This window comes from uncultured Odoribacter sp., from assembly GCF_937966165.1.
Lineage (GTDB): Bacteria > Bacteroidota > Bacteroidia > Bacteroidales > Marinifilaceae > Culturomica.
Map to the genome: position 1 here is coordinate 57,672 of NZ_CALCLB010000013.1, position 47,007 is coordinate 104,678.

At 40.6% G+C, this 47,007-nt stretch carries 41 protein-coding genes, 1 tRNA gene, 1 other RNA gene and 1 riboswitch (1 of these 44 cut by a window edge); of the genes, 26 read left to right on the forward strand and 17 right to left on the reverse strand.

All coding sequences use genetic code 11. The features are described 5' to 3' along the window. From Q0465_RS06075 to Q0465_RS06085, 3 genes are all read left to right on the forward strand, one after another. A protein-coding gene (locus tag Q0465_RS06075; RefSeq protein WP_298614101.1) for an Mrp/NBP35 family ATP-binding protein crosses the window boundary here: on the forward strand, window positions 1–273 show its final stretch. Its footprint begins 813 nt before the window's first position; 273 of the gene's 1,086 nt are visible here — the last part of the coding sequence; its start codon lies off the left edge, out of view; it ends in the stop codon at window positions 271–273. Window positions 274–429: 156 nt separating this feature from the next. Then, the gene (tsaE, locus tag Q0465_RS06080; RefSeq protein WP_298614173.1) at window positions 430–846 is read left to right on the forward strand and encodes a tRNA (adenosine(37)-N6)-threonylcarbamoyltransferase complex ATPase subunit type 1 TsaE; all 417 of its coding nucleotides are present in this window, start codon (window positions 430–432) and stop codon (window positions 844–846) included. Window positions 847–873: 27 nt separating this feature from the next. Next, window positions 874–2,088, forward strand: coding sequence for an alanine dehydrogenase (locus Q0465_RS06085; RefSeq protein WP_298614103.1), 1,215 nt, complete (start codon window positions 874–876; stop codon window positions 2,086–2,088). A 204-nt stretch (window positions 2,089–2,292) separates the two neighbouring features. Here the strand turns inward: Q0465_RS06085 and Q0465_RS06090 are convergent, their stop codons facing one another. From Q0465_RS06090 to Q0465_RS06110, 5 genes are all read right to left on the reverse strand, one after another. Then, window positions 2,293–2,670 (reverse strand): hypothetical protein, encoded by a 378-nt coding sequence (locus Q0465_RS06090; protein WP_298614105.1) that lies wholly within the window; start codon window positions 2,668–2,670, stop codon window positions 2,293–2,295. 125 nt (window positions 2,671–2,795) lie between these two features. Then, window positions 2,796–4,250: a BACON domain-containing carbohydrate-binding protein gene (locus Q0465_RS06095; protein WP_298614106.1), complete on the reverse strand. Its 1,455-nt coding sequence runs from the start codon at window positions 4,248–4,250 to the stop codon at window positions 2,796–2,798. Window positions 4,251–4,261: 11 nt separating this feature from the next. Further along, window positions 4,262–5,779: a BACON domain-containing carbohydrate-binding protein gene (locus Q0465_RS06100; RefSeq protein ID WP_298614108.1), complete on the reverse strand. Its 1,518-nt coding sequence runs from the start codon at window positions 5,777–5,779 to the stop codon at window positions 4,262–4,264. Window positions 5,780–5,793: 14 nt separating this feature from the next. Then, the gene (locus Q0465_RS06105) at window positions 5,794–6,603 is read right to left on the reverse strand and encodes a hypothetical protein (RefSeq protein WP_298614109.1); all 810 of its coding nucleotides are present in this window, start codon (window positions 6,601–6,603) and stop codon (window positions 5,794–5,796) included. Next, window positions 6,603–7,562: a hypothetical protein gene (locus Q0465_RS06110; RefSeq protein ID WP_298614110.1), complete on the reverse strand. Its 960-nt coding sequence runs from the start codon at window positions 7,560–7,562 to the stop codon at window positions 6,603–6,605. Before Q0465_RS06110 ends, Q0465_RS06105 begins: the two co-directional genes overlap by 1 nt. A gap of 192 nt (window positions 7,563–7,754) precedes the next feature. Between Q0465_RS06110 and Q0465_RS06115 the strand changes: the two genes are divergently transcribed. The 4 genes from Q0465_RS06115 to Q0465_RS06130 all read left to right on the forward strand — a co-directional run bounded on the left by Q0465_RS06115 (window position 7,755) and on the right by Q0465_RS06130 (window position 12,076). Continuing rightward, window positions 7,755–8,216: a hypothetical protein gene (locus Q0465_RS06115; protein ID WP_298614111.1), complete on the forward strand. Its 462-nt coding sequence runs from the start codon at window positions 7,755–7,757 to the stop codon at window positions 8,214–8,216. Further along, complete coding sequence (locus tag Q0465_RS06120; RefSeq protein WP_298614112.1) at window positions 8,213–9,508, forward strand: serine/threonine-protein kinase; 1,296 nt, start codon at window positions 8,213–8,215, stop codon at window positions 9,506–9,508. The genes Q0465_RS06115 and Q0465_RS06120 overlap by 4 nt, the downstream gene beginning before the upstream one ends. A gap of 116 nt (window positions 9,509–9,624) precedes the next feature. Next, a complete protein-coding gene (locus tag Q0465_RS06125; protein WP_298614114.1) occupies window positions 9,625–10,227 on the forward strand; it encodes a DUF4923 family protein in 603 nt (200 codons plus the stop codon). A 208-nt stretch (window positions 10,228–10,435) separates the two neighbouring features. Further along, window positions 10,436–12,076: a M28 family peptidase gene (locus Q0465_RS06130; RefSeq protein WP_298614115.1), complete on the forward strand. Its 1,641-nt coding sequence runs from the start codon at window positions 10,436–10,438 to the stop codon at window positions 12,074–12,076. Window positions 12,077–12,159: 83 nt separating this feature from the next. Here Q0465_RS06130 and Q0465_RS06135 read toward each other — a convergent pair whose 3' ends face one another. The 4 genes from Q0465_RS06135 to truA all read right to left on the reverse strand — a co-directional run bounded on the left by Q0465_RS06135 (window position 12,160) and on the right by truA (window position 16,391). Next, on the reverse strand, window positions 12,160–13,956 hold the full coding sequence (locus Q0465_RS06135) for an Ig-like domain-containing protein (protein WP_298614117.1): 1,797 nt from the start codon (window positions 13,954–13,956) through the stop codon (window positions 12,160–12,162). Window positions 13,957–14,347: 391 nt separating this feature from the next. Next, window positions 14,348–14,420: transfer RNA gene (locus tag Q0465_RS06140), tRNA-Phe, on the reverse strand. Between the two features lie 50 nt (window positions 14,421–14,470). Further along, complete coding sequence (locus tag Q0465_RS06145; RefSeq protein WP_298614119.1) at window positions 14,471–15,622, reverse strand: DUF4105 domain-containing protein; 1,152 nt, start codon at window positions 15,620–15,622, stop codon at window positions 14,471–14,473. 13 nt (window positions 15,623–15,635) lie between these two features. Continuing rightward, window positions 15,636–16,391: a tRNA pseudouridine(38-40) synthase TruA gene (gene truA, locus Q0465_RS06150; protein WP_298614121.1), complete on the reverse strand. Its 756-nt coding sequence runs from the start codon at window positions 16,389–16,391 to the stop codon at window positions 15,636–15,638. A 264-nt stretch (window positions 16,392–16,655) separates the two neighbouring features. Here truA and Q0465_RS06155 point away from each other — a divergent pair, with 264 nt between their 5' ends. The 7 genes from Q0465_RS06155 to Q0465_RS06185 all read left to right on the forward strand — a co-directional run bounded on the left by Q0465_RS06155 (window position 16,656) and on the right by Q0465_RS06185 (window position 23,647). Beyond that, window positions 16,656–17,336, forward strand: a complete 681-nt coding sequence (locus tag Q0465_RS06155) for a YggS family pyridoxal phosphate-dependent enzyme (RefSeq protein ID WP_298614123.1) — start codon at window positions 16,656–16,658, stop codon at window positions 17,334–17,336. A 22-nt stretch (window positions 17,337–17,358) separates the two neighbouring features. Continuing rightward, window positions 17,359–18,339 carry a dihydroorotate dehydrogenase-like protein gene (locus Q0465_RS06160; RefSeq protein WP_298614125.1) on the forward strand — a complete coding sequence of 327 codons (981 nt, stop codon included), beginning with the start codon at window positions 17,359–17,361 and terminating at the stop codon, window positions 18,337–18,339. Between the two features lie 30 nt (window positions 18,340–18,369). After that, entirely contained in the window at window positions 18,370–19,557 is a 1,188-nt protein-coding gene (locus Q0465_RS06165; RefSeq protein WP_298614127.1) for a transglutaminase family protein, read from the forward strand. Next, window positions 19,554–21,077 (forward strand): hypothetical protein, encoded by a 1,524-nt coding sequence (locus tag Q0465_RS06170; RefSeq protein WP_298614128.1) that lies wholly within the window; start codon window positions 19,554–19,556, stop codon window positions 21,075–21,077. Before Q0465_RS06165 ends, Q0465_RS06170 begins: the two co-directional genes overlap by 4 nt. 45 nt (window positions 21,078–21,122) lie before the next feature. Beyond that, entirely contained in the window at window positions 21,123–21,989 is an 867-nt protein-coding gene (locus Q0465_RS06175) for a transporter (RefSeq protein WP_367274304.1), read from the forward strand. Between the two features lie 513 nt (window positions 21,990–22,502). Further along, the gene (locus Q0465_RS06180; protein ID WP_298614129.1) at window positions 22,503–23,048 is read left to right on the forward strand and encodes a hypothetical protein; all 546 of its coding nucleotides are present in this window, start codon (window positions 22,503–22,505) and stop codon (window positions 23,046–23,048) included. Between the two features lie 251 nt (window positions 23,049–23,299). Then, window positions 23,300–23,647 carry a DUF3795 domain-containing protein gene (locus tag Q0465_RS06185; RefSeq protein WP_298614131.1) on the forward strand — a complete coding sequence of 116 codons (348 nt, stop codon included), beginning with the start codon at window positions 23,300–23,302 and terminating at the stop codon, window positions 23,645–23,647. Window positions 23,648–23,908: 261 nt separating this feature from the next. Here the strand turns inward: Q0465_RS06185 and Q0465_RS06190 are convergent, their stop codons facing one another. The 3 genes from Q0465_RS06190 to Q0465_RS06200 form a co-directional block, all read right to left on the reverse strand. After that, window positions 23,909–25,867 (reverse strand): thiamine phosphate synthase, encoded by a 1,959-nt coding sequence (locus Q0465_RS06190; protein ID WP_298614133.1) that lies wholly within the window; start codon window positions 25,865–25,867, stop codon window positions 23,909–23,911. Window positions 25,868–25,939: 72 nt separating this feature from the next. Continuing rightward, window positions 25,940–27,694, reverse strand: coding sequence for a phosphomethylpyrimidine synthase ThiC (gene thiC / locus Q0465_RS06195; protein ID WP_298614135.1), 1,755 nt, complete (start codon window positions 27,692–27,694; stop codon window positions 25,940–25,942). Window positions 27,695–27,814: 120 nt separating this feature from the next. Beyond that, a riboswitch (TPP riboswitch) is annotated at window positions 27,815–27,910 on the reverse strand. A 125-nt stretch (window positions 27,911–28,035) separates the two neighbouring features. Next, entirely contained in the window at window positions 28,036–29,220 is a 1,185-nt protein-coding gene (locus Q0465_RS06200; protein WP_298614137.1) for an MFS transporter, read from the reverse strand. A 285-nt stretch (window positions 29,221–29,505) separates the two neighbouring features. Between Q0465_RS06200 and Q0465_RS06205 the strand changes: the two genes are divergently transcribed. Further along, a complete protein-coding gene (locus Q0465_RS06205) occupies window positions 29,506–30,414 on the forward strand; it encodes a bifunctional enoyl-CoA hydratase/phosphate acetyltransferase (RefSeq protein ID WP_298614139.1) in 909 nt (302 codons plus the stop codon). 201 nt (window positions 30,415–30,615) lie between these two features. Here the strand turns inward: Q0465_RS06205 and Q0465_RS06210 are convergent, their stop codons facing one another. Beyond that, window positions 30,616–31,323 carry an OmpA family protein gene (locus Q0465_RS06210; protein WP_298614141.1) on the reverse strand — a complete coding sequence of 236 codons (708 nt, stop codon included), beginning with the start codon at window positions 31,321–31,323 and terminating at the stop codon, window positions 30,616–30,618. A gap of 184 nt (window positions 31,324–31,507) precedes the next feature. Here Q0465_RS06210 and bioD point away from each other — a divergent pair, with 184 nt between their 5' ends. The 3 genes from bioD (at window position 31,508) to Q0465_RS06225 (ending at window position 35,294) form a co-directional block, all read left to right on the forward strand. Continuing rightward, window positions 31,508–32,185: a dethiobiotin synthase gene (gene bioD / locus Q0465_RS06215; protein ID WP_298614143.1), complete on the forward strand. Its 678-nt coding sequence runs from the start codon at window positions 31,508–31,510 to the stop codon at window positions 32,183–32,185. A gap of 113 nt (window positions 32,186–32,298) precedes the next feature. Beyond that, window positions 32,299–34,119 carry a U32 family peptidase gene (locus tag Q0465_RS06220; protein WP_298614145.1) on the forward strand — a complete coding sequence of 607 codons (1,821 nt, stop codon included), beginning with the start codon at window positions 32,299–32,301 and terminating at the stop codon, window positions 34,117–34,119. A 2-nt stretch (window positions 34,120–34,121) separates the two neighbouring features. Then, a complete protein-coding gene (locus tag Q0465_RS06225; RefSeq protein ID WP_298614147.1) occupies window positions 34,122–35,294 on the forward strand; it encodes a hypothetical protein in 1,173 nt (390 codons plus the stop codon). Here Q0465_RS06225 and Q0465_RS06230 read toward each other — a convergent pair. The 3 genes from Q0465_RS06230 to Q0465_RS06240 form a co-directional block, all read right to left on the reverse strand. Beyond that, complete coding sequence (locus tag Q0465_RS06230) at window positions 35,283–35,861, reverse strand: HAD family hydrolase (RefSeq protein ID WP_298614149.1); 579 nt, start codon at window positions 35,859–35,861, stop codon at window positions 35,283–35,285. The genes Q0465_RS06225 and Q0465_RS06230 overlap by 12 nt on opposite strands. A gap of 65 nt (window positions 35,862–35,926) precedes the next feature. Then, on the reverse strand, window positions 35,927–36,931 hold the full coding sequence (gene holA / locus Q0465_RS06235; RefSeq protein ID WP_298614152.1) for a DNA polymerase III subunit delta: 1,005 nt from the start codon (window positions 36,929–36,931) through the stop codon (window positions 35,927–35,929). A gap of 97 nt (window positions 36,932–37,028) precedes the next feature. Further along, complete coding sequence (locus Q0465_RS06240) at window positions 37,029–37,610, reverse strand: DUF4294 domain-containing protein (protein WP_298614154.1); 582 nt, start codon at window positions 37,608–37,610, stop codon at window positions 37,029–37,031. A 45-nt stretch (window positions 37,611–37,655) separates the two neighbouring features. On the opposite strand from Q0465_RS06240, the gene Q0465_RS06245 reads away from it, so the two are divergent. From Q0465_RS06245 to Q0465_RS06275, 7 genes are all read left to right on the forward strand, one after another. Next, entirely contained in the window at window positions 37,656–38,246 is a 591-nt protein-coding gene (locus Q0465_RS06245) for a YqgE/AlgH family protein (protein ID WP_298614156.1), read from the forward strand. Between the two features lie 40 nt (window positions 38,247–38,286). Beyond that, window positions 38,287–38,644: RNase P RNA component class A (rnpB, locus tag Q0465_RS06250), an RNA gene on the forward strand. Between the two features lie 78 nt (window positions 38,645–38,722). Further along, entirely contained in the window at window positions 38,723–39,949 is a 1,227-nt protein-coding gene (locus tag Q0465_RS06255) for an L-serine ammonia-lyase (RefSeq protein WP_298614158.1), read from the forward strand. 91 nt (window positions 39,950–40,040) lie between these two features. After that, complete coding sequence (locus Q0465_RS06260) at window positions 40,041–40,628, forward strand: bifunctional nuclease family protein (RefSeq protein WP_298614160.1); 588 nt, start codon at window positions 40,041–40,043, stop codon at window positions 40,626–40,628. Window positions 40,629–40,761: 133 nt separating this feature from the next. Beyond that, window positions 40,762–42,093, forward strand: a complete 1,332-nt coding sequence (locus Q0465_RS06265; RefSeq protein ID WP_298614162.1) for a glucose-6-phosphate isomerase — start codon at window positions 40,762–40,764, stop codon at window positions 42,091–42,093. A gap of 115 nt (window positions 42,094–42,208) precedes the next feature. Continuing rightward, window positions 42,209–43,420, forward strand: a complete 1,212-nt coding sequence (locus Q0465_RS06270; RefSeq protein ID WP_298614164.1) for a 6-phosphofructokinase — start codon at window positions 42,209–42,211, stop codon at window positions 43,418–43,420. 154 nt (window positions 43,421–43,574) lie between these two features. Next, window positions 43,575–44,312 (forward strand): hypothetical protein, encoded by a 738-nt coding sequence (locus Q0465_RS06275; RefSeq protein ID WP_298614166.1) that lies wholly within the window; start codon window positions 43,575–43,577, stop codon window positions 44,310–44,312. A gap of 228 nt (window positions 44,313–44,540) precedes the next feature. Here Q0465_RS06275 and Q0465_RS06280 read toward each other — a convergent pair whose 3' ends face one another. Continuing rightward, on the reverse strand, window positions 44,541–45,725 hold the full coding sequence (locus tag Q0465_RS06280; protein WP_298614167.1) for a porin: 1,185 nt from the start codon (window positions 45,723–45,725) through the stop codon (window positions 44,541–44,543). Window positions 45,726–45,879: 154 nt separating this feature from the next. Here Q0465_RS06280 and Q0465_RS06285 point away from each other — a divergent pair, with 154 nt between their 5' ends. Further along, window positions 45,880–46,623: a hypothetical protein gene (locus Q0465_RS06285; RefSeq protein ID WP_298614169.1), complete on the forward strand. Its 744-nt coding sequence runs from the start codon at window positions 45,880–45,882 to the stop codon at window positions 46,621–46,623. Window positions 46,624–47,007 lie beyond the last annotated feature (384 nt).

The window sequence follows — 47,007 nt, forward strand, 5'->3', positions numbered from 1 at the left end:
TCTTGGTTTACACCTGCCGAATTACCGGAAAATAAATATTATCTTTTTGGAAAAGAAGGAGGTAAGCTTTTAGCTGAGGAAAAAGGATTGCGTTTATTAGGTCAGATACCGGTTGTACAAAGCATTTGCGAAGGAGGAGATGCCGGAAACCCGGTGGCTTTGAATCCGGATGCTGTTACAGGCAGGGCATTTGCAGACCTGGCTGTTCATGTAGTGGAAGCTGTAGAGGCGAATCCGGCCCAGGCTCACCGGGTGAGGGTACAGAAGCATTAGAAGAAAATAAACTTTTTCAGTAAAGGGATTTTTGGCAAAAGGCTTGGAAGAAATAAGTAACTTTTAGGTATATCAGTATATCTGGAAAAAACATGGGGAAAGGGAAATCTGACCGGTTGTTTTTCTCCGGAGTTCTGAAAGACAAATAGAAACATGATGAAATGGACCATTAATAACCTAGAAGAAATCCGGGATGTGGCGCGTGAGTTTTTAGAATATGTCGGGGATAGAAAGATTTTTGCCCTTTATGGGGCAATGGGGGTTGGGAAAACGACTTTTGTAAAAGCAGTAGGTGCCTGTGCCGGAGTAACTGATGATATCAGCTCCCCTACATTTGCTATAATCAACGAATATCAGACAAAGACGGGAAAAGTGATATACCATTTTGATTTTTATCGTATAAATACCATAGCGGAAGCCATGGATTTTGGGTATGAGGAATATTTTTACGGAGGGGCTCCCTGCTTTATCGAGTGGCCAGAGAAAATAGATGAGTTGTTACCTCCGGAAACGGTGAGCTGCCTATTTACAGAATTACCGGACGGAAGACGGGAGTTGGAGGTAAAGCTTTAGGTAAAACGTTTTATAAAACATTCGGATATGGGAAATACCGGTAAAATGGAATCTTTGGGAAAAGAATGGTTATTCTGTCAGGAAAAGAATATCTTTTTGGGAAGAAAACAGAAAAAGCTGGTATTGGGAATTCCTTATGAACTGGATAAAAGTGAAAATCGGGTATGTCTGACGCCTGAATCGGTTCAGATACTGGTGTCTATGGGGCACCATATATTGTTGCAAAGAGGAGCGGGAGCGAATGCAAATTATTCCGATACGGAATATTGTGATTCCGGTGCCTTTATTGTGGAAACAGCTGCTGAAGTATATACGGCCGATATCATCTTAAAAGCGACTTCTGTTTCTTTACAGGAAGCTAAGCTGATGCATGATAAACAAATTGTTCTATCTCCTTTAAAATTATTCGATCTCCGGAAAGAAGCTGTTATGGAGATGATGCAAAAGAAAATAACAGCTTTGGGATTCGATTTTATAAAGGATGAAGATGGTTTTTATCCGGTCATGCGGATCATGAGTGAGATTGCAGGGAATTGTGCCATTATGATTGCCAGTGAGTATTTGGGGAATTCCCGGGGAGGAAAAGGTGTCATATTGGGAGGAGTGAGCGGGATTACCCCGACGGAAGTCGTTATTCTGGGAGCCGGAACTTTAGGGGAATATGCTGCAAGGACGGCTTTAGGACTGGGAGCAAATGTAAAAGTGTTTGATCATTCTGTAAACCGGTTACGGCAGCTGACGACCAAACTCGGGCAAAGAATTTATACTTCCGTCTTTCATAGGCCTGTATTGGAAAAAGCCCTGTCTACGGCAGACGTTTTGGTGGGGGCTATACGGTGTTTTGGAAATGAGGAGGACATTGTTGTTAAGGAGGAGCAAGTGAAACTGATGAAAAGAGGATCTGTAATTGTCGATCTGTCGATTGATCAGGGAGGATGTATCGGTACTTCCGGTCCCACAACTCATGAACATCCTACCTACGTCTACGAAGGCGTCATTCATTACTGTGTCCCTAACGTACTTTCCAGGGTAGCCCGTACAGCTTCCATTGCTTTCAGTAATGTTTTTCTGCCTTTGCTGCAGGAAGTCGCTTGTGCCGGCGGTTTTCCGAATGCCATCCGGAACAATGCCGGCCTCAGAAACGGTGTCTATATTTATAACGGAATTCTAACCAAAGAAGCCATTGCTGATAAATTTGGCTTGATATCCCGGGATATAAATTTGTTGATTGCCGCTTTATAAAAGAAAGTTGTTTCTTCTGCTATTTCTCGTATGTATAGATTTGATTTATTTCAGTATTCGCATTGCATGGCGAACACTGAATACTTGAAATGTTAATAGGTTTGTTCACATGGAGCGGTTTCCTATTCTAATTATCTGTTTGTAACGGAAACTTCCGTTCAGAATGTTATCGAAATATAGCAGTCACATTATTTACAGAGCAGCTTAATCCCAGTTTTCAGAAATAATTTTTATCCGGATGGGGGATTTGGCATAATGACCGCTACCGGGAGTCGTGGATATTTTTGTAAAATATAAATGTCCTTCCCGAAATAAAGTGCCATCCATGTAATAAAGTGCGTAATCCAGGCTCAAGGCCCTGTCACATTCTTTTTGAAAATAGGGTACATAGTATCCGCCTTTATAATCTACCCAATATTTTACCTCACAATCATTTGAAGAATTATTAGAGGTAGTAGTTGAATTATAAGAATCAGTATTGTTCCACAAACTTGGATCGAGAGATAGACAACCGGTTGTCATAAAAAGATATACCAGTAGACAACACCCAAAACCGATAATTTTAACAGAAATTGTTTTCATAAATGTTTGTTTTTGTTGATAAAAAAGAGCGTAATATATTACTGTGTCAACTTTTCCGGCTGAACAATAATAGGAAATTATTTGGGTTCTCCTTTCTTAAAAGTTAGTTCAAGTTGGTTCAAACATTAATTTTCTATTTCCAGACAGCCATTCCGCTGAGGCAGAATCGCTTCCAGATTGAAATCTGGCCAATGGGGAAGGAGCAATACGCTTGGGGGTATTTTTCCTGTGAAGTAATTTCCCTCGATATAGAGTACTTCCAGCTTAGTCAGTTTTCCCAGTTCTTCGGGGATTGTACCCGTCATGTAATTGCTGCATAAATATAAATGTTCCAATTCGGTCAGATATCCGATTTCAGGCGGAAGTTCACCTTTTATATTATTGTATCCAAGGTGCAGAAAGTATAATTTTTTTAATTGGAATAATTCTTTTGGAAGTTTCCCGTTGATGTGAGATCCAGACATCTCCAATTCCCTTAGCTGGGTCAGTGCACCTATTCCGGGAGATAAGGCATTGCTTACATTTAATTTTCGGAGCCTTATGCTCCTGATATTTTTGTTGATTTTAGCGTAATCGATGGTAATGGGTTGAAAGGAATTAGCACTCATATTGAGGACTTCCAGGTTGGGAAGAGCCCATAATTCAGCCGGTATTTCTCCGGTCAGTAGATTGTCTTCGACTACAAACGTGTGTAAATTTTTTAAATTACGGATACGCGGACTTAAGGAACCTCGAATGTGATTGCCTGCCAATTTAATTGATCTTAATGAATTCAGGTTATATAATTCTTCCGGGATATTTCCGGACAAGTTGTTATTATACAGTACAATATCCTGCAGTTCCCCATCAATAATTGTGATTCCTTCCCATTGACTGAGCGGTTTATCGCTTAGCCAATGGGTATGATCGTACCATTGGTCTCCGTTTAATGAATGGTAGAATTTTTCTAGAATTTGCCGGGTATAAATTTGCCGGGTAGACTGGGATATGTAAATTGTGTCGGAAAGAGAAGCTGAGGTTGCCTGTATCATAACAGGAACTGTCCGTGATAAATCTTCTTCTAAAGGGAGAATGTGGAGTGAAAATTGGTTTTCTTTTATTTTGTCCCAACTTATCCAGTTACAGGCAACCGGAACTGTAAATTCGTAGGGCAGGGTAGCCTGTATGGTTAAGGAAAGAGTTGTTTCCTTTTCGAATACCAGGGTATCCCGTTCGTTAAATTGTAAAACTCCTTTTGCTGTTTGGTAAATGGTATAAACTTTTGAAGTGGATCCGGAGGAGATTTCCAATTTCGCTTCCCGCTCTGTTTCTGCCGGATTGGCAGAACAATGCAAATTCAGTAGAGTATGTCCGCTGTCCCCTGTTGCAGGGGAGATTGTCAGCCATTCCCTATCTGTATGAATACTCCATTTGTAATTGCTTTTGAGCGTTAATTGAGTTTCTGACTCTTCAAAAGGAAAGACATAAGGTTCCGGAAAGAGAGAAATTTCATACACTAGAGGGATATCGGTTTGCTGACAGCTATAGAGTCCTTGCAAAAGAAAGAGAAATATTATTCCGAATTTAATCGCGATTCTCATTTTTATCAAAATTATTCAAGTTCTAAAAAACCGTTGATCTGAGGCAGAATGAAAGAAAGATCAAAAGTATCCCAATAGGGAAGCTGCTGTATTTTTTTAGAAATTTTGCCCCTTAAATAGTTCCGACGAATGGTAAAATTTTTCAGATGGATGAGATTTCCTATTTCTTCCGGCACATTTCCGCTCAGTTCGTTCGTCGACAAATCTAAAGTTTCCAGTTGAGTCAATTTTCCGATTTCCGGCGGGATATTGCCTTTGAGTTTATTATCCGCCAGATTTAAAATTTTTAATTGGTTCATATTTCCGATTTCCGGTGGAATTTCTCCATTTATGCCGTTGTATGTCAATTGTATAAATTTTAAATTTTTCAACCGGAACAATTCGGGGGGTAAGGGGCCCGTGACGTGACATTCAAACAGCTCTAAGGTTTCTAATTGCGTGAGTTCTTGTATTTCAGACGATAAGCCGTTCAATAAGGGGAAAAAACTGAAATGTAAGGCCTTTATTTTTTTTAGTTTTTTATAAGGGATTGCGACCGGATTAAAAGAATTGCTTCCGAGTTCCAAAAAACGTAATTCAGGAAGCGACCATAATTCTTCCGGAATATCTCCTGTAAGAGGTAAATAAGAGAGATTCAGTCTTTCTAGATTTGTTAATTTTCGAATAGAAGGACTGAGGGATCCTTGCAAAGAGTTATTATTTAAATAAAGCTCTTTTAAATCAGATAATTCATAGAGTATTTCTGGCAGATTTCCACTTAAATTGTTGTTTGATAAGGAAATTTTAATGAGTCGGTTGTTCTTCAATTCTAAACCATACCATTCTTGTAAAGGTAGGGAACTTAACCAGTTGGTATGGTTTCCCCATTGACTGCCATTTGTTTCCTGGTAAAATTTTTCCAATAAAGTCCGGATATGATGAGTATAGGTCGTTTGAGTAATTTGAAGGGTGTCCCGGAGTGAATAGTCTGTAGCCTGAAGAATGACCTGGGCAGTTCTGTACAAATCCTGCTTTAAAAGGGAAACAGTCAGGATGTACTGTCCTTTTTCTTTCTGAAAGATGGATAACCAGTCGCATGAGGGGGAGACGGTCAGTTTAAAGTCGACAGAATGAGAGACCGGTAAAGGTATCTCTGCCGGATTTTCATAAACTAAGGTATCGGAAAGAGTAAAAGCGAGAATCCCTTTTGCCGATTGCCGGATGAACAACATTTGAGTTTCCTGTCCACACTGAATTTTTAATTCTGCCTTTCTTTCTTCTGTTTTTGTATTTGCATCACAATTTATTGTCAACCGTGTGTTGCCGGAGCCGGAAGCGGGGATGACGGTTAACCAGTCCGGACAATTGGAAATTTCCCAATGGTAATTGGCATTGAGAGCAATTTGATAAACAGAAGTTTCAAACGAAAATTCGATGTGAGAGGTATCAACGGTTAATTCGTAAACCAATGGTTTGTCTTCCTGACAAGAGGTGAAATGCAAAAAAAGCAGGAAAAGTCCTATCGTTTTAAAAAGGGAGAATCGTTTCATGGTTTATTATATATTTATAAGGTGACTCCCAGAGCTATTCCGAGCAGGGAATTATCGAAATTGAAATAATGATTGTAATGAAAACGGGCCTGTAATTTTTTATAGATTTTACATTCCCCTACAAGGGAAAGTCCATAACCGTTATAGTCGATAAAAGTCTGACTATAGCCTCCGTATATATTTGCAAATTTAAAAAGGCGGTATTTTAAATAAAAATTGGTTTCCAGAAAAACCCGGCAAAGAGAAGGGGAGGAAGTGGGATGGAGGTAAAGCCGGTTGTAGCAAATCTCAGGAGCGATTGCTAAAAATTTACAAATCCGGAGATTGAGACTTCCCCCTCCCCTCAGCCCGTAAGAGGGATATTCCGTACAGAGTACCCCTCCCATAAAAATATTATAGGTGAAAAGACCGGGATTCCGTTTTTGTTGTAAAGGATCGTATACCACGTAACGGAAAGTTGTTTTGGGAAGTAATTTCAGCGGACCGATTTTTTGAGTAAAATAACCTTCTGCTTCCAGGTAGATCATTCTGACGTTATCGTGAGAGGTGGGGAAAAAATAGAGTGTATCGCAATACCTTCCTTTACTCTGAAAATGTCCTGTTTGTTTGGGGGAAAGCTGAATTTCCATATTTGTAGAATAGGATAATTTTATACCCGATTCGATAAGTATACGGGCAGTTATTTTCCCATCTATGAGGCGGGTAGAGATCCGGGTGGAATCAATCCCGCCTTCTGTTTTCAATTGCTTTTGTGCCCATACTTCCGGAAAGTAAGATAAGCAGCATAGACAAAATATCAATGATATGGGTAGTCTCAATCTCATTATCTGAATTCAAAGTTTCCTAATTGATATACTTCTTCCCGGGGAAATACCATTCTATTCAATATGTAAGGTTGCCAGGTCCTTACATGTATTAACATTTCCGTAGCACTTTTGAATTCCACAGCCATAAACAACCAGCCGTCATCATTATAGCGGGTGGAACGCCATCTTTGGAGCAAAGTCACCCCGTATATATTGGGGAAAGAAGGATGTTGCAGAATAAAAATATCTTCAAAAAATAAATTTACAAAACGGTTTTGCTGGAATACTTCTTTTAAACGGGAGATGTATTCATTCTTGTTATAGAGATTAAATTGTACTTTTTCTTCTGTAAGACCGGAGACGGTGGCTTTATCGTTGCTTACTCGGTAAATGTATCCGGTAATGATAAGAACGTCTTCTCCGTATATACGAGAAATCAGGTTTAAATCTTTCCGGTTGTAAGCCGTTCGGAACTCCTCAATAAAGTTGAGAATAAACTGCCTTTTTTGCTGGTCTTGTAAGGAATGATTCTCCGTTGACACTGCATTGTACAGGTTTTCCTCTATCGCAAAATAAAAACTTTCAATACGTCCGTTCGGATTGAAATTGATAACCCCGTTTTGTATGATTTTACCTTCCTGCATCTGAATCGCCAATCCCCGGATTTGATATCCCATAGCAGTGATAATGCCTTTGAAGTTACCGGAAGTGGTGATAAATTTGAAAGGAGAATTTTTCCAGATACCATATATGTTTTCCAAAGCATGGGGACCTACACATTCTGAAGGAAAAATCGGAAGACTTCCTGCCGAATAAGATTTGTTGATTTCACGAATTAAAATAGAAACATAATTCTCCATTTGAACAGACAATGCTGAAGATTCCAGATGAGTAATGGAAATGACCTTTTTCTCCTGACAAAAAATTTCAGGAGCTATAAGAATAAAGGCGAATATTGTAAAAGTTGATATTTTCATTAATATCCTTATCTTTGCTGAGAGCAAAATTAACAATATTTTGTATCTATACTATATTTTTTCACATATTTAAGTATAATGAACCTTTATCCGGAAATTAAAGAACTTTTAAAAAGGGTTGAAAATCAATTTGGAGAGGATCTCAGAACCCCGGGTGATTTTTACAGTTTAACCCGGACTATTTATCAAAATTTGAAAGTGAGTATCAGCTTGTCGACTTTAAAAAGACTGTGGGGATATGTTTCTTATACTTCCCGACCGAGATTGACGACTTTGAATATTTTATCCCGTTATGTGGGTTACAGGGATTTCTGTGCGTTTTGTGAAGCGTTACAGAAGGAAGATATTACTCAATCGGAATTTCTAAGCAGTCCTCATATTGAAGTAGCAGAATTGGCATTGGGGACGAAATTGGAGGTGGCTTGGGAACCGAATCGTTATTTATTGCTAATCTATTTGGGGGATACCCGTTTTCAGGTAGTGGAAGCCAGGAATTCAAAGATTCTGCCAGGGGATGAATTTTGTGCCACTCAGTTTATAAAAGGTTTACCTTTATTTTTAACTGATTTTAGGCGGGAAGGGGAAAAGGGTAAAATGTTTTTAGCCGGAAAGGAGGGAGGACTTACATTATTAAACACATTGAAAATAGAATGAATGAGGATGTTTCTTCTGAATTTAGGACGGATGCAGAAATAAACTATGCCGAAAAATTCACTGATATAAAAGAATGGGTTTGTTCTGCTGGCGGTTATACTTTGCTTTATACAGCCAATAAAAATGGCCGCCTGTATGTATTGAAAGGGATAAAACCTCAATACCGGGATAATCCTGTATATATCGGATTATTAAAAAAAGAGTACGATATAACTTATCGTTTGGATCATCCTTTTCTGGTAAAAGTGTTTTTTTTTGAAAAAATAGCTACTTTGGGTTATTGCATTGGGATGGAATATATCGATGGGATGACTTTAAGGGAATGGATGCGGGGGGATAAGATAAATTCGGCTATGGCCCGGAAATGGATTGCGGATTTATTGGAAGGACTGGCTTATATACATAAATGCGGAGTTGTCCATAAAGATATTAAGCCTGAAAATTTACTCATTACTCATAAAGGAAATCAGTTGAAAATTATAGATTTCAGTCTGGCTGATGAGGAGGCATACCGGTACAGGAAAGGGGGAAGAGGGACTGCACATTATGCTGCTCCGGAATTATGGGAAGAGGGGAAGGCCACTTTTGTAAGTGATATTTATTCGGTTGGGAAAGTGATACAGGAGTTAGGGAGTATAAAAGGAACAGGATTAGGTGCCTGTTACAAAAAAGTTGCCCGGAAAGCCACTTCTTTTCAGACCGGGAAACGTTTTTCTTCAGTAGAAGCTATGCAGGAAGAGCTGACACAATCCATGTGCAGAAAAAAAATTGCGATTGGAGTATTGGTCTGTCTCTTTCTTTTCTCTTCTTTCTTCATTTATTGGAAAGGAAATCAATTTTCTGGACAGGAGACAGAGGGGGAGCAAAAATTACCTCGCCCAAATTTGCAGGAAATCTATTATTCCTGTTATTTAAAAATTGATTCTCTTGTCGGACAGGCAGAACGGGAATTGGCTCAAAAGATAAAGCATCCGGATATCAGTGGCCCTGTATACAATTTTGAACGGGATTCTGCAGAACTGGCTTCCCGTTTGTACTCCCTTATTGCAGAAGAGTATGGGGAATATTCCAAGGCGGTCGAAGTCAGGAATAGCCGGTCCTGGGCGGAGCAAAAGCTGTGGCAATATCTTCAGGTACATCGGAAAAAATATGCAACCGTTTTTAATCAGTGTATTTGTGACGCTTTTAAAACAACCGATTTTTCCCAAGCGGAAAAACTTTATAAAGCAACTTACGGGGAAGTTGCCCGGATTAATCTGGAATTCCTCAACCGCTATAAATTTACCCATTAGGGACGTGCCCTTTTGTGTAATTTAAAAGAAAAGTGTTCCTAAAGCCGGAATGATACTGGAGATGTAAATTTTTAAAATGAACTTATATTGTTGTATATTTTAATAAATAATGTATTATGAAAAAGAATTGTATACTAGGTTTTGTTTGTCTGGTTCTTATTTTTATGAATTACAGTCCGCTTTGTGCCCAATCTTTAGAGGATATACTGAAATCTGGAACTGCAGAAAAGATTATGAATACAGTAAAAGAAACCACAAAACTTAAAAATATAGAGGGAACCTGGCAATATGAAGGAGCTGCCTGTCAATTTAAAAGTGATGATTTGCTTCAGAAAGCCGGAGGGATAGTGATGGCAGAAGGGATGAAGACGAAATTAGAGTCAGCCTATGCTAAAGCAGGGATTGAACCGGGAAAATTATCTTACACATTTTTGTCTGATTCGACTTTTACAAGTCAGTTGGGGCAAAAATCCTTTAAAGGTACTTACTCTTACAATGCTTCGACCGGAATTTTGACGCTTAATTATTATTCGCTGGTTCGGATGGATGCTACAGTAGTGAAAACTGTAAAAGGAATGAATTTGTTGTTTAATGCTGACCGCTTATTGAAATTGGTTACCCTTTTGTCCAGTATTTCTAAAAGTTCCAGTTTGGCTGCTGTCGGAAAAGTTGCCGGACAATATGAGGGAATGATGTTGGGATTTGAATTGAAACAATAGCATCCGATATTAGAAATTCTGTGAATGCCTGTTGAATTTATCTGTTAAAGTTTCAAGGGGATGCATGATGATCCATGAATTACCCATTAGGGACGTGCCCTTTTGTGTAAATTCATTTATAGATATGTTTAGGGAGGATACAGAAGGGGGAAGGGGCGAAAAATTACACAAAAGGGCACGTCCCTAATGGGTAAAAATGGAGGTAAATATGAAAAAGTATGTATATGGTTTGGGAATATTAATGGGGATATGTACGGGTTGTGTTATTCATCATTCTGATCGGCAGGCGGAGATTGCCAAAGAAAGGATTACCGTTGAAAAATTGAGACAACATACGGAAGTACTGTCAAACGATTCTTGTCAGGGACGGAAACCCTTTTCGCAAGGGGCAGAAAGAGCTGTTGAGTATATAGCGGAACAAATGAGGGAAGTGGGATTAAAACCGTTTCAGGGAAATTCTTATTTTCAGGAGGTTCCTTTGATTTTATCTACTACAAAACCTTCGCCGGAGATGTTGGTAAAAACCTCCGGGGGAAACAGAATTTTGCACAGATCAGACGATTTTATTGCCTTTACGGCCAGCATCGAACCGGAAATTGATATTGAAGATGCAGAATTGATTTTTGCAGGTTATGGTATTGTGGCCCCGGAATACGGAAAGAATGATTATGCGGGGATTCAGGATCCGCAGAATAAAATAGCAATTGTTTTAATTAATGATCCCGGTTTGGGAGGAGATGATGCGTCTTATTTTAAAGGAGATATCATGACCTATTATGGCCGATGGACATATAAATTTGAGGAGGGAGCGAGGCAGGGGCTGAAAGGAGTATTGATTATTCACGACACGTACGGGGCCGGATATCCCTGGAGTGTTCCGCAAAATTCTGCCAAAGCGAAATTATATATAGAGGATCACCAAAACTATACTTGTGCCCTGACCGGATGGTTGCATTCTGATGTGGCTGAATCTCTATTTAAGGATTGCGGATTAGAGCTGGAAAAATTAAAACAAATTGCAAAAACACCGGATTTTCTTCCTTTCCCTTTACATTCCACTCTCACTGTTTCTTTGAAAAATGAATTTGTAAGACAGACGAGTCCAAATGTTATAGGGTATATAGAGGGTTCCGGGAAGACAGATGAAAGTATAGTATATTTAGCTCATTGGGATCATTTGGGATATGGGGCTCCGGTCGGTGGGGATTCCATTATCAACGGTGCTACAGACAATGCGACTGCTGTGGCTTGGTTACTTGAAACAGCCCGTTGTTTTAATGCTTTAAAAGAAAAACCCCGGCGTAATATTGTTTTTCTGTCTCCTACTTGTGAAGAAACGGGTTTTTGGGGAACGAAATATTATGTGGACCATCCGCTTTTTCCTGTAGAAAAAGTGGCTGCTGTCATAAATCTGGATGTAATTCCTTTATGGGGTGAAAACAATGATGTAACGATAACGGGATACGGTCATTCTACTTTGGATGAAAGTGTAGCCGAATTAGCTCCCCGTTATGGCCGTTATGTCATGCCGGATCCGGATGCCCGGAACGGGATGTTTTACCGTTCGGATCATTTCCCCTTTGTACAAAAGGGAATACCCGCGATGTTTGCTAAAGGGTGGAATGATAACCGGAAACATGGAAAAGAGTGGGCAAAGGAAAAAATTAAACATTATTGGACGGAAATTTACCATAAACCGACCGATCAAACGCATCCCGAAACAGATGATTATGGTGGTTTACTGCAGGAAGTAAAATTATTTTTTGATTTAGGTTATAACTGGGCTAATGCAAAAAATTACCCTCAGTGGAAGCCTGAATCTGAATTTGCGGATATCCTTGACAGGTAAACTGAAAAATATTCATTTTCATTATAAAAAGGATGGCCGGAGAGTAAAGTTCCGGCCATCTTCTTTTATCAAATTACGGTTTTTTATTCGGCTGCAGGCATAAAGATCACCTTTCCGAGTTGCGGATTATCCGCCTGATGATAGATTACCTGTTCAATGCTCTGTTCGTCCTGCACTGTCACGTTCCAGGTATTTCCCTGCGCATAAACTGTCAGAGGCGAATTGTTGTAAAGGTCGTACAGTATTCCTCCGTTCCCATTGTCGCGGAAGACATTCCCGCCGGGATTATAATCATTTCCTTTTGTCAGATTGCCTAAATTCAGTGAGGGACCGGTTCCACCGTTGACATTACCGATATTTGTGATACCCCACAGGTGGCCTGAGATGGTATTACCGCTCATGTAGATTTTCTGTCCGCCGGCAGTATTGTAAATACTGACGCCACTACCTCCGTTCATGGGATTGGAATCCCATTTATTATTTTCCAGAATATTATCGATAATACGGACGTCCATCACTCCGTTCGTAGTAATTCCGTACCGGCAATCGCTTACTTTATTCCCTTGTATAAGCACTTCATTGGAACCGGCAATCCCCAGTAAATTTGCTACAGCTATGCCTCCGTTGGTGGTGATTTCTCCGGGACCGACTACTGTATTACCTGTGATTTCCACCTTGCTGTCGCCGGCTACTGTAACATTGATTTGCGGCCTGTTACGGGCATTATTGGAGTTCTTATAAAGGTAATTATCCTTAAATAACAGAGGAGTAGTCATATTGGCGCCTCCCATGATAGCCGGATAGCCGTTTTCGAGGAAATTACAGCCGGAGACGGTCATCTGTCCGCTACCGCCGAGATTAATTGCTGCATAAGTGTCAGCAATTCCTTTGAAGGTACAATTTTCAATAGTCAGTGGTATAGACCCGAAAAAACGGATGGGACAAGCCGTGAAAGTCACGTTACGAATCTGTCCGCCACCGGCATCTCCTGTAAAATAGAGGGGTGCAGGTACCGAGGTATTGTCGTAAGGAAGAATCTCTGCTGAATTATCCGGTGTAAAATTGACCTTCCCCAGTATACGGATTTCCACGTTATTGCAGATTCGTACCTTTTCGCCTTCGTTTAACGATAAAGTGTCCTCTGCTGCGATTATAAGATTAGCTGTAATTACAAAATCGCCACCGTCCGTCTGCACTCCGGATCCTTCCAACGAACTTAAAGCCGTAAAAGTATAGTTTTTCCCTTCGCCGTCGGTTGTAAATACTTCGGTGACTTCCAGTGTATAATCGGCTTTCAGATCCCCAGACCGGGCTGTTACGACTGCGGTACCGACTAACAGTGCTGTGGCTATCCCTTTGCTATCGACAGACACAACAGAGGCATCGGATGAACTCCATGCAATTTCTCCCGGGAGAATGGCAGCTGCCGGTTCTGTTTCGACCTCCAACGATACTGTCTGTCCTATAATCAGGCGTTTTTGCGGGGACACAATCCGGATTGATTGAGCTGTAACCTTGCTTGCTTTCTGTATAATACGTAAAGAAACAGTTGCAGCGGTCCCGGCGGAAATTGTTGCCGTTATTTCCCTATCGGCAGTATTCCCGGTTTGTATCAGTTTAATAGTGATGACGGCATCTCCTGCCGGTCCATTCATAGGTGTAACCTCGACCCAATCGTTTTTCTCAAGCCCCACTGTCCACGCAGAAGTGGAAGAGAAAGCAATATCCTGACTTGTAGCATCCCCCGGATTGAAAATAATTTCAGAAACATCTCCGGACAGGATAATCTGGTCCGGTTCGTTTTTGTCGTCACTACACCCGGCAATAACGGATAACAAAAGCCATACAAATGTTGAAAGTCGAAACAGTGTTGTCCTCATAAATTTAAAATTAAAGTGAATAAATCAGAAATCTAACAAGTTTATAAAATAATGATAAATAATGCTATCAATCAATACTTTATTGATTGATTATCGTTTTAAATTGTCATAAATTAAAATTTTAAAAAGGTGATGACACCTATTCCGGTAAAGACTAAATATAAGGTTTATTACAAAAATAGTGAATTCTTTAATAACATTTTACTTATTTAAAAAATATAAATAAGATTCCGAAGAAATACAGACAATTTTCTATCCCGGTGTAATCTAAGATTTGGGCAGTATTCTTTTTAAAGGAAATAAAAAATCATTCTAGCGAATAGCCACAAGAAAATACGATTATTTTTTATAACGAAAAAGATGACTTAAAAAGTCATCCTTACCGATTCTGTGGTATCACCTGGAATCGAACCAGGGACACAAGGATTTTCAGTCCTTTGCTCTACCGACTGAGCTATGACACCTCTAATTGCTTGCAAATATAGGGCATTTTACTGAAAGAGCCAAAAGGATATTACACTTTTCTTTTCCTCAATAGAATGCTCAGATAAATCAACAGGCATAGGAGGGGAAAAGTGGACAAGGGTACGGCGGGTTGCAGAAAGAACCAGCAGGGAAGTCCTACTAGCAGAACAAGCAGATACAGACCGAGATAATTACGGATCAGCCGGGGTAACTTTTTCTTTAAAAAGAAAAAAGCAGCAATAAAATTGAGGGGATTCGCCCAGATTAAGTTATAGTTAGGGGCTGTCATCGGATGTAGGGTAAAATACCCTAAAAATATCAGAAGCATACCAATTAATCCCGAAGTTAAAAACAAGGGGAATGTAAATGCAGTCAATACTTTTCCGGAAGTGTATCTTTGTAAAATTAATATTATCAATATACTGCCTATACAAAATACAAAAAAGGGAGAAAAGTACCAGGGATTATGAAGAGCAGTTTCCGGAGCTTTGAAAACCGCAATTGCCGGTTGGGCTAAAAGTTCTCCCTGATCTGTAGCCGAAGCTAATCCCTGCATGAGGTAATCCGGCAGAAACATGGTTTCATAGGGGGTAGCTATGCGGGAGCCGGTTTGTCCTAATATTGTATGAATTCCCCATTTGACCCAGGGCATACGGCAGAGGTATTCGTCTAACAGATTCCAGAAACTTTTATCTGTTTCCGGAATATGCCATTCTATAGGCTGTTGTGTACTTTTGTTAATGATGTCTCTTACCCGGGTGGAACAATTGTCGAATAGAAAATTGTAAAGATAAGTGCGGTTTTCCGGTTGCCGGTTTTCCAATAAATTATCGAAAAGCCGTTGTTTGGTTAACGAATCGAGTTGCAGGGTTTGTGACCATACGCTTCGTTCGTCTAAAATATAAGAAGAAATAAAACTTTCGTACGAAGTGACACTCAATTGATAAAGAAGGAGTCCCTTAGCATATTTCAGATAAAAATGAGGTGTACGAAAATCGAAAGTACCGTAATTAAAAACAACGTCTATTTTTTGTATCGGATCGGCAACCCGGATGGCAGTATGTCCGAAAAGGGAATAAAGTTCTGTTCCCGGAGCACAGGTTAAAATGCTGATTTCAGCCTGAGGAGAGAGGGACATTGCTGAACTCTGGGAAGTTGCCCATAAGAACAGACACACGATGAAGCAGCGGAGAATATTCATGTACTATGTGTTTTCAGTAATCAATTTTAATTTCGTCGGAATATTTTATATCCCATAAAAAAAGAGCTTTTCCCGGTACAGAGTTCCCGGCTTTACAGCGGTCCCTGGATTCGATGATTTTTCTAAATTGGGAAAGGGACATTTTTTCTTGTCCTACTTCCAGCAGGGTCCCTACGATGGCTCGTACCATATTCCGTAAAAAACGATCTGCTTGTATGGTAAATACCAATTGTTTTCCGGTATCTGTCCATTCTGCTTTCATTATCTTACAATTATTTGTTTTCGTGTCCGTATGTAATTTTGAAAAACTTGTAAAATCGGAATATTCAAACAGCATACGGCAAGCCTCATTCATTTTTTGCAGATCGGGCAGCGGATGAATCCGGAAAGCATAATCTTCGGTAAACGGATTTTTGAATTTGTTTATAAAATATTTATAAGTCCGGGATAAAGCTGAAAAGCGGGCATGAGCTTCCGGTTGGACCGGATAAATGGTATGTATTGCTATATTTTTATTTGTCAGACGATTTAATTTATAGACCGTTTTGTTGACATCCTCCAGGACAAAGGGGATGTCAAAATGGGCGACAAAAAATGCAGCGTGCACACCAGTATCCGTACGACCTGCTCCGGTGAGGCTGATTTCCTGGCGTAAAAGGGTAGAAAACGCCTGGTTCAGTTCCTGCTGAACAGAAGGAGCATTGGGTTGTATTTGCCAACCGTTATAAGAGCTGCCGTTATAGGCTAATTCCGTAAAATACCTGGGCATATTAAAATAAATTACGTGTCAAAGATAGTAAGAAAAAATAATAATCAGCGTGAGGGAAAATCCGTATTTTCAGCTGATGGAGGTTTCGGGTCGTCTTCTGTGGTATTGGAAGCGGCATTTTTAATGCTAAAAAATGTAAACCGGAGAAAAGAGATTATATTTCTCCAATAGAAAATTAACTTTGAAATTCTTTTAGAAAAAATGCGTATATTTAATATATTTGTATGCAGGAATGTAAAGTTTACAGAGTAAGAACCGATAAAAATGAGTATAACGGAAAATATAAAAAAGATTGCGGATAGTTTACCGGCACGGGTAAAGTTAATTGCTGTGTCTAAAACGAAGCCGGCAGAAGATATAGAGGAGGCTTACCGTTGGGGGCAACGGGCATTTGGCGAAAACAAAGTGCAGGAACTGGTAAAGAAACAGGAGGTTCTGCCTGATGATATCGAATGGCATCTTATCGGGCATTTACAAACCAATAAAGTGAAGGAAGTAATTCCTTTTGTCACATTGATTCATGCTGTAGACAGTTTGAAATTGCTTTCGGTGATCAACCGGGAAGCTTACAAAATAGGAAGGGTAGTGAATTGCCTGTTGCAGTTTCATATTGCAGAAGAGGATACAAAGTTCGGATTGAGTGAGGCGGAAGCAGCTGAATTGCTGGAAAGTGAAGTGTATCGTGAAATGAAAAACGTAAGAATTACGGGTATTATGGGGATGGCTACTCATACGGAAGAGGAGGAACAAATCCGGAAAGAATTTCGTAGGCTTCGGGAAATATATATAAAATTAAAAAGAGACTATTTTCAGACGGAGGATACTTTCCGGGAAATATCCATGGGAATGTCCGGGGATTACCGGATAGCGGTAGAGGAAGGAAGTACGATGGTCAGGATTGGGAGTTCGATTTTCGGAGAAAGAAATTATCATAAACCAGAATAAACTAATAAATAAAAAAAAGAATATGGCTGATTTGAAAATAAAATTTGCTGGATTGGAGTTAATGAGTCCGATAATTGCCGGTAGTTGCGGGTTGACGGCGGATATCAATAAATTGAAAGAAATGGAGCGTTTCGGAGCGGGAGCTGTGATTTTAAAATCCGTATTTGAAGAACAAATTCTGATGGAAACGCAGCGGGCGATGGGCGATGGAAATTATCCGGAAGAAGAAGATTATATCCGGAATTACATCCGCGGACATGCTATTGAGCAATATATGGAGTTGGTAAAGGCTGCTAAAGCTGCTTTAAAAATTCCGGTTATTGCCAGTATTAATTGTTTAAAAAACGGGGAGTGGGTTGATTTTGCCCGGCAGTTAGAGGCGGCAGGGGCAGACGCTATTGAATTGAATGCTTTTATATTGCCTTTGGACGAATTTAAAGAAAGTGCTGAAATTGAAAATATGTATTTCGAGATTATCAAGCACGTCAAGGCAAAGGTCCATATCCCGGTCATCATGAAAATCAGTCATTATTTTACAAATCTTGCGACATTTGTGGATAAGTTGAAAGCCTATGGGGCAGATGCAGTCACCTTATTCAACCGTTTTTATGAGCCCGACATTGACATTGAGAGAATGACGGTAGGGGTTGCTTCTGTATTCAGTATGCCGACAGATTTGCGTACTACTTTGAGGTGGACAGGAATTTTAACAGGAAAGGATGCCCAATTGCAACTATCTGCTTCAACCGGTGTACATAGCGGAGAGGCGGTTGTAAAACTTTTACTGGCCGGTGCGACAACAGTACAACTGTGTTCGGTTATGTATGAAAGCGGACTGTCTGTCATTCAGACGATGAATCATTTTCTGGCTTCCTGGATGGATAGTAAATCTTTTAAGACCGTAGAAGAATTCAGGAGAAAATTGTCGTATGCCAATATAGATAATGCAGCCCGTTACGAAAGGGCGCAATTTATGAAGTATTTCAGCGACCGGAAAGATTAATACAAGGAATTATTTAGTAATAAATTTATTATGAAGTACTGTGTGTTTCTCATTGTGTTGTGTGCTTTGGCCTGTTCCGGAAACAAATATCCGGGCGTTCCGGAAAAGTATCATGCTCTTTTAAATCAGGCTCTGGCTAAGGCCGGTGACAATGCAGCCGAACTGAACAAGGCTCTCGATTCCTGCGATATCCGGTATAAAGAGGGAATGGCTTTTTTGATTGCATATATGCCGGAACGGGATTTGAAAGGGTTGAAAGCCGGTTTTTTAATCAATAATGTGGAATATGCTTACAAAGCCCGGGAGTGTTTCCCCTGGGCGGGAGAACTTCCGGATAGTATTTTCCTGAATGAGGTACTTCCTTATATTTCGTTAAACGAAACCCGGGAAGAATGGCGTCCGGATTTTTTCGGTCGTTTTTCTTCGTATGTGGGCAGCTGTAAAACCGTTTGGGAAGCTATAGATTCGGTAAACCGGAACATCCGGGATGAAGTGAGGGTTGATTATAATACAAAACGGGAAAAACCGGATCAGAGTCCGTACGAATCTATGCGTCAGGGGATGGCTTCTTGTAGCGGACTTTCCATTTTACTGACAGATGCTTTCCGGGCCGTAGGTATTCCGGCCCGGGTGGCGGGTACACCGAATTGGCATGATAACCGGGGGAACCACAATTGGTGTGAAGTCTGGGTAGAAGGGAAATGGTATTTTACGGAGTATTATCCCAATGCCCTGAATAAAGCATGGTTTTTTGCAGATGCCGGAAAGGCTGTAAAGGGGGATGTGCAACATGCTATCTACGCTTCTTCTTTTCAGCCGGCGAATACTTATTTCCCTTTAGTTTGGGATGAAACCATCCGCTATGTACCTGCAGAAAATGTGACAGAGCGGTATGTAGATTTATATAAAACATATGAATCTGCTATAAAAGCAGATGGAAAACATATTCCCGTAAAAGTAATGATGTTCCGTACGGCGCAGTGCGTGCAGAATTCTGACGACCGGATTGCTGCCAATGTAGATGTGTTCTGTGGCAAAGAACAGGTGGGAGGAGGACGTACAGCCGGAGATACACAGGACATGAATGACGTATTGGAGTTTTTACTGGAGAAAAATAAGACCTATACATTTAAATATGCAGATGAAGAGGGAAGAGAAAAACTGGCAGAGGTAAGGGTAAAGGAGGAACCTATAACCGTAAATCTACATATGCAATGAAAAAACAGATTCTATTCGCTTTATTTTTTGTGTATGGTATAATTAATCTCTATGCGCAGGATATCACTCACTCCTTTGTCCCGATTGGTAAAATTTATGCGACAGGACAGGTAATGGAAGCTCAAAAAGTTGTTTTCCCTCATGAAGTATATCAGTTTAAGATAGATAGTGCCACAGAGTATTGGTCTGTGCAGTTACGGACGCTCCGGAAATCCGGAGAAGGATATATTACAAAAGGGGATTTACTTTTGTATCAGCCTTTTGAAAAGCAAGTTATATGGAAAGAACAGATTTTATACAAAAGAGGCATACTCTATAATTTCCCTTACATTTTAAATCCTGAGGGCCTTACAACCGTCTGCTACAATTGGCACGACGGAGGAATTATGTGGGAGACGGGCGGAATAGCTGTAGGTGCCCATAATTCTGTCGGTCTTTTAGCTACCGGAAAAGGTTCTGGCGCCAAAGTATGGGGAGTTGATCTCTCTACCGGGAAGAAGATATGGAAGAGAAAACTGAATATTTCCACGGGAATAGATTTATACGGACTCAATGATTCTATCCTTATTGTAAGGGGCAGAGGCTTGCATCAGATAAACTTGCGGACAGGCAAAGGATGGGATTACAAAGCCAATACGGGAGAAGGGGATGATGGCGAGGATATGGCACTGGCAGGAAGTTTTATGACGATTGGAATTCTTCCAACTTTACTATTTTTAGGTGGGAAAAGTGAATATATAAAAAATATTACTTCCGGGTTATTGTTAGAGGAAAACGATATTTACTGGGCAGGGAAAGATCGGATTGTGCGTTTAAAAAAGGATGGAAAGGTCGTATGGGAAAAACCACTTCCTCAATCTTCTGTCAGTAGTTCAAAACTTATATTACAGGATTCTTTATTATATATGCTCAATTATGGGGCAGCAGAGAAGGGAAAAGAAACGACTAATTACGGTAATCCGTTTGTAGCTGCCTATACTAAAGAGGACGGTAAGCAATTGTTTTGCAATGTTGTTTTCGATAAAGGAGAAGAAATGAAAGATTACAGTCTTTCCGCTAATTCAGTCTGGATCGCCAATACCAGTAAGCTCATAAAATATACCCTGCAAGAAGGGATGCCGGTAGAAAAAATATATAATCGTACTTCCTACGGAAATTTTGATGCTTTTGTAGAAAAAGGCGTGTATCTCAAAGGAAAGGATTCTTTATTTTACGATTGGGTAGGAGCAACTCCTCAATATAAAATAATCCGGACCGACAGTATGGAATATCTGGTTTTTGATCAGGATTTAAATTTGGTCAAAGTAGTAGACGGAAAAGATATGTTTGTGGAATACCGCAAGTGGAAAGGATATCGGTTTTTATACGGGAATGACGAAACTTATATCATTGATGAAAAAAATAGACCGGTAGCTGTGTTGAATATTTCTCCGGCAGCAGTGCTTGTCAAGCAAAAATTATATGAGAAATATAATAATATAATGATAACAGTAGATTTAGAACAATTGGGGCTTAATTAAATAAATGTGATTCAGACTTTAAAAAATTGGATGCTCCCGGTCGCTATGTTGACGGGAGCATTATTTCATTCGTATATAAATATATTGTCATTTTTAACGCCCACATTGATATTTTGCATGTTATTTCTGACGTTTTGCAAGATATCTCCCCGGAATATAAAATTTTCGGGTTTGTATATTTGGCTAATTTTAATTCAGTTGGGAGGAAGTTTATTGTTATACGGTTTGATTGCTCCTTTCAATGAAGAGATTGCGCAGGGAATATTAATTTGTGTGGTGGCACCGACAGCGACAGCAGCGGCTGTAATTACGGGTATGCTGGGGGGAAATGTAGCTTTTTTGGCGAGTTTTGTTTTTCTCAGTAACATTGCTGTGGCTTTAGCGGCTCCCGTTATTTTTTCTTTTTTAGGTACAAACAGCGGTTTGCCTTTTTGGACGTCTTTCGGTTATGTTTGCCGGCAGGTTATGCCTTTATTGATATTGCCTTTATTGGGAGCATGGGTAGTTCAGTATACCTTGCCCCGGATTCATCGCTGGTTACTGTCGGTACAAATAGTTGCTTTTTATATGTGGTCCCTGGCCCTGACTATTGTAACTGCGCGTACAGTCAGTTTTTTGCTGGCACAGGAAAATCCCCATTATCGGACAGAAATAATCTTGGCTTTATTGGCTCTGCTTGTGTGTGTATTTCAGTTCGGACTGGGCCGGCGACTGGGTAAACGATACGGGAATACCATAGCCGGGGGACAGGGATTGGGACAAAAAAATACTATTTTAGCTATCTGGATGGCTCAGATTTATTTGTGTCCGGCAGCAGCAGTTGGTCCTGCAGCTTATGTATTGTGGCAGAACCTTATCAACTCATGGCAGTTGTGGAAAAAGAGAAGGAATAAGGTGAAAAATCAATTATAGATAATTATTGTTTTAATCTGTTTTGCCTTTTCAGGGCTGTTTCAGGGGGAACTGTTTTGCTGAAACACAAGAAATAAAAGAAAATGCGATATAAAAAATATGAAAACGCTTTGCTTGCCGTAATTTCTCTAGGGGTAGGATTATGTATTGTATCTTACTATGTAACTACTTTGCCCGGATTTTGACATAGGCTTTAACGTAGCGTATATTTCCTTTAGGTGCGGTGTGCTGACAGTTGGATTATGGGGTATACTTTTATTTCTTTTCCGCTTCATTGGAAAATGTAGGAATACTCCGCAGAAAAGCCTGCTGTTTAAGATAACTGCTGTGCTGCTATACTGGATGATTCTGTGGGGTTTTTGCTATTATCAGTGCACTATAAAAGCGATGAAAGACTGGAACGGGATGTTGAACGGAAATGTCGGATAACCGTAGCATTGCGGTATAAAAATAAAAAATAACAGTAAAAATTACAGATGCCTAATGTTATAATATCAATAAAACACAAAAACTATGGAATTAACATTACATTTAAATTCACGTTTACGACCGATGCACCGGTTTGAATTAGAAGACGTAATTCAGGAAATACTTAAAAAGGAGCAAATAGGAGAAGTGTCAGGAGGAGGAACGGCTCTGAATCCTGATGGAGAAATCGTATCTTGTGATATCGATATCCATTTGAATGAGGATAAGCAGGACAATATAAATTATTTGGTGGATGTGCTCAAACAGTTGGGTATTCCCAAAGGTTCTGCCTTGTTAAGAATTGAGCCGGCATTGAAAATAGAGGTAGGAACATTGGAGGGATTGGCTTTTTACACCAATGGTACGGAATTGCCTGAGGAGGTATACAAAACTTGTGATATCAATTATGTGGTGGAACAAATGGAACTGGCAATGCAAGGAATCGGGAGATTATATAGTTATTGGGAAGGAAATATATACACAGCTCTCTATTTTTATGGAAATTCTTATGCCGAAATGAAACAGAAAATAGAACCTTTTATTGCAACATATCCCTTGTGTCAGAAGAGCCGTATTGAGCAAATTGCTTAGAAAAAGCTGATGTGGCAACAACAGCTTTACTGGCTTATGGGAGGAACACTGAGAAATGTATGAATTATAGGAAAACAGCAGGGAAATAACAGTCTTTCCTCGGAGTGCCAGGGAGGATTTAATCGTCTTTCAATTTCCATACTGTCCTGCGGATTGTTGCATACAAAACCAGATATCTTTGGAGGATTTTGTAAAAGGGGCGATTTTTGAATAACTGAACAAAGCAGAAACTTAATAATTATAAATCAGTGATGAAACAATTGATTGCCTGTTGCGGATTGGATTGTGAGAATTGCGATGCCCGCATAGCTACTGTCGCAAATGACAACGAATTAAGAGAAAAAACGGCCCGAAAGTGGAGTGTGATGAACAATACAGCGGAGATTACAGCAGCAACCATAAATTGTATGGGTTGCCGTTCAGAGGGAGTGAAATTTGCATATTGCAGCGATTATTGTGAAATCCGCAGATGTATCGCTGAAAAAGGGTTTACTACCTGCGGTGACTGTAATGAATTGGATAGTTGCCGGCTGGTAGGTGCTATTTTTCAGCATAATTCCGCTGCAAAAGAGAATCTGCTGTCTTCAAAAACGATCTGATGCCCCGGGACTCTCTGTTTAAAAGGAAAGTGTTTTGTATTTTGAATACCGTATTTTGTATTTGCAAGTGTGACGGACAGGAATCGTTTCTGTGGTACAGAACAATTTAATGACAATCCTGCTTTTTCAGCGATCTTTATACAACTGAATTTGAGCGGAAAGGAGACGGGTGTGTCAATCCCAATAGACAGGATATGAAATTCAAACGGACAAAGTACAGCACCGAAAATGTTAAAAAGACGGAGCTTGGGTCCTGAATGATCAGATGCCTTCCAGTATTTTGTTTATTTCCCGGACTTTTTGCTCCATATCCGGATTATTTTTAATCAGGCCGGAGAGGGCTATCCCTTGTATTCCGGTATGCATAAGGGGGATGAAATCGGTGTCCGTGATTCCGCCGATGGCAAATACGGGCAGGGATATTTTTTGCTGAGACATAGAGTTTAAAATTTCCTTATAGCCGTTTAATCCCAGTACGGGACTTAATTTTTGTTTGGTAGTCGTATACCGGTAAGGGCCTAAACCGATGTAGTCGACTCCCTGAGTGGCTCTTAGCCGTACATCTTCAATCGTATTACAGGTCGCACCTATAATCTTATCGCTTCCCAATATCTTACGGGCTTCTTTCGGGTCCATGTCTTCCAGCCCCAGATGAACACCGTCCGCCTCCAACTGACGGGCGATGTCCACATGATCGTTGACAATAAAGAGAGCCTTGTAATAGCTGCATATTTCCCTGACAAGCCGGCCGACCTGCAAAATTTCAGTACGATTGCTTTTTTTCATCCGTAATTGTATCCACCGGATGCCTCCGCGGCAGACGGCTTCCACTTGTTCACAGATGGTCCGGCCTTCTTTGTAATCCGTAATATATTGCAGGTGAAGATCCGCTACCAGCGGTTTTTTGTTCAAAGGAGCCGGAAAATGATAACCTAGCAGGCTGTCATTCGAATCCATTAAACGGGAAACGTATACCTGTGCTTTCCGGCAGGCTTCCGCTAAAGAATAGCCTTGCGCTAAATAAGCCGTAATGGCTGATGATAATACACAACCTGTCCCGTGTTTTTGATACATATTTCTTTCTACAGTAAAACAATGTACGGCATCCGGACTGATTAACCGGTCTACAGAGACGGCTTCTGCATTATGTCCCCCTTTCCATAACAAATGGAAACGGTAGTATTTACAGATTTCCTGTAATGCTGAAATTTCAGGATTTTTGCTGAATAACTGTTTCAATTCATCGGTATTGGGAGTAATGAGGTAGAGCTGTCTTAAAAAACGTTCCGGCAAAAGGAGAGAAGCATGAAAAGAAAATCCGGAAGAAGACCGGAGAATCGGGTCCCATATAATTTTTATATCCGGAACTTTTTGAATCAGATAATCGGTCAGGGAAAAAAGGATTTCCTTATCGGGCAGCAGGCCTAATTTGATATAGTGAGGGATTGCATACCGGAATTGTAGTTCAAGTTGAGAAATGATATCTTCCAAACGAAAAGAGGCAGTGGCCTGATATTCTCTTTCATTTTGAAAAGTCAGGGCAGATAATATGCCACGTCCGTAAACGCCGCAATTTTCAAATGTTTTGAGGTCGGCTGCTATACCTGCTCCTCCGCTGGGATCAAAACCTGCTATACTGAATACAACCGGAGTCTTCAAACGTCTGAAACGCATAAAAGCTGCTTCCGGACAGTTCCAGATATAGCCCAATACTGCAATCCCTGCAAATCCCGCTCTTTGACAGGAGCTTATTTTGTCGGGAGTAATGCCCCCCAGTGCAATTACCGGTACCGGTAATTTTGCTTCTGTAATATGGGGTATATGCCGGAAAGGGCTGCAATAATCCGGTTTAGAAAGACTGTCGAAAATGGGACTTAAAAAACAATAAGTCACTCCGAAAGGAAGTGTCTTTATTTCTGAAAGGGTGTGACAGGAGATACTGATATGTGAAAATTTTTTGTATTTCACAATATCATTTTTCTGATTATACTTCAAATGTATACCCCGTAACTGATATGTGGTTGCCAACTCATAAAAATCGTGGATGACGATACGGTTTCTGTAGTGAGGACGGATTTTTTGAATAAAGTGTTCAAATACTGCCTTGTCTGCTCCGGGTTTACGCAGATGGAGGATATCCAGCCCGTAATCGAACAGAAGATTACAGATTGCCGTTTCTTCGAAAACGGGAAGGGGGGAAGTGATCAAAACTGTCAGCATCTTTCAGTTAAAAAGAATCCAATGTATGCTCAGAAAAAACAAAATTTCTTCGTTTTTTCTGAGGGATCAGATTTAGATGGGAGTGTTTAATTTTTTCCTCAGTTTTTGACTGGCTTGCATGGAGCAGAAATGGGCTCCGCACATGGAACAGAAATGGGCATTTTTATGTCCTTCTTCCGGTAAGGTTTCATCGTGGAAACGAAGTGCTTTTTCGGAATCCAGCGCCAGGTGAAACTGATCTTTCCAGCGGAATTCGAAGCGGGCCTTACTCATGGCATAATCCCGGTAAGCAGCTGCGGGTTGTCCTTTTGCCAGGTCGGCTGCATGTGCAGCCAATTTAAATGTGATGACTCCTTCTTTTACGTCTTCCCGGTCGGGGAGTCCCAGGTGTTCTTTCGGAGTTACATAGCATAACATGGCGGTACCATACCATCCAATCATGGCTCCGCCAATGGCGGAGGTAATATGATCGTATCCCGGAGCGATATCGGTGACCAAAGGGCCGAGCGTATAGAAGGGAGCATCGTGGCAGTATTTCATTTGTAATTCCATATTTTCCCGGATTTTGTGCATAGGGACATGCCCCGGTCCTTCAATAATAGCTTGGACATTATAAGTATGAGCAATTTCTGCCAGTTCTCCCAGCGTTTTCAACTCATCGATCTGGGCTTCGTCATTGGCGTCGGCAATACAACCCGGCCTCAATCCGTCTCCCAGGGAGATGGCTACATCATACCGGGCCAGAATCTCACAGATTTCCTCAAAATGTTCATATAGAAAACTCTCCCGTTTAAAAGTGGTACACCAGTGTGCCATAATGGATCCCCCCCGGGATACAATACCGGTAAGCCGGTTTAAAGTAAGAGGAATATCTTTCCAGCGGAGCCCGGCGTGAATTGTAAAATAATCTACTCCCTGTTCCGCCTGTTCAATGAGGGTGTCCCGGAAGAGTTCCCAATTCAGGCGGGTGATATCACCGTTTACTTTTTCCAGGGTTTGATAGAGGGGAACAGTGCCTACCGGTACGGGAGAATTCCGGATAATCCATTCCCGGGTTTCGTGGATATTGGCACCTGTGGAGAGGTCCATAATTGTATCGGCTCCCCAGCGGAATGCCCACACAGCCTTTTCTACTTCTTCGGCAATAGTGGATGTGACCGGGGAATTACCGATATTGGCATTTATTTTCACCAGAAAATTGCGTCCGATGATCATGGGTTCGCTTTCCGGATGATTGATATTAGCCGGAATAATGGCCCGTCCGGCTGCCACTTCCTGCCGTACAAATTCAGGGGTGACATAAGAGGGAATAAAGGCACCCAGCGGATTTCCTGTTTCTTTTTTATAGTTTTCAGCAATCTGATCAATGAGTTGATTTTCCCGGATAGCAATGTATTCCATCTCCGGGGTAATCTTTCCCTGGCGGGCATAATACATTTGGGTAACACTTTTGCCCTGGCGGGCAACACGGGGATAAAGATTGACGTGTTCAAAACGAAGGGAATCCAGGGAAGCATCTGCCTGCCGCATTCTTCCGTATTCGGAACTCAAGCCCTGCAGTTTTTCAGTATCGTTTCTGGCTGCTATCCATTCCTCCCGGGTCCGGGGCAGCCCTTTACGCAAGTCTACCCGGTAAGCAGGGTCTGTATAAGGGCCTGAAGTATCATATACTACGACGGGTTCGTTGGCTATCCGGTTCCCGTCTGCTTCCAGCGTATCGGACAGTGAAATTTTCCTCATGGGAACCCGGATATTGAATAATTTTCCTTTTACATAGATCTTTTCGGAACCGGGTAAAGCACCGGAGGTGACTGTAAATTCTTGCATATTGAAGTAAATGTTTAGAATCCTTTCACAACCGAATATTCTATAAATTGATTAGAAATAGAGGCATTCGGAAGCAGATCCGCTATTATACATTATCAGTGAAAAAGGAAGTGTAAAACGGTAAGAAGTATTCTATTTACCTCCGCCGGCATTACCCGGATCAGGTTATAGGGTATAATCTCAGCCCGTCGTATTAAGGCACCCCTTATTCTGTTTACAAAGGTATATGAAATATATGAAAAAAAAGAAAATGCAGAAAAAAATTGAATGAGAATTTTTAAAATTTATATTTCACCTGTCATTCCGGATATACAGCTGTTATTGAATTTTAAATCTTTTGCCTACTGTTTTTTAATTTGTTTTTTCCATTGAAGGATTAAAAATAGTAAACCCGGAAAAAAAACGATAGCCGCCGTAACCTGCAAGGCTACAGCTAAAGAATAGGCATCGCTTAGCCAACCGATAAAGGGAGCCATGGCTGCAAACAGAAGACGGATGATAAAATTCCGGATGGAAAGTACTGTCGCCCGCATTTCGGAAAAAGTCTGTTTATTGATATATCCTTTCAGTATGGGCGTAGCAAATCCCCTGACCACATAAAACAGGAACAACAGGCCTAAACCCGGATAGCTGATATTGAAGGAAACGGCGACATACCCGCCAGCAATGAATAAGAGAATAAAAAGATAGGTTTTGTTTTCTCCGAACCGACGGTTTAAATTGTCGGAATAAAGAGCGGCTACCCCTACTGTAAGATTTAATACCGTCCAGATAATGCCGTACCAGGTCGTGGGGGTATCTATGGCGATCAGTATCGGTTGTACAAACCAGGCCATCGTCAGCGTAGCTGCCCCGATAATTCCTGAAAACATAATGTCATAACAGAGACTTTTATTGGTAATCAGAGAATAGCGGATGATATAGAGGATATTTTTTAACGGATGTATCACTTTGGTACGTACCGAATATTCCTTCAGAGTCAGAGCTGCCGGGATACCAATAAAAGCGATAAAAGTTTGGCAATAAAAAGGCATACGCAGGGAAGAGATGGCTAAAAAACCACTTACGATACCGGCAGCAGCTTCCGAAAAATTTCCGATCATGGTCACCCGGCCTTCGTATTTTAAATATTCCTCTTCTTTGCGGTGATGTAACATCGTGTCGTATAGCAAGGCGGAATCAGCACCGGAAACCAGACTCTGTCCGATACCTAAAAATACTTCGGCCAGAAAAAAAGCTCCCAGGGTATAAGAAAAAGAATAACAGAGAAAACCTCCGAACGCTAAACTGCATCCGACGAGTAATGTATTTTTGCGCCCCCATACATCGGCCAGGTAACCGGCAGGAATTTCAAAAGCAACCACCGCAATGGAGTAAACACTCTTCAGTAAAAAAATATCCTTCAATCCCAATCCGTTTTCTTCGTAAAATAGAACGATGATTGGCATTACCAGGGTAAACCATTTCGATACCTTTATAAAATAAAGGGCTATTATATTTTTTTTGAAAGATACAGAAGGCTCCATAATTCATCAGACGGACAAAGGTATAATTAATTTTTGATTTACGCTTTAACCGGATTCCAATGTTCGGCTTTCAAGGAGTTGTTCCTCTAAACTAACGTCTTAAATATGACTGGATGATGCCTTCACGTGTATTTATAATAAATCCGTGAATTTTGTAAATGAAATAAAGAATGGCACGATAATTGTGGAAATGCACAAAATATAAGAATTTGTGCAATAAAGTTTTTGTTTTAAATAAAATCATATATTTTTGTTACAGATTACAACTAATTACCTGTTTATACAATGAGAATCGAAAAAATCAGTGATATTTACGAATCACTTAAAAAGGATGTGCGTAAAAAACGTCTGGCTGTGGCTTATGCGAACGACAGTCATTCTATTGAAGCAGTACATGCAGCTGTAAAGATGGGCTTGATAGAAGCTACTTTAGTGGGGGATGAGAAGGAAATAACCAAGGTGTGTAAAGAACAAGGATATGATCTGTCGTGTTTTGAAATCGTGCACGAGCCTGTCGATATCAAGGGAGCCCAGAAAGCAGTAGCATTAGTGAGGGAAGGGAAAGCCGACATTATTATGAAGGGATTGGTGAGCACGGATAAATATATGAGAGCCATTTTAAACAAGGAAAAGGGCCTGGTGGAGCCTAATACGATTTTGTCCCATGTCACTGTTATGGAATGTCCCTCTTATCATAAATTATTGGTAATCAGTGATGTTGCTGTTATTCCTTTACCGGATTTGAATCAGAAAATTGCGATGATCAAATATGTTACGCTGACGGCCAAGGCACTGGGGGTTGATTGTCCGAAGGTAGCCATGATTGCTCCTACGGAACAGGTATTACCTAAAATACAATCGACTGTAGACGCTGCTATTTTGTCAAAAATGGCAGAGAGGGGACAGATTTGTAATTCCATCATTGTCGATGGTCCTATGGCTTTGGATGTGGCCATAGATAAGGAAGCAGCCCAAATCAAAAAAGTACGTTCAGTAGTGGCAGGAGATGCCGACTGTTTGGTATTTCCCAATCTGGAAGCGGGAAATGTATTTTACAAAACCAATACCAAAATCTGTAAGTCTGATCAGGGGGCCATACTGGTTGGGGCTAAGGTTCCCAGCGTATTATCTTCCCGGGGAGACAGTGTAGAGACGAAATTGAATTCGATAGCTTTGGCTGCTTTATTAGCATAAAATTTGTATAAAATAGCCGGAAAACACTTTTGGGATGAATTGCTGCTTCTTTACGGAAACGGACGAATGTTTCGCTGCAGAATGGAACGAATTGATTCTTTAATGGTACCGCTGGTTCAGTAAGCAAGGGAATTGCAAAATGAGTCACAATCCTGTATAAAGTGTTATATCCGTAAAAGTTTTTCCGGCTCTTGCAAGGAATTAGTTAAGCGTTCCGTTTTCTGCTTTTTGAATCATGTCTTTATTGGCGGTGATGTATATTTCAACCCGGCGGTTTAAAGCCCTGCCTTCTGCTGTACTGTTGTCAGCTACAGGCTGATCAAAAGCCAGGCCTTCTGTTTTGATACGGGAACGGCTGATGCCATTGCCTACTAAAAAATTAGCAACGGCTTCGGCTCTTTCTTTGGATATTCTTTCATTCACTTCCCGGCTTCCGGTATTATCAGTATGTCCGTAAATTGTAATGTCCGTATCCGGAGAATCTTTCAGAGAAGCAGCGAATTTTGTCAAAGCGGTCCGGGCTGCAGGACTTAATTCACTTTTGTTGGTGTCGAATAAGATACCGTTATCAAAGGTTACTTTTATGGCTTGCAGGTTGTTTACGTCCGTAACGGTTTCTACTTTGGCTTCTTTAATGGCTTCCAGTTCTTTTTTTTGTTTATCCATTCTCCGGCCAATCAGTGCTCCTGTACCGGCACCTACTGCTGCTCCTACAGCCGCACCTATGGCTGCCCCTTTGCCTTTACCTGCCAATGCTCCGATTCCGGCTCCCAAGGCTCCTCCTCCTCCTGCACCAATTACTGCTCCCTTGCCTGTATTACTCATACTGGCACATCCACCTAAAAAAGTGCCTGAAAGGATAATGCTTCCACTCATCAATAATGCTACAAATAATTTTCCTGTTTTCATTTCGTTTTAGTTTAGTTGTTTAGTATATACACAAAATTAAGAACTATCTGGCAAAGGTGAATGGATTCTGAGCGAATTTTATAATTTTGTCAGCATAAAAGGAGAGAACGGATTTAAAAGGTCTCCCATAAGGTAGTAAGGTATACGATTCATTTAAATAAAAGAAATCTAAATTATATTAAATATGGCTGTATATTTTGTGAGCGGTATTGATACGGATACGGGAAAATCAGTTGTGACAGGGGTCATTGCCCGTACTCTGAGACAAAAGGGAGTAAATGTAATTACTCAGAAATTTATTCAGACAGGATGTAAAGGTATTTCGGAAGATATTCTGAAACACAGGGAAATCATGGGAATTGAACCGGTAGAAGCGGATAAAGAGGGGACAACCTGCCCCTACGTCATGACCTACCCGGCCTCCCCCCATCTGGCTGCGGAAATAGATAAGGTCCGTTTGGATAAAGAGGTGATTCAAAAGGCTACCGAAAAATTACTCCGGAAATATGAGGTAGTATTGTTGGAAGGAGCGGGAGGATTATATGTACCTGTGACGCGGGATTATCTGACGATAGACTATATACAGGAACAGGGTTACCCTCTGATTTTAGTGTCTTCCTCTAAATTGGGCAGTATAAATCATACGTTGATGAGTCTGGAATTATGCCGGTTGAGGGGGATTCAGGTCAGTCACGTTATTTACAATGATTTTCCCAATGATAGTGAGTGGATAAAAGAGGACTCTATAAAAGTGATCCGGAATTATATTGAAAAATATTTTCCTCTTTGTGAGTTGTGGGAAATGCCGGTTGTAAAAGGAAATCAATGGCCGGAGCTCCCTATTACGGTGAGTAAAGGATAAGGCGTAAACCCCGGTTTTTATCTGTTTACTGCTTTTGCAATACCGGAACATTTTTTCACCGGAGGATTGATATTGAAAAACGAAAAGAGAGGAAATGGAAAAAAGTAAGACGCATGAGAAAAATTGAACTCTTGGCTCCGGCCCGGGATTATGCTATCGGAAGAGTTGCTATTGACAACGGGGCAGATGCCGTATATATCGGAGCTTCTGCTTTTGGGGCCCGAAAGGAGGCCGGTAACTCTCTGAAAGATATTGAGGCTTTCGTCCGGTATGCCCATCGTTTTTATAGTAAAGTATACGTTACTTTAAATACGATTATATACGATTCGGAACTGGCTGAAGCGGAGCGCTTGGTGCGGGGATTGTACGGAATCGGAGTAGATGCGTTAATTATTCAGGACATGGGATTACTGCAACTGGATTTGCCCCCCATTTCCCTTCATGCGAGTACTCAGATGCATAACTATGAACTGGAAAAGATAAAATTTCTGGACCGGCTCGGGTTTCAGAGAATTGTCCTGGCCCGGGAATTGTCTTTGAAGGAAATCACGTCTATTCGGAAAGAAGTGAAAGCAGAACTGGAAGTATTTATACACGGGGCATTGTGTGTGAGTTTAAGTGGTCAATGCTATCTCTCCCAACACCTTTTCGGGCGCTCTGCCAACCGGGGGGAATGTGCACAGGCATGCCGCATGAAATGGACCCTGAAGGATCATTCGGATAAAGTATGGTTGCAGGACAAGTATTTGTTGTCCCTGAAGGATTTAAATATGTCAGCTTATATAAACGATTTAATTCGTATCGGAGTGGATTCTTTTAAAATAGAAGGTCGCCTGAAGGATGCGAATTATGTGGCAAATACTGTAAATTACTACAATTCGCTTATAAACAATCAGTTGGAAATAAAAAATAATTCGATCGGGCGACTTTCTTCCGGAAAAGTAATACCGGGTTTTAAGGCGGATCCGGAACGGAGTTTTAACAGGGGATTTACGGATTATTTTGCCCGGGGACGACAAAAAGGTCTGGTAAATATGGAAAGTCCGAAATCTTGGGGGAAACTCTTGGGAAAAGTTAAAAAAGCATATAATAATGAATTGTGGATCTGTACGGAAGAAAAATTGCATAACGGGGACGGACTTTGTTACCTGGGTCAAAAAGGACTGGAAGGACTGCGGGTAAACCGGGTAGAAGGAGAGAAGATCATTTGTAATGAAATGTTGCATATCCTTCCGGGAACAGTGATTTACCGGAATTACGACCATCAGTTCGCTACACAGATTGAAAAGTCGAAATCGGTAAGAAAAATTGAAATTATCCTGCGGATAAAAGTAATAAACGGACACATTGAATTATATGCGGAAGATGAGGATGGTATTGCCGTTGATTTTAAACCGGAGGGGTATTTTAAACGGGCAGAACGGCCCGGACAAAAGGAACGGATAGAACAGCAGTTGAGAAAGTGCGGGGATACAGATTTTGTATGCCGGTCGGTATATTATGAAGGGGAAGAGGTTATTTTTATCCCGTCCGGACAAATCAATGAATTTCGTCGTTTTTTACTGAACCGGTTGTCAGAGGCCCGGGAAAAACGCAGGACGGTTGTACGGATGCAGCCTCTCGACCGCCAGCTACCTTATTTTCCTCACATCTGCTGGCAGAATAATGTCGTCAATCAAAAGGCAGAAGCCTTTTACCGGGAACATGGTGCTACAGATGTGGAAGCAGGTTTTGAACTTACCGGAGCTGCTAAGGGAAGAGAATTGATGCATACCCGTTATTGTCTGTTATATGAAATGGGATATTGCCGCAAGCAACATTCTTCTAAAGAACTGGATTTTCCCCTTTACCTGTGTAATGATAAATACCGGTTCCGGCTGGAATTCGATTGTAAAGAATGTTTTATGAAAATTTTATCTGCAGAGGAAAGCTGAAGATGGGGAAGCTGTATTATTTCAATCCGGATACAGAAATGGCGATAGCCAATGGAAGCCCTTATTATACGCCACCGGCCAATATCGTCAGAATGGCGCATGAACTGGCTTATTTACCGGCTTATTTCTCTGAGCAGGGAGATGCTGTCTGGATGAAACAGCGGCCGTCGCCGAATTTTCTGGAAACACAACTGAAAATTTTCAATCTGAATCCCGCTATCATTACCCAATCGGAAGAGATTCCTTCCTGTTTAAAACCTGAGCCTTGGGGATGGAATCCCAGGGTTGCGGCATTGTTGCAGCCTGATAAATGGAGACCGGAATACAAGGAGAAATACAGCCGGAAAATGGCCCGGAGTTGTTTAATGCATTTACAAGGCACGCTCCCTTTTATAGAAACTCATATTCTTCCTGTTGTTTGTTCCTCTTTGCAAGAAATTTCAGCTAATTTACAAAACGGAAAAGATTATTTGGTAAAAGCTCCCTGGTCGTCTTCGGGTAAAGGATTATTAAAAATTCCGGGAGGAGATTTAAATGCAAAAAACCGGGAATGGATCGGAGGGATATTGGACCGGCAAGGGTACATTATGCTGGAAGAATATTTGGATAAAGAATGTGATTTCGCCATGGAGTTTTATGCGGCAGGGGGAAATGTCCGGTTTCTGGGTTTGTCTCTTTTTTATTCCGGGAAAAACGGGGATTACAGGGGAAATTACATCGGAGACCAGAAAAAAATAGAGAAAAAGCTCATTTCTTATACAGGTGAAACTTGTTTTGCCGGGTTGAAGCAGTCTGTTACTGTACTTATGGAAACTCACATCGGAGCTTTTTATGAAGGGTATTTTGGAGTAGATATGATGATTTATAAAAACCGGGAAGGAAAATATAAGATACATCCTTGCGTAGAAATTAATCTGCGTTATACCATGGGAATTCTGGCATTGTTTTTATCGCAACGTTACATACAGAATACTTCAGAAGGTGTATTTACTCTTTCCTATTTGCCGGCTGCCGAAGCTGCCTGGCAAAGGCAGTTCCGGTTAACCCGTGATTTTCCCCTCCGTTTGGAAGCCGGAAAAATAAAAAGCGGCTATGCCGGCCTGACTCCTGTGGAAAGAGCTACCCGGTTCACGGCAGAAATCCAACTGACAGATGCTGCTCCTTTAGAATTCTGATTCATCCAGATTCATATTGATGTGTTTCCGGGTAGTGCCTGCTATTTTATTCACAGCGGGTAGGATACTTTGATTCTTATGAATCTTGACCGGTTTTATGCCGGCAGCATCTGCGGCTTTTATATCCCGGATATTATTTCCGATCATATAAGAAGCACCCCGGTCAATATGAAAATCTTCTATAGCCATATTGATCATATAAGGGGAAGGTTTCCGGCATACGCAGGTTTTTATGCTTTCGTGGTGGGGACAATAGTATATTTCACTGATTGTAATACCTTTTTCTGCCAGGGAATGACGTATATAATCATGTACCTTTTTTACATCTTCATGTGTGTAAATTCCTTTTGCAATCCCGCCTTGATTTGTGACGATAAAAAGCAGATATCCGGCTTGCTGAAGTTTTCTGAGCCCTTCTATAATCCCTTCATTAAAAACAACATTTTCTACACGATAAATATAATGTTGATTTTCATTGTTAATGATTGTTCCATCCCTATTAAAAAAGACTGCCTTGTGAAGGGGTTGTTGAGGCATAGGAGTAACTGAACCCTTTTTTTTCATCATAATTCCCGAATTTTATATACTTATTCTGTTTTATTCCTCAGTCCTCTAAAAAATACCCAAAAGATTTAATGCATAATTTTAAAAATCAGTTCTTTTAGCAATTCTCCTTCTGATGTACCTGCATTTCCAACGCCTTTTGATTTCATATCGTATTCTCTTAATAAAGATATGATTGCAGCGCATTTGACTGCATTATAGGCTTTGGCTCCTTCTGTATAATCTTTCATAAAAAAAGCATTGATACCTAAAATACGGGCCATTTCCTGTACGTTAGGCGTTGCTTTCTTCTGGTAGTGATAGGTCAATAAGTTCAGAAAGTATTTAAAGAGCATTGCTACCGTTAATACGAGAGGATTGTTTCTAGGGTTAGCCTGAAAATAATTTGCGATACGGTTTGCCTTTACAAAATCTTTGCGGATAATGGCAGCCTGTAGTTCAAAGGTATTGAAGTCTTTACTGATACCAGTATTTTCTTCTACGAGGATTTCGTCGATTTCTCCTTCTGAAGCTAATGCAAGTTTATCAATCTCATTGGCGATCCGGCTGAGATCATTACCCAAACTTTCTGCTAAAATACCGGCTGCTTTAGGGGTAATGGAGTGATGGGTTGACTGGCAATACCCCATGATCCAGTCCGGAATTTTATTTTCATATAATTTATTGGAATCAAGCCAGATACAATGAGGGGATGCGGATAACTTTTTAAATACATTTCTTCGTTTGTCTGCTTTTTTATTTTTGTATGCAAATAATAAAACAGTAGACATTTGCAAGTGATCTATATAGGGGAGGAGATTGTCGAAGTCTCTTATATTCTGTGCTTCCCGGACGATTATCACCTGCCGTTGTGCCATGACCGGGAAACGCCTGGCCGTATCTGTAATAGTGGTCATGTTGACTTCATTCCCGTACATAACCATTTGGTTAAAGGCCTTTTCGTCTTCAGTAAGGGCATCCCTTTCCACCAGATCTGTAATCTGGTCTATAAAAAAAGGCTCTTCTCCATTCAGGAAATAAAGAGGTTTATATTTACCGGCTTTCAGGTCTTTTACGATTTCCTCAAATGTCATGTCTTTCCGTATTTCTGACAAAAATAATAAAGAGTTAGGAATTTCTTTGTTTTCTTTTTATTCTTTTTGCCTTAATTCCCCTTTGCTGAAAGGGATTTTATAATTCTCCCCTTTCAATTCTTTTAACAATTTCCTCTATTTCGCGGTCTTTTCCATACGGTTCATAATCGGCTTTCAGATTATTTCCGAATAAAAGTGCAAGGGATTGCCAGAAATAGGCATTTACACTTCCTTTATATTCTTTGATATGTGCGAAAGCGCTGTTATTTGTTTCCCGGTAGATTAACCTCACTAAAATACGCCCTTGGGTGATCGTAAGTTTCATTAAAGGTTGCTTGAACGCTTTCATCAGGGTTTTGTATTCTTTTTTGATAATTTCTTTGCGTTTTGACCGGTCTTTTACCTGCCCGATCTGCCGGTCGATTTGTTGAATTTGCCGTGCAGCTATCCGGGCGTAGGGATATACTTTTTTCACATTATATTCCAATCGGGTCCGGCGTCGTCCGGCACGTTTATATTTTCGTTTGTAAAGATTTTTGCCTTCGACTTTTATTTCCTGCAAATACACATGAGGCAAGGTATCACCTTCGGTTACAGTAGCTGGGAGAAGATGTTCCTGTGCATCTAAGGCGTTTGTATAAAAGAAAGATAAAAGTATGCCGCAGATTATTCTTACCATACCAAAATAATTTGCTATTTTTGACAGGTAAAAATACGAATATTTGTGGACGAACAGTTTCAGGATTTATTTAAAATAAAGCCTAACCGTAAAAATATTGCGGTAGGGGATATCTTAATTGCCGAACCTTTTCTGGAAGGCCGGTATTTTTCCCGTTCTGTCGTTTATATTGTAGAACACGACGGGAAAGGGAGTATCGGATTTGTCTTGAATAAACCGATGTCTTATACCACTTCGGATTTGGTTGGAGAGCTGAAAGGATTAGAATTCCCGGTATACTTGGGAGGACCGGTAGAGCAAAATCAGTTGTATTATTTGCATACCCATCCGGAGCTTCCGGATGCTTTGCCTATTGCTGACGGAATTTATTGGGGCGGAGATTTCGGGGAGCTTACCCGTTTCCTGAAGGAAGGGCAGATTTCTCCTCAGGAAATCCGTTTTTTTGCCGGTTATAGCGGATGGGAATCCGGACAATTGAAGAAAGAACTGGAGGAGAATTCATGGATGGTGGGCAATATGGGGCGTGACCGCCTTTTTCAGTTACCTTGGGCTGAATTATGGGAAAAATCGATGTCGGATTTGGGAGGAAGATATAAAATATGGGCAAATTTTCCGGAAGACCCGATTATGAACTGAGGAGAGGAATCCGAAAGTTGTTTTGTATTTAAAAAGTTAAATAGCAGGTCGTTCTATCGCTGTCCTGAAAAGGAGAGAGGAAAGTCCGGGCAACACAGGGAACCGTGCTTCTTAACGGGAAGATGTCTGTGAAGGCATATTCAACGTAACAGAAAAGAACCGTTTCGGAATGAGAAAAGTCCGGAATAAGGGTGAAAAGGTGGGGTAAGAGCCCACCGGTGTTCCGGGTGACCGGAGCAGCCGTACGTCTCACGGGTTGCAAGACCATGTATACCGACGTTTTAAGCTTTCCCGGCTGAGTCGGGGGGTAGGTCGCTTGAGCTGCAGAGTGATCTGTAGACTAGATAAATGATAGAAACCGAAAGGGACAGAACCCGGCTTACAGACCTGCTATTTTTTTGTTTGAAAAGAGATGAAACCAGGTTTCTTGTATGTTTCATCATTAAATAAATAGGTGTTACGATTTAAATTAAAAAATGAAATCAATACGTGAGATTTTCAGAATGGGATATGGTCCTTCTTCCAGTCATACCATGGGACCTAGCCAGGCAGCTGATTTTTTTAAAAGCAAGCATCCGGAAGCCGATAAGTACCGGATTACTTTATACGGTAGTTTGGCTTTAACCGGGAAGGGACATGGTACAGATACCGTTATAAATAAAGTTATTGGCAGGCCTGAAGATACGGAAATTGTCTGGAGACCGGACCTTACTTTACCGCGGCATCCCAATGGAATGGTTTTTGAGTGTATTGTCGATGAAAAAGTGACGGATAAATGGGAAGTGTATAGTGTGGGAGGAGGAGCTTTATGGGATGCTGAGGGGACTTTTGATTCGGAAGAAATTTATCCGGTTACCACCATGGGGGAAGTATTGGATTGGTGTAAGAGAGAAGGCTGCACTCTGGTGGATTATGTAGCGGCTCATGAGTCAGCTGATATTTTCGATTATCTGGCAGAAGTATGGGCGCAGATGCAGCAGACCATTAAAAACGGTCTGGAGAACGAAGGAGTATTGCCCGGTACTTTAAAATTGGCCCGTAAAGCGAGTTCTTATAATATCAAAGCCATGCAATCGGCAGGTTCTTCCCGTCCGATGGGAATGCTGTTTGCGGCAGCTTTGGCTACCTCAGAGGAAAATGCGGGAGGCGGACGGGTGACGACAGCTCCCACATGTGGGGCTTCCGGAGTGGTCCCTGCCGTGATGTACTTTTTAAAGCACGATCAGGGCATGACCGACCATCGCCTAATCCGGGGATTGGCTACAGCTGGATTGATAGGGAATGTCGTAAAGAGTAACGGATCTATTTCGGGGGCAGAGGTGGGATGTCAGGGAGAATTGGGGACTGCCTGTGCGATGGCTGCCGGGGCAGCTACGCAAGTGCTCGGAGGAACGCCCCGTCAGGTCGAATATGCTGCAGAAATGGGATTTGAACACAATCTGGGATTGACATGTGATCCGGTATGCGGGTATGTACAGATTCCTTGTATTGAACGCAACGCCTTTGTCGCACAGAAAGCCAGGGAATGTGCCATTTATGCATTGTTTTCAGACGGAAGACATATGGTTACTTTTGATGATGTCGTAAAAACCATGATGGAAACCGGAAAGGATATGCAGGCAAAATACCGGGAAACCAGTCTGGGAGGGTTAGCCAGCGTGTGCCTGAAACGTATGAAATGTAATTTTAATGATAATATGTAACTGATTATTGAAACTAAAACAGACAGATGTCGTTAATCTTTTTACAATGCTATTGGGACAGCAGCATTTGAAATTTAACGGTTTACGGATTATGGATCGAATCAGGTTGAAAGTATTGGGATTATCCTACAGTATGTCACAAACCGGCGCTTACGCACTGATACTGTCAGATGAAGCGGATTTGCACCGGATCCCTATTGTAATTGGAATGCCAGAAGCTCAATCAATTGCCATCCAGCTGGAGAAATTACAACCCCAGCGGCCTCTGACACATGATCTGATCAAATCCTTGACGGATAGTCTGGAAGTTAGCCTCAAAGAAGTGTTGATCTATCGTCTGGACGCAGGTATATTTTATTCTGAACTTTATTTTGAGACTCCTATGCGTATTGTAAAAATCGATTCCAGAACTTCCGATGCTGTCGCCTTAGCCTTACGTTATGGAGCGCCTGTATACACAACTCCCGAAATTATTGAGAAAGCCGGAATTTTAGTAAACCAGGATGTGAGAGAACAGCAACAGGGAGAAATACATACGGGGGTTGTAAATGTTGAAGAAAATCAATTTAAAGAATATACGATACAGGAATTAACCAAACTGATGAATGAAGCTATTCGGAATGAAGATTACGAACAGGCGTCCAAATTCAGGGATTTATTAAAAGCGAGAAAAAAATAGAAATTCGTTTTTCTTTATGTGTATGCAATAAAATGGGGAGATGAATATCCATTTTTAGAGGCATTTTAAAAGGACTGCAGAAAGTGGTTAAAGGAAAAACGATAGGTGTACATTAATTGTAAATATATAGCTTATGAACAGTATTAAATTTGATTACAGTCCTGCCTGTAATTTTGTCAAAAAAGAAGAAATAAGTGCGTTATTTCCAGAAGCCGGAAAAGCTTTACAAAGCCTGAAAGATGGAAATTGTAAAGGAAATGATTTTTTGGGTTGGCTGGATCTGCCGGAGCAGATTACAGTTGGAGAATTAAAAGATATCGAAGAGACGGCCCGCGTTTTACGATCGCGTACAGAAGTTGTTGTCGTAATTGGCATCGGTGGTTCTTACCTGGGAGCCAGGGCTGTGATAGAAGCTTTATCCGGAAGTTTTCACAACTTTGGAAAAGCAGATATGAAAATCATTTTTGCAGGTCACAATATAGGAGAAGATTATTATTATGAGTTGTTGAAGTATTTGGAGGATAAGGAATTCGGTATTTGTGTTATTTCCAAATCCGGTACGACGACAGAACCGGCAATCGCTTTTCGTTTACTGAAAGAAATGCTGGAGAAGAAGGTTGGGAAAGCCGAAGCCGGCAAACGGATTGTAGCCATTACAGATGCCCGGAAGGGAGCTCTTCGTACATTGGCAGACCAGGAAGGATATAAATCTTTTATTATTCCGGATAATGTAGGGGGACGTTTTTCCGTACTGACTCCTGTAGGATTATTGCCGATTGCCATTGCAGGATTTGATATCGGGGCTTTGGTGAAAGGAGCTGCTGAGATGAGAAAACTTTGCATGGAGAATGAGATCAATCCGGCGATCGAATATGCTGCTACGCGGACGGTTTTGCAGCGGAAAGGCTATAAAATAGAATTATTGGCGAATTTTAATCCCAAATTACATTATATTATAGAATGGTGGAAACAATTATACGGGGAAAGTGAAGGAAAAGATCACAAGGGGATATTTCCGGCCGGAGTTGATTTTACGACCGATCTGCATTCTATGGGACAATATATCCAGCAGGGTCCGCGCATGATGATGGAAACGGTCATCTCGGTGGAAAAACCGCATTATCAGGTAAATATACCTGCTGATGAAGCAAACCTGGATAAATTGAATTTTCTGGCAGGGAAACGGGTAGATGAAGTAAATAAAATGGCAGAATTGGGAACGAGACTGGCGCATGTGGACGGAGGAGTGCCCAATATGTTGATTTGTTTACCGGAACTGACAGCTGAATTTATCGGACAGTTGTTTTATTTCTTTGAGCTGGCTTGCGGGATTTCCGGTTGCCTGTCCGGTGTAAATCCATTTGATCAGCCCGGAGTGGAAGCATATAAAAATAATATGTTTGCCTTATTGGACAAACCGGGTTATGAAGAGGCTTCTAAAGCCATAAAAGCCCGGCTGAAATAGAGGTGCGGTTTCTTCCGGAAAATCCCTTAAGCTTTTTCACAGCTTAGGGGATTTTTTTATTTTTGTCCCCGAAATGGAAGAAGGGATAACTCAACACACCTCAATAAATTGAAAAATGAAATCAATAGCTATTTTATGCGGGGGAGGACCTGCTCCCGGCATCAATACCGTAGTTGCTACGGTTACCAAAGTATTTTTAAAGGTCGGTTACCGGGTTTTAGGCATACATGAAGGGTATAAAGGTTTATGTGCAGACCATCCGGAAATGGAAGAGCTGACCTTTGAGAAAGCCGACCAGATTTATACCCGGGGAGGCTCCCTGATCAGAATGAGTCGTTATAAACCGGAAGAAAAAGATTTTTCCTGTTCCTTTTTTTTGCGCTATGAGGTAGAATTATTAGTTACAATAGGAGGAGACGATACGGCTTCTACGGCCAACCGGTTGGCAAAATATTTGTCGGAAAACAATGTTCCCATACAAAATATTCATGTACCTAAAACGATAGACAACGATTTGCCTTTACCGGAAGGTGTACCCACTTTTGGATTTATGTCGGCAAAAGAAATGGGGATAAACATCGCCAAGGTTGTAAAAGCGGAAGCGGCAACTACTCAAAACTGGTATTTGCTGATGTCTATGGGCCGGGAAGCCGGTCATCTGGCTTATGAAATTGGAAAAGGAATACAGAGTGCCATGATTATTATTCCGGAAATGTTCGGGGGAAAAGAGATTACCTTGGAGAAGGTAATCCGGTTAATTATTTCCGCTATGATAAAGAGGCGTATTCTCGGTCAGAAATCGGGAGTTGTTGTCATGAGTGAAGGAATTTTCCATTTTCTGAATGAAGAGGATATGGCGGCTTCCGGCATTGTTTTCGAACGGGATGCACACGGGCATCCGGAACTCAGTGATGTAGGAAAAGCCTATATTTTAAATAAAATTGTCCGGAAGTGCCTGAAAAAATATGGTCTGGAGATTATCAGCCGTCCGGTAGAAGTAGGATATTCCCTCCGTTGTGCAGATCCTTGCGGATTCGACCTGACGTATTGTACGACTTTAGGAATAGGCGTGAAAAAACTCTTTGAGGCAGGTTGTACCGGATGTATGGTGGCTGTAGATGTACATCAGAATGTGATACCTGTTTATTTGCAGGAGGTAGAAGATGAAAACGGGAAAATTCCTCCACGCCTGGTTAATATGCAGAGAGAAGAAGTAAAAAGTACTTTTTCCGAAATGATTTATTACCTCACGCAAGCCGATCGGGAAAAGGCTAAAAATTATCTTCCCCTCCCGGAATATTTCGAATGGGATCACATCATGAAATAAAAATTCCGAATAGGCGGGAACTTTAATATTTTCACGTATGGAATTCTTTAAAATGTAATGGTCTAAGTATGTTTTCCTTGCAGGATTCAAAAAAAATGCTGATCTTCGCAATCGATAAAAATTGGGAAAAATTTTAATTTTAAAACAATTCAGAATGAAAAGATTTGCTTATTTTAAAAATTTATGGGTTGTAGTGCTGCTGCCTTTTCTTGTAAGCGGATGTCTGAAGTCAAAAGACAATCCTTTTGATTATAACGTGGACATTTACGTTTTACAAAAAAATAGTGAGAGTATAGCTTCAACAGAAGCTAAATTCGGATTATATGTGGGAATTTATAATCCAATCGGGGATTTAGTCTCTGCAGAAGTCAATGGGCCAACTTCTCTGAATATGGTAAAAACGGGTATCAATGCTTATGAGACAAAAATGACAGATAGTGAGTTCAGCACGGATATACCGCAAGGCGTCTACCGGATTACTGCCGCCAATAGCGAGGGACAGACAGCCTTTCACAATCCTTCCATCCGGATTGATAAGCAACTGGGAAATTTAATAGTGGAAGAATTTGTATACAACTCCCAAACCAATACGGTTAAAGCCAGGTGGTTGCCTGTTGAAAATGCGAATGCATATTATTTAATGTATTCCATACAATCTTCGCAAAATAATTATTACCGGATTAATAACAGATATGTTTATTGGCACGATAGAGATCAGCAAGGGATAACCCAGGGAGAGATTTGTCTGGATGGCTTGGAGCTTATCGCAGGGACTCCGTTGAAATTAGCTATTGTAGCTGGTTACGAAGGGGATCAGGGAACATTAATGCTGGAAAGTACTCCTCTTTATATAAAGATAAAAACGCAAGAAGAACCCAGTATTCCCGAATAAACAGGGATTTTTCAGGAAGGGCACTTATTGCTTGACGGTTTCCCGATTATTTGATAGAGGATATAGGGTAAATTTCATATCAATTCTTTAAAAAGCGTATGCAGACGAAGATCGAATGTACATACGCTTTTTGTTTTCCGGATGACACGGTATTTATCGCTATGTATCCGGTTGTTATGTTGAGCAGCGTTTCTGGAAGATACAAGGACTTCAGAGCCCGTGAAAAATTTAAAATATAGGAATTTGATAAATTATCCCTAAAGAAATGCGTTGTGGATTCGTATTGGAAGCCCCGAAATTGCGGGCGCATTGTGTATAGTCGTAAGATCGTCCTACATAGGTGAGGAAAAAATGTAAATTTTCCCGCATGGGATAATATTCTATACCTCCTATATATCCCCAGGTTGTACTGTATTTCCCTTTTGCATACTCTTCGTTGGCGCGGGTAACGGAAGCTGTTTCGTACATTCCTTTAAGGAATACGTTTAATTTCGGACGAATCCGGTAATTGAAATGGGCAACTAAGGCCATATAACGTACGTCTTCTGCTCTGTTTGTAAAACCGGCAGCATAAGCAAGACGGGAAATAATGCCTTTTCTATCCAACTCTTCTTTTGACAGCATAAAATCGAAATACATATGAAAGCGATGGAGGTTTAATTCCGTCCCGAGAGCATAATAATACATATTCTTATTGGTTGCATCGTGGAATACAGAAGCGGACCAACGGGTACGTACCGTATTTTCCCAGAAACTTCCATTCCAGTTCAGGGTGTAGCCTAGAGGGGTTTTAGCAGCTTTAACCGTGGAATCGGTTCTTCCAAACATATCTTCGAAAGAACCGTTCCGGGAATTGACAACTTGAAACTGAAGTTCATGGTTATCCGTAATCCAATAAGAGAAATCTACCCCCGTTTGAAAACTATGCATATTGGCAAGGAGATCGCAGTATTCATAGACTTCGATCGGGTTCAGATCGAATTCCATTCCTCCGAAAACGACCGATTCTTTCCCGGCAAAAATGGAAAATTTTTCCGTGACCTGAAATCCGATGGCTGCATAATCGATGGAGTTCGGCAGATTGTCCAAAGCTTCGGGATTGTTGCTCCGGTTGAGACGCTGCCGGTAGCGGTAAAAGATCCACCGGTTAATATTACCTTTGATTTCCAAACGAAGCTGGTCCATTTTAAAGGTAGCCTGTTCGGTACTGTTTCCCTTTGGATATACATTGAAACTTACTTGCGTATTTAAAAATACATTTAATTTTTCTGTTTTCTTTTCGATTTTAGTAATGCGCTCGAATAATGTTTTTGCATCCAGGGAATCAATTTTGGAGGACTGAAAGCTTAGATGTTGTGAAAAAGCTGAAGCAAAACAAAATACAAGCGAGAGAAGTAAAAATAGTTTTTTCATCATTAAAAATTAAATAAATGATTCAAATCCTGTTTAAAATCTGTGGATTGTACTCTATTCTAGCAAAAAAAGTTACATAAAAACCTTTTTTCTTGTAGCTCTAAAAAAAAATACAGATATTCGTGCAATTTTAAAACGGGAAAAAACAATAAGTATGAAAACATTAAAAATGCTTAGGTATGGGCTGCTTTTGGCCACATTACCTTTTTTATTGAGCGGATGTCTTAAATCCGATAATCAGGTTAATTTTACAATTAGCACAGCTGGGTATTTCCTACAAAAGTTTGAGGAGGGAACTCCTGTATATGCACCTTATATATACAGTTTCTCTTCCCAGGAAATCGCCAGTGCAAAATTGCAGTGTACAGAAAATTCCAATTGTTCTTTTGTAAAAAAAGCAACTAATGTTTGGGAGACTCCTCTCCTATACAGCTCAAAAATGCCTAACGGAACTTATGAGGTACTGGCGACGAACCTCGGAGGAGAGACAGCCTCTCAAAGTTTAACTTTCAATATCGACAAGAGTCTGGGAGAGTTGAAGCTGAAAAAGTTTAATTTAGAATCCGGAACTATTTATGCCGAATGGGAGGCTGTAGAAAATGCCAATGAATATTGTCTGATGTTTTCTGTCCGGACGAAAGAAATGGCAAGTAGCGGAGGATTCAACCGCTATAATAATTATTACGTAAAATGGGATCCCTATAATTCAGCAATAACTTCCGGATCTTATAAACTGAAAGAGGTCGTATCGCGTACAACAGGATATATGCTTCAGGACGAGGATGAAGTACAAATCGCTTTTGCTGCCTTATATGGCAGCGGGAAAGGTACTTTGATTTTAGAGAGTAAACCGCATATCATTACATTAAAAAGCGGAAATATCGATTTCCTGGAATAGGGGAAAAGAATTTTGAATGATAAAGCTGTCTGAAAACTCAGGCAGCTTTTTTTCTGACCTAAAGTCTGTTTTTTAAATTTTTACTCATTTCCGGATCAAAAAAATTATAAAATATACAATTAAAGAGAGGAATGTAGATATAGGTATATAAATTATGTTACATAATATAAAAAATAGAATATTTATCTATATATTTTAAATATTAAATGATTATTTATATATATTTGTAATGTAAATTAGAAATGTAAAATAGGATTTGTTGTGTGTCATTTAAAAAAATAGATATTCAGTTTATTTCTGATGATATTTTAAATCCTAATTTGTTTAATCTCTTTCTTCTATGAATATATTTGATTTTTTCAAGAGATCAAAATGGTGTCAGCA

Coding starts and splice junctions, on each gene's coding strand:
- tsaE (WP_298614173.1), top strand. CDS start 430: ATGAAATGGACCATTAATAACCTAGAAGAAATCCGGGATGTGGCGCGT.
- Q0465_RS06085 (WP_298614103.1), top strand. CDS start 874: ATGGGAAATACCGGTAAAATGGAATCTTTGGGAAAAGAATGGTTATTC.
- Q0465_RS06090 (WP_298614105.1), bottom strand. CDS start 2,670: ATGAAAACAATTTCTGTTAAAATTATCGGTTTTGGGTGTTGTCTACTG.
- Q0465_RS06095 (WP_298614106.1), bottom strand. CDS start 4,250: ATGAGAATCGCGATTAAATTCGGAATAATATTTCTCTTTCTTTTGCAA.
- Q0465_RS06100 (WP_298614108.1), bottom strand. CDS start 5,779: ATGAAACGATTCTCCCTTTTTAAAACGATAGGACTTTTCCTGCTTTTT.
- Q0465_RS06105 (WP_298614109.1), bottom strand. CDS start 6,603: ATGAGATTGAGACTACCCATATCATTGATATTTTGTCTATGCTGCTTA.
- Q0465_RS06110 (WP_298614110.1), bottom strand. CDS start 7,562: ATGAAAATATCAACTTTTACAATATTCGCCTTTATTCTTATAGCTCCT.
- Q0465_RS06120 (WP_298614112.1), top strand. CDS start 8,213: ATGAATGAGGATGTTTCTTCTGAATTTAGGACGGATGCAGAAATAAAC.
- Q0465_RS06125 (WP_298614114.1), top strand. CDS start 9,625: ATGAAAAAGAATTGTATACTAGGTTTTGTTTGTCTGGTTCTTATTTTT.
- Q0465_RS06130 (WP_298614115.1), top strand. CDS start 10,436: ATGAAAAAGTATGTATATGGTTTGGGAATATTAATGGGGATATGTACG.
- Q0465_RS06135 (WP_298614117.1), bottom strand. CDS start 13,956: ATGAGGACAACACTGTTTCGACTTTCAACATTTGTATGGCTTTTGTTA.
- Q0465_RS06145 (WP_298614119.1), bottom strand. CDS start 15,622: ATGAATATTCTCCGCTGCTTCATCGTGTGTCTGTTCTTATGGGCAACT.
- truA (WP_298614121.1), bottom strand. CDS start 16,391: ATGCCCAGGTATTTTACGGAATTAGCCTATAACGGCAGCTCTTATAAC.
- Q0465_RS06155 (WP_298614123.1), top strand. CDS start 16,656: ATGAGTATAACGGAAAATATAAAAAAGATTGCGGATAGTTTACCGGCA.
- Q0465_RS06160 (WP_298614125.1), top strand. CDS start 17,359: ATGGCTGATTTGAAAATAAAATTTGCTGGATTGGAGTTAATGAGTCCG.
- Q0465_RS06165 (WP_298614127.1), top strand. CDS start 18,370: ATGAAGTACTGTGTGTTTCTCATTGTGTTGTGTGCTTTGGCCTGTTCC.
- Q0465_RS06170 (WP_298614128.1), top strand. CDS start 19,554: ATGAAAAAACAGATTCTATTCGCTTTATTTTTTGTGTATGGTATAATT.
- Q0465_RS06175 (WP_367274304.1), top strand. CDS start 21,123: ATGTTGACGGGAGCATTATTTCATTCGTATATAAATATATTGTCATTT.
- Q0465_RS06180 (WP_298614129.1), top strand. CDS start 22,503: ATGGAATTAACATTACATTTAAATTCACGTTTACGACCGATGCACCGG.
- Q0465_RS06185 (WP_298614131.1), top strand. CDS start 23,300: ATGAAACAATTGATTGCCTGTTGCGGATTGGATTGTGAGAATTGCGAT.
- Q0465_RS06190 (WP_298614133.1), bottom strand. CDS start 25,867: ATGCTGACAGTTTTGATCACTTCCCCCCTTCCCGTTTTCGAAGAAACG.
- thiC (WP_298614135.1), bottom strand. CDS start 27,694: ATGCAAGAATTTACAGTCACCTCCGGTGCTTTACCCGGTTCCGAAAAG.
- Q0465_RS06200 (WP_298614137.1), bottom strand. CDS start 29,220: ATGGAGCCTTCTGTATCTTTCAAAAAAAATATAATAGCCCTTTATTTT.
- Q0465_RS06205 (WP_298614139.1), top strand. CDS start 29,506: ATGAGAATCGAAAAAATCAGTGATATTTACGAATCACTTAAAAAGGAT.
- Q0465_RS06210 (WP_298614141.1), bottom strand. CDS start 31,323: ATGAAAACAGGAAAATTATTTGTAGCATTATTGATGAGTGGAAGCATT.
- bioD (WP_298614143.1), top strand. CDS start 31,508: ATGGCTGTATATTTTGTGAGCGGTATTGATACGGATACGGGAAAATCA.
- Q0465_RS06220 (WP_298614145.1), top strand. CDS start 32,299: ATGAGAAAAATTGAACTCTTGGCTCCGGCCCGGGATTATGCTATCGGA.
- Q0465_RS06225 (WP_298614147.1), top strand. CDS start 34,122: ATGGGGAAGCTGTATTATTTCAATCCGGATACAGAAATGGCGATAGCC.
- Q0465_RS06230 (WP_298614149.1), bottom strand. CDS start 35,861: ATGATGAAAAAAAAGGGTTCAGTTACTCCTATGCCTCAACAACCCCTT.
- holA (WP_298614152.1), bottom strand. CDS start 36,931: ATGACATTTGAGGAAATCGTAAAAGACCTGAAAGCCGGTAAATATAAA.
- Q0465_RS06240 (WP_298614154.1), bottom strand. CDS start 37,610: ATGGTAAGAATAATCTGCGGCATACTTTTATCTTTCTTTTATACAAAC.
- Q0465_RS06255 (WP_298614158.1), top strand. CDS start 38,723: ATGAAATCAATACGTGAGATTTTCAGAATGGGATATGGTCCTTCTTCC.
- Q0465_RS06260 (WP_298614160.1), top strand. CDS start 40,041: ATGGATCGAATCAGGTTGAAAGTATTGGGATTATCCTACAGTATGTCA.
- Q0465_RS06265 (WP_298614162.1), top strand. CDS start 40,762: ATGAACAGTATTAAATTTGATTACAGTCCTGCCTGTAATTTTGTCAAA.
- Q0465_RS06270 (WP_298614164.1), top strand. CDS start 42,209: ATGAAATCAATAGCTATTTTATGCGGGGGAGGACCTGCTCCCGGCATC.
- Q0465_RS06275 (WP_298614166.1), top strand. CDS start 43,575: ATGAAAAGATTTGCTTATTTTAAAAATTTATGGGTTGTAGTGCTGCTG.
- Q0465_RS06280 (WP_298614167.1), bottom strand. CDS start 45,725: ATGAAAAAACTATTTTTACTTCTCTCGCTTGTATTTTGTTTTGCTTCA.
- Q0465_RS06285 (WP_298614169.1), top strand. CDS start 45,880: ATGAAAACATTAAAAATGCTTAGGTATGGGCTGCTTTTGGCCACATTA.